The 56,546-nt window shown below is 70.3% G+C and carries 54 protein-coding genes, 1 tRNA gene, 1 pseudogene and 1 riboswitch (1 of these 57 running past the window's edge); of the genes and pseudogenes, 44 read left to right on the top strand and 12 right to left on the bottom strand.

Going from position 1 to position 56,546, the window contains the following annotated elements:
• Both ACFYO2_RS35415 and galE read right to left on the bottom strand, forming a co-directional pair.
• On the bottom strand, window positions 1–93 hold the 5' end (the start) of the coding sequence (locus ACFYO2_RS35415) for a cation diffusion facilitator family transporter (protein WP_388357526.1). The gene continues 858 nt to the left of window position 1, outside the view; 93 of the gene's 951 nt are visible here — the first part of the coding sequence; it begins with the start codon at window positions 91–93; its stop codon lies off the left edge, out of view.
• Window positions 94–257: 164 nt separating this feature from the next.
• Window positions 258–1,229, bottom strand: a complete 972-nt coding sequence (gene galE, locus ACFYO2_RS35410; RefSeq protein ID WP_388357522.1) for a UDP-glucose 4-epimerase GalE — start codon at window positions 1,227–1,229, stop codon at window positions 258–260.
• 287 nt (window positions 1,230–1,516) lie between these two features.
• Between galE and ACFYO2_RS35405 the strand changes: the two genes are divergently transcribed.
• The 20 genes from ACFYO2_RS35405 (at window position 1,517) to ACFYO2_RS35310 (ending at window position 22,637) form a co-directional block, all read left to right on the top strand.
• Entirely contained in the window at window positions 1,517–3,304 is a 1,788-nt protein-coding gene (locus tag ACFYO2_RS35405) for a DUF5941 domain-containing protein (RefSeq protein ID WP_388357519.1), read from the top strand.
• On the top strand, window positions 3,301–4,053 hold the full coding sequence (locus ACFYO2_RS35400) for a sugar phosphate nucleotidyltransferase (RefSeq protein ID WP_388357516.1): 753 nt from the start codon (window positions 3,301–3,303) through the stop codon (window positions 4,051–4,053). The genes ACFYO2_RS35405 and ACFYO2_RS35400 overlap by 4 nt, the downstream gene beginning before the upstream one ends.
• A complete protein-coding gene (locus ACFYO2_RS35395; protein ID WP_388357515.1) occupies window positions 4,041–5,102 on the top strand; it encodes an iron-containing alcohol dehydrogenase family protein in 1,062 nt (353 codons plus the stop codon). Before ACFYO2_RS35400 ends, ACFYO2_RS35395 begins: the two co-directional genes overlap by 13 nt.
• On the top strand, window positions 5,080–5,859 hold the full coding sequence (locus ACFYO2_RS35390) for a CDP-alcohol phosphatidyltransferase family protein (RefSeq protein WP_388357513.1): 780 nt from the start codon (window positions 5,080–5,082) through the stop codon (window positions 5,857–5,859). Before ACFYO2_RS35395 ends, ACFYO2_RS35390 begins: the two co-directional genes overlap by 23 nt.
• 8 nt (window positions 5,860–5,867) lie before the next feature.
• The gene (locus ACFYO2_RS35385) at window positions 5,868–6,740 is read left to right on the top strand and encodes a glycosyltransferase family 2 protein (RefSeq protein WP_388357729.1); all 873 of its coding nucleotides are present in this window, start codon (window positions 5,868–5,870) and stop codon (window positions 6,738–6,740) included.
• Window positions 6,741–6,837: 97 nt separating this feature from the next.
• Window positions 6,838–7,767 (top strand): ABC transporter permease, encoded by a 930-nt coding sequence (locus tag ACFYO2_RS35380; protein ID WP_388357511.1) that lies wholly within the window; start codon window positions 6,838–6,840, stop codon window positions 7,765–7,767.
• Complete coding sequence (locus ACFYO2_RS35375) at window positions 7,760–8,548, top strand: ABC transporter ATP-binding protein (RefSeq protein ID WP_388357509.1); 789 nt, start codon at window positions 7,760–7,762, stop codon at window positions 8,546–8,548. Before ACFYO2_RS35380 ends, ACFYO2_RS35375 begins: the two co-directional genes overlap by 8 nt.
• A gap of 386 nt (window positions 8,549–8,934) precedes the next feature.
• Window positions 8,935–9,846, top strand: a complete 912-nt coding sequence (hpnC, locus tag ACFYO2_RS35370; RefSeq protein ID WP_388357506.1) for a squalene synthase HpnC — start codon at window positions 8,935–8,937, stop codon at window positions 9,844–9,846.
• The gene (gene hpnD, locus ACFYO2_RS35365) at window positions 9,843–10,793 is read left to right on the top strand and encodes a presqualene diphosphate synthase HpnD (RefSeq protein WP_388357503.1); all 951 of its coding nucleotides are present in this window, start codon (window positions 9,843–9,845) and stop codon (window positions 10,791–10,793) included. The genes hpnC and hpnD overlap by 4 nt, the downstream gene beginning before the upstream one ends.
• Complete coding sequence (locus ACFYO2_RS35360; protein ID WP_388357501.1) at window positions 10,793–10,933, top strand: DUF6380 family protein; 141 nt, start codon at window positions 10,793–10,795, stop codon at window positions 10,931–10,933. The genes hpnD and ACFYO2_RS35360 overlap by 1 nt, the downstream gene beginning before the upstream one ends.
• A complete protein-coding gene (hpnE, locus tag ACFYO2_RS35355; RefSeq protein WP_388357498.1) occupies window positions 10,930–12,357 on the top strand; it encodes a hydroxysqualene dehydroxylase HpnE in 1,428 nt (475 codons plus the stop codon). Before ACFYO2_RS35360 ends, hpnE begins: the two co-directional genes overlap by 4 nt.
• A complete protein-coding gene (locus ACFYO2_RS35350; RefSeq protein ID WP_388357495.1) occupies window positions 12,354–13,490 on the top strand; it encodes a polyprenyl synthetase family protein in 1,137 nt (378 codons plus the stop codon). The genes hpnE and ACFYO2_RS35350 overlap by 4 nt, the downstream gene beginning before the upstream one ends.
• A gap of 119 nt (window positions 13,491–13,609) precedes the next feature.
• Window positions 13,610–15,601, top strand: a complete 1,992-nt coding sequence (gene shc, locus ACFYO2_RS35345) for a squalene--hopene cyclase (protein WP_388357492.1) — start codon at window positions 13,610–13,612, stop codon at window positions 15,599–15,601.
• On the top strand, window positions 15,601–16,242 hold the full coding sequence (locus tag ACFYO2_RS35340) for a 1-hydroxy-2-methyl-2-butenyl 4-diphosphate reductase (RefSeq protein ID WP_388357489.1): 642 nt from the start codon (window positions 15,601–15,603) through the stop codon (window positions 16,240–16,242). Before shc ends, ACFYO2_RS35340 begins: the two co-directional genes overlap by 1 nt.
• A 5-nt stretch (window positions 16,243–16,247) precedes the next feature.
• Entirely contained in the window at window positions 16,248–17,270 is a 1,023-nt protein-coding gene (gene hpnH, locus ACFYO2_RS35335) for an adenosyl-hopene transferase HpnH (protein ID WP_388357486.1), read from the top strand.
• A 4-nt stretch (window positions 17,271–17,274) separates the two neighbouring features.
• The gene (gene ispG, locus ACFYO2_RS35330) at window positions 17,275–18,432 is read left to right on the top strand and encodes a flavodoxin-dependent (E)-4-hydroxy-3-methylbut-2-enyl-diphosphate synthase (protein ID WP_388357483.1); all 1,158 of its coding nucleotides are present in this window, start codon (window positions 17,275–17,277) and stop codon (window positions 18,430–18,432) included.
• Window positions 18,433–18,459: 27 nt separating this feature from the next.
• A complete protein-coding gene (dxs, locus tag ACFYO2_RS35325; protein WP_388357480.1) occupies window positions 18,460–20,379 on the top strand; it encodes a 1-deoxy-D-xylulose-5-phosphate synthase in 1,920 nt (639 codons plus the stop codon).
• Window positions 20,376–21,794 (top strand): aspartate aminotransferase family protein, encoded by a 1,419-nt coding sequence (locus ACFYO2_RS35320; protein ID WP_388357477.1) that lies wholly within the window; start codon window positions 20,376–20,378, stop codon window positions 21,792–21,794. The genes dxs and ACFYO2_RS35320 overlap by 4 nt, the downstream gene beginning before the upstream one ends.
• A gap of 73 nt (window positions 21,795–21,867) precedes the next feature.
• On the top strand, window positions 21,868–22,518 hold the full coding sequence (locus ACFYO2_RS35315; RefSeq protein ID WP_388357474.1) for a helix-turn-helix domain-containing protein: 651 nt from the start codon (window positions 21,868–21,870) through the stop codon (window positions 22,516–22,518).
• On the top strand, window positions 22,515–22,637 hold the full coding sequence (locus tag ACFYO2_RS35310) for a DUF6126 family protein (RefSeq protein WP_053752569.1): 123 nt from the start codon (window positions 22,515–22,517) through the stop codon (window positions 22,635–22,637). The genes ACFYO2_RS35315 and ACFYO2_RS35310 overlap by 4 nt, the downstream gene beginning before the upstream one ends.
• Before the next feature lie 4 nt (window positions 22,638–22,641).
• Here ACFYO2_RS35310 and ACFYO2_RS35305 read toward each other — a convergent pair whose 3' ends face one another.
• Entirely contained in the window at window positions 22,642–23,439 is a 798-nt protein-coding gene (locus ACFYO2_RS35305; RefSeq protein WP_388357469.1) for a tyrosine-protein phosphatase, read from the bottom strand.
• A 180-nt stretch (window positions 23,440–23,619) separates the two neighbouring features.
• Between ACFYO2_RS35305 and ACFYO2_RS35300 the strand changes: the two genes are divergently transcribed.
• The 4 genes from ACFYO2_RS35300 to ACFYO2_RS35285 all read left to right on the top strand — a co-directional run bounded on the left by ACFYO2_RS35300 (window position 23,620) and on the right by ACFYO2_RS35285 (window position 29,006).
• Window positions 23,620–25,689, top strand: coding sequence for an alpha-galactosidase (locus tag ACFYO2_RS35300; RefSeq protein ID WP_388357467.1), 2,070 nt, complete (start codon window positions 23,620–23,622; stop codon window positions 25,687–25,689).
• 307 nt (window positions 25,690–25,996) lie between these two features.
• Window positions 25,997–26,154: riboswitch (cyclic di-AMP (ydaO/yuaA leader) on the top strand.
• 4 nt (window positions 26,155–26,158) lie between these two features.
• Window positions 26,159–27,145: a peptidoglycan DD-metalloendopeptidase family protein gene (locus ACFYO2_RS35295; protein WP_388357464.1), complete on the top strand. Its 987-nt coding sequence runs from the start codon at window positions 26,159–26,161 to the stop codon at window positions 27,143–27,145.
• Between the two features lie 213 nt (window positions 27,146–27,358).
• Entirely contained in the window at window positions 27,359–28,075 is a 717-nt protein-coding gene (locus tag ACFYO2_RS35290) for a DUF6250 domain-containing protein (protein WP_388357462.1), read from the top strand.
• A 145-nt stretch (window positions 28,076–28,220) separates the two neighbouring features.
• Window positions 28,221–29,006, top strand: a complete 786-nt coding sequence (locus ACFYO2_RS35285; RefSeq protein WP_388357728.1) for an SGNH/GDSL hydrolase family protein — start codon at window positions 28,221–28,223, stop codon at window positions 29,004–29,006.
• A gap of 166 nt (window positions 29,007–29,172) precedes the next feature.
• Here the strand turns inward: ACFYO2_RS35285 and ACFYO2_RS35280 are convergent, their stop codons facing one another.
• Window positions 29,173–29,784 (bottom strand): TetR/AcrR family transcriptional regulator, encoded by a 612-nt coding sequence (locus tag ACFYO2_RS35280; protein ID WP_388357459.1) that lies wholly within the window; start codon window positions 29,782–29,784, stop codon window positions 29,173–29,175.
• A gap of 161 nt (window positions 29,785–29,945) precedes the next feature.
• Window positions 29,946–31,124, bottom strand: coding sequence for a Glu/Leu/Phe/Val dehydrogenase dimerization domain-containing protein (locus ACFYO2_RS35275; RefSeq protein ID WP_388357456.1), 1,179 nt, complete (start codon window positions 31,122–31,124; stop codon window positions 29,946–29,948).
• 145 nt (window positions 31,125–31,269) lie between these two features.
• Between ACFYO2_RS35275 and ACFYO2_RS35270 the strand changes: the two genes are divergently transcribed.
• From ACFYO2_RS35270 to ACFYO2_RS35245, 6 genes are all read left to right on the top strand, one after another.
• Window positions 31,270–32,535 carry an MBL fold metallo-hydrolase gene (locus ACFYO2_RS35270; protein WP_388357453.1) on the top strand — a complete coding sequence of 422 codons (1,266 nt, stop codon included), beginning with the start codon at window positions 31,270–31,272 and terminating at the stop codon, window positions 32,533–32,535.
• Between the two features lie 653 nt (window positions 32,536–33,188).
• Complete coding sequence (locus ACFYO2_RS35265; RefSeq protein ID WP_388357450.1) at window positions 33,189–35,468, top strand: ATP-binding protein; 2,280 nt, start codon at window positions 33,189–33,191, stop codon at window positions 35,466–35,468.
• A 68-nt stretch (window positions 35,469–35,536) separates the two neighbouring features.
• Window positions 35,537–35,971, top strand: a complete 435-nt coding sequence (locus ACFYO2_RS35260) for a roadblock/LC7 domain-containing protein (protein ID WP_388357447.1) — start codon at window positions 35,537–35,539, stop codon at window positions 35,969–35,971.
• A 2-nt stretch (window positions 35,972–35,973) separates the two neighbouring features.
• Window positions 35,974–36,345: a DUF742 domain-containing protein gene (locus ACFYO2_RS35255; protein WP_388357726.1), complete on the top strand. Its 372-nt coding sequence runs from the start codon at window positions 35,974–35,976 to the stop codon at window positions 36,343–36,345.
• Complete coding sequence (locus ACFYO2_RS35250) at window positions 36,323–36,922, top strand: ATP/GTP-binding protein (protein WP_388357444.1); 600 nt, start codon at window positions 36,323–36,325, stop codon at window positions 36,920–36,922. Before ACFYO2_RS35255 ends, ACFYO2_RS35250 begins: the two co-directional genes overlap by 23 nt.
• Before the next feature lie 61 nt (window positions 36,923–36,983).
• Window positions 36,984–37,559: a GAF domain-containing protein gene (locus ACFYO2_RS35245; RefSeq protein WP_388357442.1), complete on the top strand. Its 576-nt coding sequence runs from the start codon at window positions 36,984–36,986 to the stop codon at window positions 37,557–37,559.
• A 131-nt stretch (window positions 37,560–37,690) separates the two neighbouring features.
• Here ACFYO2_RS35245 and ACFYO2_RS35240 read toward each other — a convergent pair whose 3' ends face one another.
• Window positions 37,691–38,296: a GPP34 family phosphoprotein gene (locus tag ACFYO2_RS35240; RefSeq protein ID WP_388357439.1), complete on the bottom strand. Its 606-nt coding sequence runs from the start codon at window positions 38,294–38,296 to the stop codon at window positions 37,691–37,693.
• Between the two features lie 578 nt (window positions 38,297–38,874).
• On the opposite strand from ACFYO2_RS35240, the gene tdh reads away from it, so the two are divergent.
• The 8 genes from tdh to ACFYO2_RS35200 all read left to right on the top strand — a co-directional run bounded on the left by tdh (window position 38,875) and on the right by ACFYO2_RS35200 (window position 45,390).
• A complete protein-coding gene (gene tdh / locus ACFYO2_RS35235) occupies window positions 38,875–39,903 on the top strand; it encodes an L-threonine 3-dehydrogenase (RefSeq protein ID WP_388357437.1) in 1,029 nt (342 codons plus the stop codon).
• 126 nt (window positions 39,904–40,029) lie between these two features.
• Window positions 40,030–41,223, top strand: a complete 1,194-nt coding sequence (locus ACFYO2_RS35230; protein ID WP_388357434.1) for a glycine C-acetyltransferase — start codon at window positions 40,030–40,032, stop codon at window positions 41,221–41,223.
• Between the two features lie 31 nt (window positions 41,224–41,254).
• Window positions 41,255–42,157, top strand: a complete 903-nt coding sequence (locus tag ACFYO2_RS35225) for a LysR family transcriptional regulator (protein ID WP_388357431.1) — start codon at window positions 41,255–41,257, stop codon at window positions 42,155–42,157.
• A 36-nt stretch (window positions 42,158–42,193) separates the two neighbouring features.
• Window positions 42,194–42,364 (top strand): hypothetical protein, encoded by a 171-nt coding sequence (locus ACFYO2_RS35220; protein WP_388357428.1) that lies wholly within the window; start codon window positions 42,194–42,196, stop codon window positions 42,362–42,364.
• A gap of 46 nt (window positions 42,365–42,410) precedes the next feature.
• Complete coding sequence (locus ACFYO2_RS35215) at window positions 42,411–42,995, top strand: helix-turn-helix domain-containing protein (protein WP_388357425.1); 585 nt, start codon at window positions 42,411–42,413, stop codon at window positions 42,993–42,995.
• Window positions 42,992–43,543 (top strand): GNAT family N-acetyltransferase, encoded by a 552-nt coding sequence (locus ACFYO2_RS35210; protein WP_388357422.1) that lies wholly within the window; start codon window positions 42,992–42,994, stop codon window positions 43,541–43,543. Before ACFYO2_RS35215 ends, ACFYO2_RS35210 begins: the two co-directional genes overlap by 4 nt.
• A 30-nt stretch (window positions 43,544–43,573) precedes the next feature.
• Window positions 43,574–43,933: an MmcQ/YjbR family DNA-binding protein gene (locus ACFYO2_RS35205; protein WP_388357419.1), complete on the top strand. Its 360-nt coding sequence runs from the start codon at window positions 43,574–43,576 to the stop codon at window positions 43,931–43,933.
• Window positions 43,934–44,073: 140 nt separating this feature from the next.
• Complete coding sequence (locus ACFYO2_RS35200; RefSeq protein WP_388357417.1) at window positions 44,074–45,390, top strand: MFS transporter; 1,317 nt, start codon at window positions 44,074–44,076, stop codon at window positions 45,388–45,390.
• A 60-nt stretch (window positions 45,391–45,450) separates the two neighbouring features.
• Here ACFYO2_RS35200 and ACFYO2_RS35195 read toward each other — a convergent pair whose 3' ends face one another.
• Both ACFYO2_RS35195 and ACFYO2_RS35190 read right to left on the bottom strand, forming a co-directional pair.
• Window positions 45,451–46,371 carry a transketolase family protein gene (locus ACFYO2_RS35195; protein ID WP_388357414.1) on the bottom strand — a complete coding sequence of 307 codons (921 nt, stop codon included), beginning with the start codon at window positions 46,369–46,371 and terminating at the stop codon, window positions 45,451–45,453.
• 42 nt (window positions 46,372–46,413) lie between these two features.
• Complete coding sequence (locus ACFYO2_RS35190; protein WP_388357412.1) at window positions 46,414–47,121, bottom strand: transketolase; 708 nt, start codon at window positions 47,119–47,121, stop codon at window positions 46,414–46,416.
• A gap of 135 nt (window positions 47,122–47,256) precedes the next feature.
• Between ACFYO2_RS35190 and ACFYO2_RS35185 the strand changes: the two genes are divergently transcribed.
• Window positions 47,257–47,333: transfer RNA gene (locus ACFYO2_RS35185), tRNA-Pro, on the top strand.
• Here ACFYO2_RS35185 and ACFYO2_RS35180 read toward each other — a convergent pair.
• The gene (locus ACFYO2_RS35180) at window positions 47,296–47,940 is read right to left on the bottom strand and encodes a tyrosine-type recombinase/integrase (protein ID WP_388357409.1); all 645 of its coding nucleotides are present in this window, start codon (window positions 47,938–47,940) and stop codon (window positions 47,296–47,298) included. The genes ACFYO2_RS35185 and ACFYO2_RS35180 overlap by 38 nt on opposite strands.
• A gap of 449 nt (window positions 47,941–48,389) precedes the next feature.
• A pseudogene (locus ACFYO2_RS35175) lies at window positions 48,390–48,755 on the bottom strand (hypothetical protein); the annotation flags it as partial.
• A 443-nt stretch (window positions 48,756–49,198) separates the two neighbouring features.
• Here ACFYO2_RS35175 and ACFYO2_RS35170 point away from each other — a divergent pair.
• Both ACFYO2_RS35170 and ACFYO2_RS35165 read left to right on the top strand, forming a co-directional pair.
• A complete protein-coding gene (locus ACFYO2_RS35170; protein ID WP_388357407.1) occupies window positions 49,199–49,453 on the top strand; it encodes a hypothetical protein in 255 nt (84 codons plus the stop codon).
• Window positions 49,404–49,808 carry a type II toxin-antitoxin system VapC family toxin gene (locus ACFYO2_RS35165; protein WP_388357405.1) on the top strand — a complete coding sequence of 135 codons (405 nt, stop codon included), beginning with the start codon at window positions 49,404–49,406 and terminating at the stop codon, window positions 49,806–49,808. Before ACFYO2_RS35170 ends, ACFYO2_RS35165 begins: the two co-directional genes overlap by 50 nt.
• A gap of 43 nt (window positions 49,809–49,851) precedes the next feature.
• On the opposite strand, the gene ACFYO2_RS35160 is transcribed toward ACFYO2_RS35165, so the two are convergent.
• Window positions 49,852–50,982 (bottom strand): hypothetical protein, encoded by a 1,131-nt coding sequence (locus ACFYO2_RS35160; RefSeq protein WP_388357402.1) that lies wholly within the window; start codon window positions 50,980–50,982, stop codon window positions 49,852–49,854.
• A 660-nt stretch (window positions 50,983–51,642) separates the two neighbouring features.
• Here ACFYO2_RS35160 and ACFYO2_RS35155 point away from each other — a divergent pair.
• Window positions 51,643–52,347, top strand: coding sequence for a UPF0158 family protein (locus ACFYO2_RS35155; RefSeq protein WP_388357399.1), 705 nt, complete (start codon window positions 51,643–51,645; stop codon window positions 52,345–52,347).
• Between the two features lie 11 nt (window positions 52,348–52,358).
• Here ACFYO2_RS35155 and ACFYO2_RS35150 read toward each other — a convergent pair whose 3' ends face one another.
• Window positions 52,359–52,673 (bottom strand): hypothetical protein, encoded by a 315-nt coding sequence (locus ACFYO2_RS35150; RefSeq protein WP_388357396.1) that lies wholly within the window; start codon window positions 52,671–52,673, stop codon window positions 52,359–52,361.
• An 816-nt stretch (window positions 52,674–53,489) separates the two neighbouring features.
• On the opposite strand from ACFYO2_RS35150, the gene ACFYO2_RS35145 reads away from it, so the two are divergent.
• Window positions 53,490–54,005, top strand: coding sequence for a hypothetical protein (locus ACFYO2_RS35145; protein WP_388357393.1), 516 nt, complete (start codon window positions 53,490–53,492; stop codon window positions 54,003–54,005).
• 256 nt (window positions 54,006–54,261) lie between these two features.
• The gene (gene katG / locus ACFYO2_RS35140) at window positions 54,262–56,451 is read left to right on the top strand and encodes a catalase/peroxidase HPI (RefSeq protein WP_388357724.1); all 2,190 of its coding nucleotides are present in this window, start codon (window positions 54,262–54,264) and stop codon (window positions 56,449–56,451) included.
• Window positions 56,452–56,546: the final 95 nt, after the last annotated feature.

Raw genomic sequence — 56,546 nt, 5'->3', positions numbered from 1 at the left:
CAGCCGCCCGCGGTAGGCCGCGGTGGCCGTTCCGCCGGACGGCGCGCCGTGCTTGTGCCCGTGCGCGTGCCCGTGATCGTGCCCAGCCCCCATGAAAAAGCTCCTCCTGTGTTCCGCCCGAGATCACAGTGAACTACGGGCCGGGGTATCGGGCAACGCTGCACTGAACACCGTTGTCATGTGCCCTGACCTGCAGAAACGATCCGCAGGTCAGACGTTTGTCGAGAGTCCGCGATGCTTCGTGGGCCGTGTGCGGCTCACCCCGAGTGGTGCCGCAGCCATCCCTGCCACGCCGACTCGACCATCTCGCGCACCCCGCGCCGGGCCGTCCAGCCCAGCACCTCGGCGGCCCGCGCGGCCGAGGCGACCGCCCGGGGCGCGTCCCCGGGACGCCTGGCCTCCACCACGGGCGGCCGTCGGTCCCCGCTCGCATCGCCGATGACCGTGATCAGTTCCCGTACGGAGACGCCCTCACCGCGACCGATGTTGACCGTCAGGTCACCGGGAACGGCATTCTCGGTCAGCCGCCGGGCCGCCGCGAGGTGGGCCTCGGCGAGATCGGCGACGTGGATGTAGTCACGGACGCACGTCCCGTCCGGCGTCGGATAGTCGTCGCCGAAGATCCGCGGGGCCTCGTCACGGGTGAGCCGGTCGAAGACCATGGGGACGATGTTGAAGACGCCCGTGTCCGCCAGCTCCGGCGCGGCCGCCCCGGCGACGTTGAAGTAGCGCAGGCACACGGTCGAGATGCCGTGCGCCCGGCCCGCCGCCCGCACCAGCCACTCCCCGGCGAGCTTGGTCTCGCCGTACGGGTTCACCGGGGCGCACGGAGTGTCCTCCGTGATCAGGTCCACGTCCGGGTTGCCGTAGACGGCCGCAGACGAGGAGAAGAGGAAGCGTTTGATCCCGGCCTCGGCGACCGCTTCCAGGAGCGTGGCGAGACCGCCCACGTTCTCCTGGTAGTAGCGCGTCGGCTGCGCCACCGACTCGGCGACCTGCTTGCGTGCCGCGAGATGCACCACACCCGTCACTCCGTACTCGGCGCACACCCGCTTCAACAGGTCCGCGTCCAGCGACGAGCCCCGGACGAGCGGAACGTCCGCCGGCAGCCGTGCGGGCACCCCGGCCGAGAGGTCGTCCAGTACGAGGACCCGCTCGCCGGCGTCGTTCATGGCCCGCGCCACATGTGCCCCGATGTACCCGGCACCGCCGGTGATCAGCCATGTCATGGTCGCCCACCCTATGCCGAGGCCCCGACGCCCCACGCAATGTCCCGGATGCCCGATCTGGGAGGGCAAGTTTGTGGGCGGGGCCCGCAATCACCGATGATGATCGCGGCAAAGGCCGGTGGAGACGGTGCTGATCTGCCCGTGAACGGGCGGTGAACACCGCCTTCCAGGCATCCGATAGCCTCTGCCGACATGCCGCCCGGCCGGTGCCGCCAAGCCACGCCAAGGGGCGCCCCACCATGCACATGCCCGGCGCCCACGCGCCGGCACTCAGGGAGTGAGTTCGGTTGCCGACCGCCATCCTCACCGGTCAGCCGGTCCCCGGATCGTCGATCGAGGGCGATCTGCGGTCGCTCGGCTTCGACGTCCGGAGCGCTTCCGACGCCGCCGACGCCGAGACCCTGCTCGCCCAGGTGCCGGGTGACCAGCGGGTCGCCGTGGTCGACGCCCGCTTCGTGGGCCACGTCCACGCCCTGCGCCTCGGTCTCACCGACCCCCGCTTCCCGCTCGCCGCGGTGCCGGGCGCGGTGACCGCCCAGCCGGGCGGCCGCCAGGCCCTGACCCGGGCGGTGGCACGTGAGAACTCCGCGGGCGGCGGTACGGCACTGGCCGTCGACAGCCTCGCCGACCGCATCGTCACCGCCCTCGCCGCCGACGGCACCGACGTGCACCGCCCCGAGCTCGGCAGCCTGGTCGCCGAGGTCCCTGCCGACCCGCAGGCCCGCAACGAGGCACGGCAGGCCGTCGCCGCCGTCGACGACGAGGCCGTACGCCTGAAGTCGGCCGTGAAGGCCCGCGACGGCTTCTTCACCACCTACTTCATCAGCCCGTACTCCCGCTACATCGCCCGCTGGTGCGCCCGCCGGGGCCTGACCCCGAACCAGGTCACCACGGCCTCCCTGATCACCGCGCTGATAGCGGCCGGCTGCGCGGCCACCGGCACCCGGGGCGGCTTCGTCGCCGCCGGCATCCTGCTGATCTTCTCCTTCGTCCTCGACTGCACCGACGGACAGCTCGCCCGCTACTCCCTGCAGTACTCGACGCTCGGCGCCTGGCTGGACGCCACCTTCGACCGGGCCAAGGAGTACGCCTACTACGCGGGCCTCGCCCTGGGAGCCGCCCGCGGCGGCGACGATGTTTGGGCCCTCGCCCTCGGCGCGATGGTCCTGCAGAGCTGTCGGCACATCGTGGACTTCTCCTTCAACGAGGCGAACCACGACGCCACGGCCAACACCAGCCCCACCGCTGCCCTTTCGGACAAGCTCGACAGCGTCGGCTGGACGGTCTGGGTGCGCCGGATGATCGTCCTGCCGATCGGCGAGCGCTGGGCGATGATCGCCGTCCTGACCGCGGCGACCACTCCTCGCATCACCTTCTACGCGCTGCTCATCGGGTGCGCGTTCGCGGCGACCTACACGACGGCGGGGCGGGTGCTGCGGTCGTTGACACGCAAGGCCAAGCGGACGGACCGGGCGGCGCAGGCGCTGGCGGATCTGGCGGACAGCGGGCCGCTCGCCTCACTTGTGGCCCGTGCCACCCGCGTCCGCCTCGGCGCACCGCTGCTGGTGGCGCTCGCCGGGACGGCCGTCCTCGCTGCGGCCCTGTTTTCCGGCGTGACCTGGGCGCCCGTCTGCGGTGCCGTCGTCTACACGATCACCGCCGGTCAAGCCCTGTACCGCCCCCTCAAGGGCGCCCTCGACTGGCTGGTCCCCCCGCTCTTCCGCGCCGCCGAATACGGCACCGTTCTGGTCCTGGCGGCCAAAGCGGACGTGAACGGGGCCCTTCCTGCGGCTTTCGGCCTGGTGGCGGCGGTCGCCTACCATCACTACGACACGGTGTACCGCATCCGCGGCGATGCCGGAGCGCCCCCGGCCTGGCTGGTGCGCGCCATCGGGGGGCACGAAGGGCGGACGCTGCTCGTCGCCGTTCTGGCCGCGGCGCTCTCCGCCTCGCAGTTCAAGGTCGCGCTCACGGTCCTCGCCGTGGCCGTCGCCCTGGTGGTGCTCGTCGAGAGCATCCGCTTCTGGGCGTCCTCCGGGGCGCCCGCCGTACACGATGAAGGAGAACCCGCATGATCGGCCTCGTGCTGGCGGCCGGCGCCGGACGGCGTCTGCGCCCCTACACCGACAGCCTTCCCAAGGCGCTGGTGCCGGTGGGGCCCGCGGGCATAGAGGGCGAACCCACGGTTTTGGACCTCACCCTCGGCAACTTCGCCGAGATCGGTCTCACCGAGGTCGCGATCATCGTCGGCTACCGCAAGGAAGCCGTGTACGAGCGCAAGGCGGCCCTGGAGCAGAAGTACGGCCTCAAGCTCACCCTCATCGACAACGACAAGGCCGAGGAGTGGAACAACGCCTACTCCCTGTGGTGCGGTCGTGACGCCCTCAAGGACGGCGTGATCCTCGCCAACGGCGACACCGTCCACCCGGTCTCCGTCGAGAAGACGCTGCTCGCCGCCCGCGGCGACGGCAAGAAGATCATCCTCGCCCTGGACACGGTGAAGTCCCTCGCGGACGAGGAGATGAAGGTCGTCGTCGACCCCGCCAAGGGCATGACGAAGATCACCAAGCTGATGGACCCGTCCGAGGCCACCGGCGAGTACATCGGCGTCACCCTCATCGAGGGCGACGCCGCCCCGGAGCTGGCCGACGCGCTGAAGACGGTCTGGGAGAGTGACCCGCAGCAGTTCTACGAGCACGGCTACCAGGAACTCGTGAACCGCGGCTTCCGCATCGACGTGGCGCCGATCGGCGACGTCAAGTGGGTGGAGATCGACAACCACGACGATCTCGCCCGTGGACGGGAGATCGCGTGCCTCTACTGACCCGGCTCATCCCCGCGCCGGTCGTCGTGGACATCCGCCCGGGTGCCCTGGACGATCTGGTCGGGGTCCTCGCCGACGAGCGCATCTCGCACTCCGGCAGGCTCGCCATCGCCGTCAGCGGCGGCTCCGGCGCCAAGCTGCGCGAGCGCCTCGCCCCCTCGCTGCCCGGCGCGACCTGGTACGAGGTCGGCGGCGGCACCCTCGACGACGCGGTCCGGCTGGCCGGCGACATAAAGGCCGGCCACTACGACGCGGTCGTGGGCCTCGGCGGCGGCAAGATCATCGACTGCGCCAAGTTCGCCGCGGCACGCGTCGGCCTCCCCCTGGTCGCCGTACCGACGAACCTCGCGCACGACGGCCTGTGCTCACCGGTCGCCACCCTCGACAACGACGCGGGGCGCGGTTCCTACGGCGTCCCGAACCCGATCGCGGTCGTCATCGACCTCGACGTCATCCATCAGGCGCCGGTGCGCTTCGTGCGGGCGGGCATTGGCGACGCGATCTCCAACATCTCCGCGATCGCCGACTGGGAGCTGGCCAACCGCGTCAAGGGCGAGAAGATCGACGGCCTCGCCGCCGCGATCGCCCGGCAGGCCGGCGAGGCGGTCCTCAGGCACCCGGGCGGCATCGGGGACACCGACTTCCTCCAGGTGCTCGCCGAGGCGCTGGTCCTCAGCGGCATCGCGATGTCGGTGTCCGGCGACTCCCGCCCGTCCTCCGGGGCGTGCCACGAGATCAACCACGCCTTCGACCTGCTCTTCCCCAAGCGGGCAGCCGCCCACGGAGAGCAGTGCGGGCTGGGCGCGGCCTTCGCGATGTACCTGCGCGGAGCCCACGAGGAGTCGGCCTACATGGCCGAGGTGCTGCGCCGGCACGGGCTGCCGGTGCTTCCGGAGGAGATCGGCTTCACGGTGGACGAGTTCGTCCGGGCCGTGGAGTTCGCTCCGGAGACCAGGCCCGGCCGCTACACGATCCTCGAACACCTCGACCTCAAGACCGAACAGATCAAGGACACCTACGCCGACTATGTCAAGGCCATCGGTAGCTGAACTCCGACCGGTCGTCCACCCCGCGGGGGTGAAGGACCGGCGCAGCGGTGAGCACTGGATGGGGCGCCTCTACATGCGTGAGGTGTCCCTGCGGGTCGACCGCTACCTGGTAAACACCAGGGTCACGCCCAACCAGCTCACGTACCTGATGACCGTCTTCGGCGTCCTCGCGGCCCCGGCACTCCTGGTGCCGGGGATCTGGGGGGCCGTGCTCGGCGTGGTGTGCGTCCAGATGTACCTGCTGCTCGACTGCGTCGACGGCGAGATCGCGCGCTGGAAGAAGCAGTACTCGCTCGGCGGGGTCTACCTGGACCGGGTCGGCGCCTACCTGACCGACGCGGCGGTGCTCGTCGGCTTCGGTCTGCGCGCCGCCGACCTGTGGGGCTCCGGGCGGATCGACTGGCTGTGGGCCTTCCTCGGCACGCTCGCCGCGCTCGGCGCGATCCTGATCAAGGCCGAGACCGACCTCGTCGGCGTCGCCCGCCACCAGGGCGGCCTGCCGCCGGTCAAGGAAGCCGCCGCCGAGATGCGCTCCTCCGGCATGGCACTGGCCCGCCGGGCCGCGGCCGCGTTCAAGTTCCACCGGCTGATCCTCGGCATCGAGGCGTCCCTGCTCATCCTGGTCCTCGCGATCGTGGACGACATGCGCGGCGACCTGTTCTTCTCCCGCCTCGGCGTCGCGGTCCTCGCCGGCATCGCGCTCCTGCAGACCGTCCTGCACCTCGTGTCCATCCTCGCGTCGAGCAGGCTGAAGTGAGCGCGCCCATGAAGGTCGGCGCGGTCATCATCACCATGGGCAACCGCCCCGACGAACTGCGCGCCTTGCTCGACGCGGTCGCCAAGCAGGACGGCGACCGCGTCGAGGTGGTCGTGGTCGGCAACGGCTCGCCCGTCCCGGACGTCCCCGAAGGCGTACGGACCATCGAGCTGCCGGAGAACCTCGGCATCCCCGGCGGCCGCAACGTCGGCATCGAGGCCTTCGGCCCCAGCGGCCGCGACGTCGACATATTGATGTTCCTCGACGACGACGGCCTGCTCGCCGGTCACGACACCGCCGAGCTGTGCCGTCAGGCCTTCGAGGCCGACCCCGAGCTCGGCATCATCAGCTTCCGCATCGCCGACCCCGACACCGGGATCACCCAGCGCCGCCACGTCCCGCGGCTGCGCGCCTCCGACCCGATGCGCTCCTCCCGGGTCACCACCTTCCTCGGCGGCGCCAACGCCGTCCGCACCCGGGTCCTCGCCGAAGTCGGCGGCCTCCCGGACGAATTCTTCTACGCACACGAGGAAACCGACCTGGCATGGCGGGCCCTCGACGCGGGCTGGATGATCGACTACCGGTCCGACATGGTGCTGTACCACCCCACCACCGCGCCCTCCCGGCACGCGGTCTACCACCGCATGGTCGCCCGCAACCGAGTCTGGCTCGCCCGCCGCAACCTGCCTGGCCCCCTGATCCCGGTCTACCTGGGCGTCTGGCTGCTGCTCACCCTGGTGCGCCGCCCCTCGCGCTCCGCCCTGAAGGCGTGGTTCGGCGGATTCCGGGAAGGCTGGACCACCCCCTGCGGACCGCGTCGGCCCATGAAGTGGCGTACGGTGTGGCGGCTGACTCGACTGGGCCGGCCCCCTGTCATCTGACAAGCTCGTTCCAGAGAGTCACCGGGGCCGTACCGAGGTTCCGGGCTCATGCCATGCCCGCACAGGCTGCGCATCCCGAAGACGAAAGTTTCCACTAGTGAGTGAGACAACGCATGACGGCACGGTCGCGGTGAGCGCGCCCGTACCGCACGACGAGGGCCTGACGGCGGCGCAGCTCGCCGAGAAGTACGGGCTGACCGTGAGCGGCGCCCGGCCCTCCCTCGTCGAGTACGTCCGCCAGCTCTGGGACCGGCGTCACTTCATCCTCGCCTTCTCGCGGGCGAAGCTGACCGCTCAGTACAGCCAGGCGAAGCTGGGCCAGCTGTGGCAGGTGGCCACGCCGCTGCTGAACGCGGCCGTCTACTTCTTCATCTTCGGCGTCATCCTGAACGCCAGCCGCGGAATGCCGAAGGAGGTGTACATCCCCTTCCTGGTCACAGGCGTGTTCGTGTTCACCTTCACGCAGAGCTCGGTCATGGCGGGCGTCCGCGCGATCTCCGGCAACCTCGGCTTGGTCCGCGCGCTGCACTTCCCGCGCGCCTCGCTGCCGGTCTCCTTCGCCTTCCAGCAACTCCAGCAGCTGTTGGCCTCGATGATCGTGCTGTTCGCCGTGGTGGTCGGCTTCGGGCACTATCCCGACCTGTCCTGGCTGCTGATCGTGCCGGTCCTGGTCCTGCAGTTCCTCTTCAACTCGGGACTCGCGCTGATCATGGCCCGTGCGGGCGCCAAGACGCCGGACCTGGCGCAGCTCATGCCGTTCGTGATGCGTACGTGGATGTACGCGTCCGGCGTGATGTTCTCCATCCCGATCATGCTGAAGGACAAGCCGGACTGGGTGGCGACGGTCCTGCAGTGGAACCCGGCGGCCATCTACATGGACCTGATGCGCTTCTCCCTCATCGACGGCTACGGCGCCGAGAACCTGCCCGACCACGTCTGGGCGGCCGCGGGCGGCTGGGCCGTGCTTTTCGCCCTCGGCGGTTTCGTGTACTTCTGGAAGGCGGAGGAGAGGTACGGCCGTGGCTGAGGACAGGAACGACGCGCACATCCCCACCGTCATCGCGGACGAGCTGCACATCGTCTACCGCGTCAACGGTGCCAAGGCCGGCAAGGGCAGCGCCCCCGCCGCCCTCAGCCGCATTCTGAAGAGGGGCTCCGACGACGCCGAGCGTGGCGTGCGCAAGGTGCACGCCGTCAAGGGCGTCTCCTTCGTCGCCTACCGGGGCGAGGCCATCGGCCTGATCGGCTCCAACGGCTCCGGCAAGTCGACCCTGCTGCGCGCCATCGCCGGCCTGCTCCCGGCGGAGAAGGGCAAGGTCTACACCGACGGCCAGCCCTCGCTGCTGGGCGTCAACGCGGCCTTGATGAACGACCTCACCGGCGAGCGGAACGTCATATTGGGCGGGCTCGCCATGGGGATGACCCGGGAGCAGATCAAGCAGCGCTACCAGGAGATCGTCGACTTCTCCGGCATCAACGAGAAGGGCGACTTCATCACCCTCCCGATGCGCACCTACTCCTCCGGCATGGCCGCCCGACTGCGGTTCTCCATCGCCGCCGCCAAGGACCACGACGTCCTCATGATCGACGAGGCCCTGGCCACCGGTGACCGCAAGTTCCAGACGCGCTCCGAGCAACGCATCCGGGAACTGCGCAAGGAGGCCGGCACCGTGTTTCTCGTCAGTCACAACAACAAGTCGATCCGTGACACCTGCAACCGTGTCCTGTGGCTGGAACGAGGCGAGCTGCGTATGGACGGCCCGACCGACGAGGTCCTCAAGGAGTACGAGAAGTTCACGGGGAAGTAGTCCACCCCGACCCGGGCGAAGAGCCCACCCCGCTTCCCAGGGCCCCGCCGGAACTGCTCCGGCGGGGCTCCGCGTCTGCAAAAGAAACGTCAACTTCGCCCCGCGTTAGGAATCTTGGGGCCAATCGGTGTGTTGTTGTGATGCGCCGGACACCCCGGAGATCCATGGCGCGTTGTACAACGTAAGCTGGACCGGTGCCGAATCGCGGCAAGTAGGGCGATAATGCGCGACACCCGCTATGGGGGCGGCCGCGCGGACGGCAGGGCGGCGTGTCCGAAATAGTGCGTATTGGGTCGGCGGTGTAGAACGGGAGATGTGACGGCAATGGCTACGGAAACTCCCCAGCTCCACGCAGCATGTGCCGTCCCCGGTCCGGGCAGCCCGCGGTGACGGGAACCGGCACGACGCGCCCCGGCCGGACGGAGCGCGGCACGCTCGACAAGGCCGCGGCGGAGAACTTCCCCGTGGCCCCCTTCTTCCTCCCCAGGGACTGGCGCGACGACCTCATGGCCGTCTACGGCTTCGCCCGCCTCGTCGACGACATCGGTGACGGCGACCTCGCCCCCGGCGGCGCCGACGCCCGTCTGCTCGGTGTGTCGGCCCAGGAGGCCGAAGACCGCCTGGTGATGCTGGACGCCCTCGAGGCCGACCTCCACCGGGTCTTCGACACGACCGGCCCGGCCCCGCGCCACCCGCTGCTGCGTCGCCTCCAGCCGACCGTCCGTCGCCGTGCGCTGACCCCCGAGCCCTTCCTCGGCCTGATCGCCGCCAACCGCCAGGACCAGCTCGTCACGCGCTACGAGACCTACGACGACCTCCTCGCCTACTGCGAGCTGTCCGCCAACCCCGTCGGCCGTCTCGTCCTCGCCGTCACCGGCACCTCCACCCCCGAGCGCATCCGTCTCTCGGACGCGATCTGCACGGCCCTTCAGATCGTCGAGCACCTCCAGGACGTCGCCGAGGACCTCGGCCGCGACCGCATCTACCTGCCCGCCGCGGACATGAAGCGTTTTCACGTCCAGGAAGCGGATCTCGCCACGAAAACCGGGGGCGCGTCGGTGCGTGCTCTGGTTGCATACGAAGCGCAACGCGCCAGCGATCTCCTGAATGAAGGCGTCCCCTTGGTGGGTAGCGTCCACGGCAGGTTGAAGCTGCTGCTCGCGGGGTTCGTGGCGGGGGGAAGGGCGGCGATCCACGCGATCGCCGCCGCGGAATACGACGTACTTCCCGGCCCGCCCAAGCCCGGCAAGATCCGGTTGCTGCGCGAGGTGGGCGTGACTCTGCGAGGAGAGGGGTGATCCGGACCGTGGAGTCGGAACAAGACGTGTCTGCACCGGTACTCGCCGCCTACAGCTACTGCGAGGCAGTGACCGGACAGCAGGCCCGTAACTTCGCGTACGGCATCAGACTGCTGCCGACGCCCAAGCGCCGCGCGATGTCGGCGCTCTACGCCTTCTCCCGGCGCGTCGACGACATCGGCGACGGCGCGCTGGCCGGCGATGTCAAGAGCGCGAGACTCGAGGACACCCGGGCGATGCTGGCCCGGGTGCGCGACGGTTCGGTCGCCGAGGACGACACCGACCCGGTCGCCGTCGCCCTCGCGCACGCCGCCGACACCTTCCCGATCCCGCTCAGCGGCCTGGACGAACTCATCGACGGCGTGCTGAAGGACGTACGCGGAGAGACCTACGAGACCTGGGACGACCTGAAGGTGTACTGCCGCTGTGTCGCGGGCGCCATCGGGCGGCTCTCGCTCGGCGTGTTCGGTACGCAAGCGGGGGCGCGCGGCGTCGAGCGCGCGCCGGAGTATGCAGACACGCTCGGACTCGCACTCCAGCTCACCAACATCCTCAGGGACGTCCGTGAGGACGCCCAGGGCGGGCGCACCTACCTGCCCGCCGACGACCTCGCCAAGTTTGGCTGCTCGGCCGGCTTCAAGGGGCCGAAACCACCGGAGGGCGCCGACTTCGCGGGCCTCGTGCACTTCGAAGTGCGTCGGGCCCGCGCCCTTTTCGCCGAGGGCTACCGGCTGCTGCCCATGCTCGACCGGCGCAGCGGCGCCTGTGTCGCCGCCATGGCCGGCATCTACCGCCGCCTCCTCGACCGCATCGAGCGTGACCCGGAGGCCGTGCTGCGCGGCCGGGTCTCGCTGCCCGGCAGGGAGAAGGCGTACGTCGCGGTGCGGGGCCTGTCCGGCCTCGACGCCCGGCATGTGACCCGAAGGACCGTCAGGAGGCGCGCCTGATGGACAATCCGGTCCAAGGTGATGCCATCGGCGAAAAGTGGCAGGCAACCCTCCGGTGGAGGACGGCGTCCCTGACTGCAACGGCCTGCCATGCACGGATCACAGCGCACGGCGGGCGCTCGGGGGAGGGTGCGAGATGACCGGCGGTAGGCAGTTGGGCGGGCCGCTCGCGGACACATCGGGACGGCTCGGGCGGAACGCCGTGGTGATCGGCGGAGGGCTCGCCGGCATCACCGCCGCGCTCGCGCTCGCCGACGCCGGAGTCCGGGTGACGTTGCTCGAAGGCCGGCCACGGCTCGGCGGCCTCGCCTTCTCCTTCCAGCGCGACGGACTGACCGTCGACAACGGACAGCACGTGTACCTGCGCTGCTGCACCGCCTACCGCTGGTTCCTCGACCGCATCGAGGGCGCGGCGCTGGCTCCGCTGCAGGATCGTCTCGACGTGCCCGTACTCGACGTCACCAAGCCCGAGGGACGCAGGCTCGGCAGGCTGCGGCGCGACGCGCTGCCCGTGCCCCTGCATCTGGGGCGCAGCCTCGCGACATATCCGCATCTCTCGCTCGCCGAGCGGGCCAGGGTGGGGCGTGCCGCGCTCGCGCTCAAGGGGCTCGACCTCGCCGATCCGAACCTGGACACGCAGGACTTCGGCAGCTGGCTGACCGCGCACGGTCAGTCGGCGCGTGCCGTCGAGGCCCTGTGGGACCTGGTCGGGGTCGCCACCCTCAACGCGGTCGCGGGCGACGCCTCGCTGGGGCTCGCCGCGATGGTGTTCAAGACCGGTCTGCTGTCCGACCCGGGCGCGGCCGACATCGGATGGGCGCACGTCCCGCTGGGTGAACTGCACGACCGGCTGGCCCGCAAGGCGCTCGACTCCGCGGGCGTGCGTACCGAAGTCCGTACACGCGTCACCTCCATCTCTACTGACGTCAACGGGGCTTGGAGCGTTCAGGTTCCCGGCGAGACGCTGCGGGCGGACGCGGTCGTCCTCGCCGTACCGCAGCGCGAGGCCCACGACCTGCTGCCCGCGGGAGCGCTCGACGCGCCCGAACGGCTGCTGGAGATCGGCACCGCGCCGATCCTCAACGTCCATGTCGTCTACGACCGGAAGGTGCTCGGCAGGCCGTTCTTCGCGGCCCTCGGCACCCCGGTGCAGTGGGTGTTCGACCGGACCGACGCATCGGGGCTGCGGCAGGGCCAGTACCTCGCCCTGTCCCAGTCGGCCGCGCAGGACGAGATCGACGAACCCGTCGCCGCGCTGCGCGAGCGCTACCTGCCCGAACTGGAGCGGCTGCTGCCCCGCGCGCGGGGGGCCGTGGTGAAGGACTTCTTCGTGACCAGGGAACGTACGGCGACGTTCGCTCCCGCTCCCGGTGTCGGACGGCTGCGGCCCGGCGCCCGCACCAAGGCGTCCGGCCTCTACCTGGCCGGGGCGTGGACCGCCACCGGGTGGCCCGCGACCATGGAGAGCGCGGTCCGCAGTGGTGTGAGTGCGGCGGACGCCGCCCTGAGCGCCCTGGGCCGGCCTCGCGATCTGCTCCCCGAGTTCTTCGGGGAGGCGGCATGAAAACCGATGTGCGTGGCACCGACCCCCGCACCCCCGGTACCGCAACAAGAGGAGAGACTGTGCCCACTGTGCCCCCGGCCTCGACGGCCGCTCGGAGGTCCGCGGTGGACGTGACCGCGCTCCTGGAGCGCGGCCGGACCCTTGCCACACCGGTACTGCGGGCGGCCATCGACCGCCTGGCACCTCCCATGGACACTGTTGCCGCCTACCACTTCGGCTGGATCGACGCCGAGGGCAACCCCGCGGACGGGGACGGCGGCAAGGCCGTGCGCCCGGCCCTCGCGGTGCTCTCCGCGGAGGTCACCGGCGCCTCGCCCGAGACCGGCATCCCCGGCGCCGTCGCCGTGGAGCTGGTCCACAACTTCTCGCTGCTGCACGACGACCTGATGGACGGCGACGAACAGCGCCGGCACCGCGACACCGTCTGGAAGGTGCACGGCCCCGCCCAGGCCATCCTCGTCGGCGACGCCCTGTTCGCCCTGGCCAACGAGGTCCTGCTGGAGCTCGGCACGGTCGAGGCCGGACGCGCCACCCGCCGTCTGACCACCGCCACCCGCGCCCTCATCGACGGTCAGGCGCAGGACATCTCCTACGAACACCGCGACCGCGTCAGCGTCGAGGAGTGCCTGGAGATGGAGGGCAACAAGACCGGCGCCCTGCTCGCCTGCGCCAGCTCCATCGGCGCGGTGCTCGGCGGCGCGGACGACCGCACCGCCGACACCCTGGAGAAGTACGGCTACCACCTGGGCCTCGCCTTCCAGGCCGTCGACGACCTGCTCGGCATCTGGGGCGACCCGGTCTCCACCGGCAAGCAGACCTGGAGCGACCTGCGCCAGCGCAAGAAGTCCCTGCCGGTGGTGGCCGCGCTCGCGGCGGGCGGTGCCTCCTCCGAGCGGCTCGGCGAGCTTCTCGCCGCCGACGCCAAGAGCAACGACTTCGAGAACTTCTCGGAAGAGGAGTTCGCGGTCCGTGCCGCCCTCATCGAGAAGGCGGGCGGCCGCGAGTGGACCGCCGAGGAAGCACGACGTCAGCACACCATCGCCATCGAAGCCCTCGACGCCGTCGACATGCCCGACCGGGTGCGGGCGCAGTTCACGGCACTCGCCGACTTCGTCGTCGTACGAAAGAGATGATCACTATCGGTCGAATAGCCCTCGCGTAGTCGCCGGCCGGTGTTGCGAGGAAGAAATGCACCGGCCGACGGCGGACCCACAGCAGACGCACCGTATGCACACTGCACGAAGGGGAAGCCATGACAGCGACGACCGACGGAAGCACCGGGGCCCTGCAGCCCCGCGCTGCCGCGGCCAGCGAAACCGACATCAACCCCCCCGTGGCGGCCGGGGTGCACGACGCCGCCGTACGCGCCGTGCAACGCGCCACCGACCACCTGCTCGCACGGCAGGATGCCGAAGGCTGGTGGAAGGGCGACCTCGAGACCAACGTCACGATGGACGCCGAGGATCTGCTGTTGCGTCAGTTCCTGGGTATCCGCGACGAGTCCACCACCCACGCGGCCGCCCTCTTCATCCGCGGCGAGCAGCGCGAGGACGGCACCTGGGCCTCCTTCTACGGCGGGCCCGGTGAACTCTCCACCACCATCGAGGCGTACGTCGCGCTCCGCCTGGCCGGAGACGAACCCGGCGCACCGCACATGGCGAAGGCGTCCGCCTGGATCCGGGCGCAGGGCGGCATCGCCGCCGCCAGGGTGTTCACCCGGATCTGGCTCGCTCTGTTCGGCTGGTGGAAGTGGGAGGACCTGCCCGAACTCCCGCCGGAGCTGATCTACTTCCCCAAGTGGTTCCCGCTCAACATCTACAACTTCGGGTGCTGGGCGCGGCAGACCATCGTGCCGCTCACCGTCGTCTCGGCGAAGCGTCCGGTGCGTCCGGCGCCGTTCCCGCTCGACGAGCTGCACGTCGACCCCGCCAACCCGAACCCGCCCAAGCCCCTTGCTCCAACGGCGAGTTGGGACGGCCTCTTCCAGCGGCTCGACAAGGTGGTGCGCGGCTACCGCACGGTCGCGGTGCGCAGGCTGCGCAAGGCCGCGCTGAACACGGCCGCGCGCTGGATCATCGAGCGGCAGGAGAACGACGGCTGCTGGGGCGGGATCCAGCCGCCTGCCGTGTACTCGGTCATCGCCCTGCACCTGCTGGGCTACGACCTCGAGCATCCCGTGATGCGCGCGGGACTCGAGTCACTGGACCGGTACGCGGTGTGGCGCGAGGACGGGGCCCGGATGATCGAGGCCTGCCAGTCGCCGGTGTGGGACACGTGCCTGGCGACGATCGCGCTGGCCGACGCCGGCCTGCCCGCCGACCATCCGCAGCTCGTCAAGGCGGCGGACTGGATGCTCGGCGAGGAGATCGTCCGACCGGGCGACTGGGCGGTCAAGCGGCCCGGACTGCCCCCGGGCGGCTGGGCATTCGAGTTCCACAACGACAACTACCCCGACATCGACGACACCGCCGAGGTGGTCCTCGCGCTGCGCCGCGTCCGGCACCACGACCCGCAGCGGGTGGAGAACGCCATCGGCCGCGGGATCCGCTGGAACCTGGGAATGCAGTCGAAGAACGGCGCGTGGGGCGCCTTCGACGTCGACAACACCAGCCCGTTCCCCAACCGGCTGCCGTTCTGCGACTTCGGCGAGGTCATCGACCCGCCGTCGGCGGACGTCACCGCGCACGTCGTCGAGATGCTGGCCGTCGAGGGGCTCGCGCACGACCCACGCACCCGGCGCGGCATCGAGTGGCTGCTCGCCGAACAGGAGGCGGACGGTTCGTGGTTCGGGCGCTGGGGCGTCAACTACGTGTACGGCACCGGGTCCGTCGTACCCGCCCTGACCGCCGCCGGAATCCCCGCGTCGCACCCGGCGATCCGCCGCGCGGTGACCTGGCTGGAGTCCGCGCAGAACGACGACGGCGGCTGGGGCGAGGACCTGCGGTCGTACCAGGACCCGACGAAGTGGAGCGGTCGGGGGGCCTCCACCGCCTCGCAGACGGCATGGGCGCTGATGGCCCTGCTGGCCGCGGGGGAGCGGGACTCAAAAGCGGTCGAGCGCGGCATCGAGTGGCTCGCGAGCACCCAGCGCGAGGACGGCTCCTGGGACGAGCCCTACTTCACCGGCACCGGCTTCCCCTGGGACTTCTCCATCAACTACCACCTCTACCGGCAGGTGTTCCCGCTCACCGCGCTCGGCCGGTACGTCCACGGAGAGCCCTTCTCCGGGGTCGAGGGGGGCTGATGGACAGGCAGCCCGCGCCGGCCCCGTTGCTGATCGCCTGTGCGCTCGGCATCGAGCACCTCGCGCTGCGCAGCGGGGACCGCGGCGGCACCGACGGGCCGGTCACCGTCCTGCGCACGGGCATGGGGCCGGCCGCGGCCGAGCGCTCCGTCACCCGGGTGCTGGCCGACCCGGCGCTCGCCGGGGCCGCAGTACTGGCCACGGGCTTCTGCGCGGGGCTCGCCCCCGGCATGCACCCCGGCGACCTGGTCGTCGCCGAGGAGGCCCGGGGCCCGCGCGGCACCGTGCCGTGCGTCGGGACCGACAGGCTCGTCAAGGAGCTCGTACGGACCCTGCCCGGGCGTACGGTCCACACCGGGCCCCTCACCGGCTCCGATCACGTCGTCCGAGGTCACGAACGGTCGGATCTGCTCGCGACCGGCGCGATCGCGGTCGACATGGAGTCCGCGGCCACGCTCCTGAGCGCCGTGCGCACGGGCGAGCGCCCGGTTGCGGCCGTCCGGGTGGTCGTGGACGCTCCAGAACATGAACTCGTCCGGATCGGCACGGTGCGCGGTGGAATATCCGCCTTCCGCGTCCTTCGTTCCGTCCTTCCCGCTTTCTACGAATGGCACCGTTCCTTGCTGCTCCCCAGGAGGTGAGCCAGATGGCCATGCCGCTGCGTCAGTCCATCAAGGTCGCTACATACTTGGCCGAACAGAAGCTCCGCAAGCGGGACAAGTTCCCGCTCATCGTGGAGCTCGAGCCCCTCTTCGCGTGCAACCTCGCGTGCGAGGGCTGCGGCAAGATCCAGCACCCGGCGGGGGTGCTCAAGCAGCGCATGCCGGTGGCCCAGGCCGTCGGGGCGGTGCTGGAGTCCGGTGCGCCGATGGTGTCCATCGCCGGCGGCGAGCCGCTGATGCACCCTCAGATCGACGAGATCGTCCGGCAGCTGGTGGCGAAGAAGAAGTACGTCTTCCTCTGCACCAACGCCATGCTGCTGCGCAAGAAGATGGACAAGTTCAAGCCCTCTCCCTACTTCGCCTTCGCCGTGCACATCGACGGGCTGCGGGAGCGGCACGACGAGTCGGTGGCGAAGGAAGGCGTGTTCGACGAGGCCGTGGAGGCGATCAAGGAGGCCAAGAAGCGCGGCTTCCGGGTCACCACCAACTCGACCTTCTTCAACACCGACACCCCGCAGACCATCATCGAGGTGCTGAACTTCCTCAATGACGACCTGCATGTCGACGAGATGATGATCTCGCCCGCCTACGCCTACGAGAAGGCGCCCGACCAGGAGCACTTCCTGGGCGTGGAGCAGACCCGCGAACTGTTCAAGAAGGCCTTCGCGGGCGGCAACCGCCGCAAGTGGCGGCTCAACCACTCCCCGCTCTTCCTGGACTTCCTGGAGGGCAAGGTCGACTTCCCGTGCACGGCCTGGGCGATCCCGAACTACTCGCTGTTCGGCTGGCAGCGGCCCTGCTACCTGATGAGCGACGGGTACGTGCCGACGTACCGCGAACTCATCGAGGAGACCGACTGGGACAAGTACGGCCGCGGCAAGGACCCGCGCTGCGCCAACTGCATGGCGCACTGCGGCTACGAGCCCACCGCCGTACTCGCCACCATGGGATCCCTCAAGGAGTCGCTGCGCGCCATGCGCGAGACGGTCTCCGGAAACCGGGAGTGACGTCATGACCGCCGTCTCCTTGGGCGTCCCCGAGGTGCCGGTCCGGCCGATCGCCGAGCGGCGCGTGTCGCGGCGGATCCAGGTCGGGCCGGTGGCGGTCGGGGGCGGGGCCCCGGTGTCGGTGCAGTCGATGACGACGACCCGTACGTGCGACATCGGCGCCACCCTCCAGCAGATCGCCGAGCTCACCGCGTCCGGCTGCCAGATCGTCCGCGTCGCCTGCCCCACGCAGGACGACGCGGACGCCCTGGCCACCATCGCCCGCAAGTCGCAGATCCCGGTGATCGCGGACATCCACTTCCAGCCGAAGTACGTGTTCGCCGCGATCGAGGCCGGCTGTGCGGCCGTACGCGTCAATCCCGGCAACATCAAGCAGTTCGACGACAAGGTGAAGGAGATCGCGCGGGCCGCGAAGGATCACGGCACCCCGATCCGGATCGGGGTCAACGCCGGGTCTTTGGACCGGAGGCTGCTGCAGAAGTACGGCAAAGCCACGCCCGAGGCGCTCGTGGAGTCGGCCCTGTGGGAGGCCTCGCTCTTCGAGGAGCACGGGTTCCGGGACATCAAGATCTCGGTGAAGCACAACGACCCCGTGGTGATGGTCAACGCCTACCGGCTGTTGGCCGAGAGTTGCGACTACCCGCTGCACCTCGGTGTCACGGAGGCCGGTCCCGCCTTCCAGGGGACCATCAAGTCGGCCGTGGCCTTCGGCGCGCTGCTCTCGCAGGGCATCGGCGACACCATCCGGGTGTCGCTGAGCGCCCCGCCCGCCGAGGAGGTCAAGGTCGGCATCCAGATCCTGGAGTCGCTGAACCTCAGGCAGCGCCGGCTGGAGATCGTCTCGTGTCCCTCCTGTGGGCGCGCCCAGGTCGACGTCTACAAGCTGGCCGACGAGGTCACGGCGGGCCTGGAGGGCATGGAGGTGCCGCTGCGGGTCGCCGTCATGGGATGCGTGGTGAACGGCCCGGGAGAGGCGCGCGAGGCCGATCTGGGCGTCGCCTCCGGAAACGGCAAGGGGCAGATCTTCGTGAAGGGCGAGGTCATCAAGACCGTCCCCGAGTCGAAGATCGTGGAGACCTTGATCGAAGAGGCGATGAAGATCGCCGAACAGATGGAGCAGGACGGCGTCGCCTCGGGGGAGCCGGCCGTCACCGTGAGCTGAACAGCACGGACCGATAGGGGGCCCGACGTGACGATTCTGGAGAACATCCGGGGACCACGCGACCTGAAGGCGCTGTCCGAGGCGGAACTCGGCGAACTGTCCGAAGAGATACGTGAGTTCCTGGTGCACGCGGTCGCCAGGACCGGCGGACACCTCGGACCCAATCTGGGGGTGGTGGAACTCTCCATCGCCCTCCACCGGGTCTTCGAGTCACCGGTCGACCGCATCCTGTGGGACACCGGCCACCAGAGCTACGTACACAAACTCCTGACCGGACGTCAGGACTTCTCCAAGCTGCGCAGCAAGGGCGGCCTGTCCGGCTATCCCTCGCGGGAGGAGTCCGAGCACGACGTCATCGAGAACAGCCACGCCTCCACCGCGCTCGGCTGGGCCGACGGGCTCGCCAAGGCCCGCCAGGTGCAAGGGGAGAAGGGGCATGTCGTCGCGGTGATCGGCGACGGGGCGCTGACCGGCGGTATGGCCTGGGAGGCGCTCAACAACATCGCGGCCGCCAAGGACCGGCCGCTGATCATCGTCGTCAATGACAACGAGCGGTCGTACGCGCCCACCATCGGCGGCCTCGCCAACCACCTGGCCACCCTGCGCACGACCGACGGCTACGAGAAGATGCTGGCCTGGGGGAAGGACGTACTGCTGCGGACCCCGCTGGTCGGCCACACGGTCTACGAGTCGCTGCACGGCGCGAAGAAGGGTTTCAAGGACGCCTTCGCACCGCAGGGCATGTTCGAGGACCTCGGCCTGAAGTACGTCGGCCCTATCGACGGGCACGACCTCAAGGCCGTCGAGTCGGCGCTCAGGCGCGCGAAACGCTTCCACGGGCCGGTACTGATCCACTGCCTGACCGAGAAGGGGCGTGGCTACGAACCCGCTCTCGCCCACGAGGAGGACCACTTCCACACGGTCGGCGTGATGAACCCGCTCACCTGCGAGCCCCTCGCGCCCTCGGGCGGGCCGTCCTGGACTTCGGTGTTCGGCGACGAGATCGTGCGGATCGGCGAGGAGCGCGACGACGTCGTGGCGATCACCGCGGCCATGCTGCACCCGGTGGGGCTGGGCAAGTTCGCGGCCCGCTTCCCGGACCGGGTGTGGGACGTCGGCATCGCCGAGCAGCACGCCGCCGTCTCCGCGGCCGGTCTCGCCACGGGCGGTCTGCATCCGGTCGTCGCCGTCTACGCGACGTTCCTGAACCGTGCCTTCGACCAGCTCCTGATGGATGTCGCCCTGCACCGCTGCGGCGTCACCTTCGTGCTGGACCGGGCCGGCGTCACCGGTGTCGACGGGGCCTCCCACAACGGCATGTGGGACATGTCGATCCTCCAGGTGGTCCCCGGCCTCAGGATCGCCGCGCCGCGCGACGCCGACCAGCTGCGGGCGCAGCTCAGGGAGGCGGTCGCGGTGGACGACGCGCCGACGCTGGTGCGCTTCCCGAAGGAGTCGGTGGGGCCGGCCGTCCCGGCGATCGACCGGGTGGGTGGAGTGGACGTCCTGCACCGCGGCTCGGAGATCCCCGAGGTGCTCCTCGTGGCCGTCGGCGTGATGGCGCCCGTCTGCCTGCAGGCCGCCGAACTGCTGGAGGCACGCGGGATCAACTGCACGGTCATCGACCCGCGGTGGGTCAAGCCCGTCGACCCGGCGCTCCCGGACATCGCCGCCCAGCACCGGTTGGTCGCCGTCGTCGAGGACAACAGCCGGGCCTCCGGAGTCGGCGCCGCGGTGGCGCTCGCCCTCGGGGACGCCGACGTCGACGTCCCCGTACGGCGGTTCGGCATCCCCGAGCAGTTCCTCGCGCACGCCAAACGGGGCGAGGTGCTCGCCGACATCGGTCTCACCCCCGTCGAGGTCGCCGGACGCATCAGCGCGAGCCTGGCCGTCAAGGAAGCGAGCCTGGCCGTCCAGGACGAGTTGTCCAAGGAGAAACAGGAATGACAACCGCCAAATCCGCGTCGTCCTCCCCGCAGGCCGGGGAGTTCGACCTCGGCGCGCTGCTGGCCGAGCGCGGGGCCGAGCGCTACGAGCTGCACACCAGACACCTCAACCACCAGCTCCCGCGCATGCTGCACACCATCGGCTTCGACAAGGTGTACGAGCGTGCCGAGGGCCCGTACTTCTGGGACGCGGACGGCAACGACTACCTCGACATGCTCGCCGGGTTCGGTGTGATGGGCCTGGGACGCCATCACCCCGTGGTCCGCAAGGCGCTGCACGACGTCCTCGACGCCCAGCTCGCCGACCTCACCCGCTTCGACTGCCAGCCGCTGCCCGGGCTGCTGGCCGAGAAGCTGCTCGCGCACAGTCCGCACCTGGACCGGGTGTTCTTCGGCAACAGCGGTACCGAGGCGGTCGAGGGCGCGCTGAAGTTCGCCCGCTACGCCACCGGGAAGCCGCGGATCCTGTACTGCGACCACGCCTTCCACGGTCTGACCACCGGGGCGTTGTCGGTCAACGGCGAGGACGGATTCCGGGAGGGCTTCGCCCCGCTGCTGCCCGACACGGCCGTCCCGCTCGGCGATCTCGACGCCTTGGCGAGGGAGTTGATGAAGGGCGACGTGGCCGCCCTGGTCGTCGAGCCGATCCAGGGCAAGGGCGTGCACGAGGCTCCGCCCGGATACCTCCGTGCCGCCCAGGAACTGCTGCACAAGCACAAGGCGTTGCTGATCCTGGACGAGGTGCAGACGGGTCTCGGCCGGACCGGCGACTTCTACGCCTATCAGCACGAGGACGGCGTCGAACCCGACCTGGTCTGTGTGGCCAAGGCGCTCTCCGGCGGCTACGTGCCGGTCGGTGCCACCCTCGGCAAGGACTGGATCTTCAAGAAGGTCTACTCGTCGATGGACCGGGTGCTGGTCCACTCGGCGAGCTTCGGCTCCAACGCGCAGGCCATGGCGGCCGGGCTCGCCGTGCTGTCCGTCATGGAGAACGAGCAGGTCGTGGCGGGCGCCCGGGCGACCGGGGAGCAGTTGAAGGCCCGGCTGACGGCGCTGATCGACAAGTACGAGCTGCTCGCCGACGTCCGCGGCCGGGGTCTGATGATCGGCATCGAGTTCGGCAGGCCCAAGTCGCTGAAGCTGCGCAGCCGTTGGGCCATGCTGCAGGCCGCCCGCAAGGGGCTGTTCGCGCAGATGGTCGTCGTCCCGCTGCTGCAACGTCACCGGATCCTCACCCAGGTCTCCGGCGATCACATGGAGGTGATCAAGCTGATCCCGCCGCTGATCATCGGCGAACGTGAGGTTGACCGGTTCGTCGACGCCTTCACGGACGTGATGGACGACGCGCACGGCGGCGGTGGGCTGATGTGGGACTTCAGCAAGACGCTGATCAAGCAGGCGGTCGCCAATCGGTGACGTGGTCCCGGCGGTTTTTGCCTTTGAGGCAAGAAATTTGCCGAAGAGGCAAGACTCCGGCTGAATGGAGAGCATGAGCTCTCCCGAGTTTGAGCCACCCGGGCCACCCGGGCCACCTGTGCCGCCCGGGCCCTCGGCCGAGGCGGTCCCGCTGGTGGCACCGCAACTGCGTGCCCTGCGCCGCCGGGCCTCCCTCACCCTGGAGGCCGCTGCCCGCGCCGCCGGGCTGTCGCCCGCCCACCTCTCCCGCCTGGAGACCGGGCAGCGCCAGCCCTCGCTGCCGATGCTGCTGGGCCTCGCCCGCATTTACGGTACGACGGTCTCGGAGCTGCTCGGCGAGACGGTCGCCGACCGGGACGCCGTCGTACGCGCCGCCGACATGGAGCCGACCGCGGCGGGCGGCTGGACCTACTGGCAGGCCGGCGCACCCGGCCGCGGCATGCAGGCCCTGCGCGTCCACGTGCCGTACGGCTCCCAGGGCGACATCGTGCGCGTGCACCCCGGCGAGGAGTGGCTGTACGTCCTCGAGGGGCGGCTGCGGCTGCGCCTCGGGGACACCGCGCACCTGCTCGCGGCGGGCGACAGCGCGCACTTCGACTCGCTGACCCCGCACCGCATCGTGGCCGAGGACCGCGGTGGCGTCGAGCTCCTCTTCGTCCACACCTTGCTGCAGAGCCCCACGGCCACGCTGTGCCTGGGCCCCACCAACGGAGACATGCCATGAGCAACTTCGAGGAGAAGTTCCCTCGTGCCCTGTGGGTGCGGCTGATCATCTACCTGGCGGTGGGGCACCTGTTCGCGGCCTTCATCTACCTGCTGTTCGCGCTGGGGGCCAAACAGTGAGCGGTCAGTCGAGCAGGCGCTCCCGCAGCCGCTCCCGGATCGCCGGAGTGACTCCGAGCCCTTGCTCCAGGTACGTCTCGACGCTGCCCCACGTCTCCTCGATGGTGTCGAAGGCCGTCGCCAGATACTCGGCGCGCGCGTCGAACAGAGGGCTGAGCAGCTCCATGACCTCGGGGGAGTAGGCCGAGGCGGCGGTGCTGCTGCGGCGCACCTTGTAGCGGCGGTGCCTGGCGTTCGACTTCAGGTAGTCGGCGACGATCGCCTCCCGCTCCACGCCCAGCGTCAGCAGCGTCACGGCTATCGACAGGCCGGCGCGGTCCTTGCCCGCCGCGCAGTGCATCAGCGCCGGGACGCTGTCCTCGGCGAGCGAGTGCAGCACCCGGGAGTGCTCGGCGGTGCGCTCCTTGATGAGCGTGCGGTACGACGCGATCATCCGGTTGGCGCCCTTGCCGTCGGACAGCAGCTCGCGCAGCTGGTCGAGGTCGCCGTCGCGGACCATCTTCCAGAACTCGGCGCCGTCCGCCGGGTCGCTCAGTGGCAGGTTCACATTGCGCACGCCCGGCAGCTCGACGTCGGGACCCTCGAACTTCTGGTCCGCGGCGTTGCGGAAGTCGAAGATCGTGTGCAGGCCCAGGGATGCGAGGAGCGCGGCGTCCTCCTCGGTCGCGTGCGCGAGGTGGCCGCTGCGGAACAGCACTCCGTGCCGCACGCGCCGTCCGTCCACCGTCGGCAGTCCGCCCACGTCCCGGAAGTTGCGCACGGCGGCCAGCTCGGGCTCGGTCGACGGGACCTGCTGCGTCACTTGGGCTCCCCCCCACTCGGTCCGCCGCCGCGGCTCGACGACGGGCATTCCCTCGACGATACGACATGCGTTCCTGGGGCAACGAGTTGTCCACAGGCGTTGCACCCAGGGGGCTCAGCCTTGATGATGTTGGGGCTTGAGGGGACCTGTTCGTACCTGTTCGAAACTGTGAGGGACTGCATGCCGGATATCGCCGAGAACGGCCGCACATGGCTCCTGTCCGGGCCGACCAGCAGTTACGCCCTCCACCTCACCGCCGACGACGAGCTGCTGCACCTCCACTGGGGACCGCGCATCGCACTCGCCGACGCCGAGGCCCTCGCCGTCCGCCCCCTGCCCGACTACTGGCCCTTCGAGTCCCCGCTCGACGGCCGCGAGGAGTACCCCGTCGAGGGCGGCCCCCGCTTCGTTCGGCCCGCCCTGTCGGTGCGCACGGAGGAGGGGCGCGGCACCGAGTGGAGCTTCGAGGCGTACGAGATGGCGGACGACGAACTGCGGCTGCGGTTCCGTGACGGCGGGCTGGCGATCACGCTGCACTACCGGATGCGGGGCGACGTCCTCGAACGCTGGGTGACCCTCGACAACGACGGGCCCGCCGTGGAACTCCTGCGCGCCGACTCCGCCGTCTGGACGCTGCCCCACCGCGACGGCTGGCGGCTGTCCCAGCTGCACGGCCGCTGGGCCGCCGAGTCCCGGCTCGTACGTTCCCCCCTCACCTACGGTGAGAAGGTGATCGGCAGCCGCCGCGGCCACACCGGGCACCAGCACCTGCCCTGGGTCGCCCTCGACACCGACGCGACCGAGGAGCGCGGCGAGGTCTACGGCTGCGCCCTCGGCTGGTCCGGGTCCTGGCGGATCGCCGTGGCCCAACTCCCCGACGCGCGCGTGCAGGTCACCGGCGGGGCCGGGTACGACGACTCAGGCCTGCTGCGGCTGGCGGCGGGGGAGTCCTTCACGACGCCTGTCTTCGCCGGTCTGTGGAGCGAGGGCGGCTTCGGCGGGGCGAGCCGGGCCTGGCACGCCTACCAGCGTGCGTATGTGATCCCGGACGCGGACCAGGACCGGCCGGTGCTGTTCAACTCCTGGGAGGCCACGGAGTTCGACATCTCCGAGGAGCAGCAGGGCGTGCTGGCCCGGCGGGCCGCGGCGATCGGCGTCGAGCTGTTCGTCGTGGACGACGGCTGGTTCGGATCCCGCACCAGCGACCGCGCCGGGCTCGGCGACTGGCAGCCCAATCCGGACCGCTTCCCCGGCGGCCTCAAGCCGCTGGGCGACTACGTGCACGCGCTCGGCATGCGGTTCGGCATCTGGGTGGAGCCCGAGATGGTCAATCCGGACAGCGAGCTCTACCGGGCCCATCCGGACTGGGTCCAGCACCAGGCAGGGCGAAAGCGGACAGAGCTGCGCAATCAACTCGTACTGAACCTCGCGCGCGAGGACGTCCAGGAGTACCTCTGGGAGCAGCTCCACGCGCTCCTGTCCAGCGCCCCGATCGACTACGTGAAGTGGGACTTCAATCGCTGCTTCACCGACGCGGGCTGGCCCGGCGAGCCCTACCCGCAGCGCCTGTGGGTCGATCATGTGCACGCGCTGTACCGCCTGTTGGACCGGCTGCGGGCCGCCCACCCGGGCGTCGCCTTCGAGTCCTGCTCGGGCGGCGGCGGCCGGATCGACCTCGGCGTGATGAGCCGTACGGACCAGGTGTGGACCTCGGACAACACCGACCCGCTCGACCGGCTCGTCATCCAGCACGGCTTCAGTCAGATCCACCCGGCGCGCGTCATGGCCGCCTGGGTCACCGACAGCCCCAACAACCAGCTCAACGGCAGGGTCAGCTCGCTGCGTTTCCGTTTCGTGAGCGCCATGGCCGGGGTGCTCGGCGTCGGCGGAGACCTCGCCGAGTGGACCGAGGAGGAGCTCGCCGAGGCCCGTGACTGGGTGGATCTCTACAAGGAGATCCGGCCCCTCGTGCAGCGCGGCGACCTCTACCGGCTGCGGCCTCCGCAGGGCGGGCTGAGCGCGGTGCAGTACGTCCTCGGCGACGAGGCCGTCGTCCTCGCCTGGCTCCAGGCGCAGCATTACGGCGAGCCCGTGCCGACGCTGCGGTTGCACGGCCTCGACCCGACAGCATCGTACGAATGCCATGAAACGGGCGAAGTTCACAGAGGTGCCGTACTGCTGCATCACGGACTGCGGACGGGACTGCGCGGTGACTTCGATGCGACGGTTATCCGACTGCGTCGCATCTAAGGCTTCTGTCCGAATTAGCACCTTCGTTCCAACTCCGCATGCAATAAAGGGGCCTGAGGAGGGGCCACGTGAGGAGGGTCATATTCGTGACCGTGCGTCGCCCGTCATGTTCACGTAATCAATGGTCTTTTCAAGGGGGTTTGGTTAAGAGGGTCAGTCCCTAATGCACACAGGGTGACAGGGAATTCTCTCAGGTGGCCAACAGAAACGCATTCACGGGCAACCACTTACTTGTCCCTTTGCGTCTTGGTCGCTTACGTTCACCACCCATCCGGACGGACGCCCAATCCTGCCGCCGCCCGGAGCCCGCACACACTCACCCGTACATGGCAGGAGCGGGGGACCCACAGGTAGAACCGCCTGTTCCGGTCTCCGGAACGGCTAGGGGTTAAGTCGTGCTTCGGTACGGCCGGGCATCTCCAGTCCGCACCCGACAGCTCACCTCGCAGGCGCCGGAGAGGAATTCGTCATGCCCGCGAAGGGTAAGCATCGCCGCCCGAAGTCCCAGCGTTTCACCCGCTCCATCGCCGTCGCCGGAACCGGCGGCGCCGCACTCGCCCTGCCGCTTCTCGGGGCCACCGGCGCGCACGCCGCCACTCCGCAGTCCGTATCGGAAAAGGCCGTTCAGTCGTCCGTTCCGACCACGGTGAAGAAGGTGGCTGAAAAGACGACGGCCGAAAAGCAGGCGTCCGCGCAGGCATCGGGTAGGAAGATCTACTCCGTGCAGGCCGGTGACTACCTCGCGAAGATCGCGGACGAGCAGAATGTCAGCGGTGGCTGGCAGAAGCTCTACTCCGACAACCGCGAGGCCGTCGGTGGCAACCCGTCGCTGATCCACCCCGGTCTGAAGCTCTCGATCGGCAGGAAGGCCACGACGAGCACCCCCAAGTCGTCGTCCTCCTCGGGCTCTTCCTCCTCGTCCAAGTCGTCGTCTTCGTCTGGTTCATCGGATTCGTCCGCTTCGTCGAAGTCGTCCCCCTCCGGGGCTTCCTCCTCGTCGAAGACCGAGGCGGCCACCCAGAGCGCCGACAACGCCGGCACCTCCAGCGGCTTCACCCTTCCGGTGAGCGGTGCCTCCGTCGGCACCGGCTACCACGTGGCGGGCAGCATGTGGTCCAGCGGCTACCACACCGGCGTCGACTTCGTCGTCCCGACCGGCACCTCCCTCAAGGCCGTGGGCGCGGGCACGGTCGTCTCCGCGGGCTGGGGCGGCGCGTACGGCAACCAGGTCGTCATCAGGCTCGCCGACGGCTACTACGCGCAGTACGCCCACCTGTCCTCGCTCTCCGTCTCGAGCGGCCAGTCCGTGACGGCCGGTCAGCAGCTCGGCCTCTCCGGCGCGACCGGCAACGTGACCGGCCCGCACCTGCACTTCGAGATCCGCACCACGCCGGACTACGGCTCGGACGTGGACCCGGTCGCCTACCTCCGCTCGAAGGGCGTCGCCGTCGGCTGACATCCCCGACCGTCTGTCCGAACACGCTGCCGAAGGCCGGACCCCGATCCCCGGGTCCGGCCTTCGGTGTGTTGATCTTGCTTGTTCCTGATCACTCCATTGCGGCTTTGTGGCGGGGGCGCCCGGGGCGTCGACAGCGAGGGGAGGGTGGGGAGAAGGTGAACTCCGTAGTGTTGCAAGCGCTTTCTGCGCCCTCGGAAGGAGCCGTCTCCCGTGACGACCACGCGTAGAGCATTCGGAGCCCTGGCCGCAAGTGCCGCCCTGGCCGCCCTCGCCCCCGCTACCACCGCGAGCGCCACGCCCCGGCACCGCCGACTGATCGCCCACGACGACTTCCGCCATGGACTCGGCCGGTGGGCGGTGGAACTCGAGAAGGGCGGAACCGTCACCGCGACCCGCGGGATCCTGGAGGTCGACGTGCCCGCCGGCGCAACGGTCTGGTTCAAGAAGCTGCTCGAAGGGCCGTACGTCCTGGAGTACACCGCCACGCCGGTGTCCGCGGGCGGGGTCAACGACCGGGTGTCCGACCTCAACAACTTCTGGAACGCCGTCGACGTCCGTTCCCCCGACGACCTCTTCGCCACCCGGCGGGGCGGGGCGCTGGCGGAGTACGACTACCTCAAGACGTACTACGCCGGCTACGGCGCCAACACGAACACCACGACCCGGCTGCGCCGCTACGTCGGAGAGGCGGGAGTCCGGCCGTTGGTCCACGACTACACCGAGCCGCTGCTCGTGGCGAACGAGCCGAACCGGGTCCGGATCGTCTCCGACGGGTCGATGGTCCAGTGGTGGAACAACGGGCGGCTCGTGTTCGACTACAGCGACCCGGAGCCGTACACGAGCGGCCACTTCGCCTTCCGGACCACTTGGAGCCACTTCCGTATCAGTGGGTTCCGGGTGTGGCAGTTGCCGCCTCAACAGCGCTGACGTGAGGGCTATTCCTGGTTTGACCAACCCTTGAAGAGTGGCTTATCTCACCGTCCGTCAACCCCTTCTTACGGTCGCGTAGCTCACATCCGAAGGGGAATCATGGGCCGACGTGGCAGACGATTCGAAGAGTGACACCAGATCAGTGATCGGGTCGTACGTGGCGGTGGGGGACAGCTTCACCGAGGGCGTCGGCGACCCCGGCCCCGACGGGTCGTTCGTCGGCTGGGCCGACCGGTTCGCGGTACTTCTCGCGGACCGGCGGCCCGAGGGCGACTTCCGCTACACCAACCTCGCCGTGCGCGGGAAACTTCTCGACCAAATCGTGGAGGACCAGGTTCCGAAGGCTCTCGAACTGGCCCCGGACATGGTCTCCTTCTGCGCCGGCGGCAACGACATCCTGCGGCCCGGCACCGATCCCGACGAGGTCGCCGAGCGTTTCGAGCGGGCGGTCGTGCAACTCACCGCCGTCGTCGGCACCGTGATGGTGACAACCGGCTTCGACACCCGTGGCGTGCCCGTGCTCAAGCACCTGCGCGGCAAGATCGCCACCTACAACGGACATGTGCGGGCCATTGCCGACCGGCACGGCTGTCCGGTGCTCGACCTGTGGTCCCTGAAGACCATCCAGGACCGGCGGGCCTGGGACGGCGACCGGCTCCACCTGTCGGCGGACGGGCACACACGCGTGGCACTGCGCGCGGGACAGGTCCTCGGGCTGGAGATCCCGGCCGACCCCGACCAGCCCTGGCCGCCGCTCCCGCCGCGCGGCACGCTCGAGGTCCGACGGGACGACGTGCACTGGGCGCGCGAGTACCTGGTGCCGTGGATCGGGCGCCGGCTGCGCGGGGAGTCCTCGGGCGACCATGTGACCGCCAAGGGCACGCTGTCACCGGACGACATCAAGTCGCGGATCGCTTCCGTGGCTTGAGGGGCTTGAGGCAGTTTTCGCAATCGCGGGTTTGTGGGTCGGCGGGTTCGTGGTTTTCAGTACCCGGGGCGTGTCGGCCTGTGGGCGGTGCGGCCGGGCACTCGGCTTGCGGGTCGGCAGTGGGGGCGGGCGGCTCGTGCGGGACGGAGCAGGGGGCTCGGCGCCCCTACGTGGTCAACGTCTCCCGTGCCAGCCCGAGTTCCCGGGCGAGTGCCTCGTCCACCCACTCCTGCGCCCGGGACCGCGGCACGGCGCCCGAGTACGAGGTGAGCTGAACGGCGAGCCCGTCCAACAGGGCCGTGAGGCGCACGGCGGTTCCGCCCGGGTCCGGGCAGTGGAACTCGCCGGCGGCCACCCCCTCGGCGATCACCTCGGCGAGGGCCGCCTTCCACTGGCGGTCGAGGTACCGGGTGACCTCCTGGAGCGCGGGCTCGCGCAGCGCGGCCGCCCAGCCCTCGATCCACAGCCGCCAGCCCTTGGCCTGGCCCGTCGGGGTGTACCAGCGCACGGCGGCCCGCAGCCGGCGCAGTGCCGTGGTGCGGCGGGCGAGCAGTTTCGACAGGTGGGCCAGGTCGTCCTCGGCCGCGTAGGTGAAGGCGGCGGCGACCAGTTTCTCCTTCGTGGAGAAGTGATAGAGCACCAGCGCGTTGCTCACGCCGAGGGCCGAGGCCACGTCGGCGATCCTGACCGCCGCCACGCCCCGCGCCTCGATCTGCTCGATGGCGGCCCGCAACAGCTCCTCGCGCCGCTGGGCCACGCTCAACCGCACTCTCGCCACGCGGTCACCCTAATCCGTGGTCCCGTGCGCTGCCGGAGAGAGGTCGTTTACCGGCCGAACCGGCCCGCGACCTGGTAGGCGCAGGTAGACAGGCCTGAAACGACCGTTCGCGGCTAGGATCGGGCACCTCCCTGTCGTCCCTGCCGAGGACCGGGTGGCCCCTACCGGTACCAACCGAACCGCTCGGCGATGACCGGCAGGCGGTGCGCGACGATGGCGTGCGCGGCGGCCCGCGGGGTCGTGCCGTCCCTTTCCGCGCGGGCCAGCATCTGCTCGACCAGGGCGCGCATCGAGCGGCGCGTGTGAGCGAACGCGGCGTCCGCGTCGGCTTCGATGTCACCGAAGAGCGTCCACCACCACCAGGCGTTCGTCCCGGAGTTGACGACCACGTCCGGCAGAACGGTCACCCCGCGCGCGGACAGCAGATCCTCCGCCTCGGGGAGCACCGGCATATTGGCCGCCTCGACGATCCAGCGGGCCGTGATCCGCTCCTGGTTGGTGGTGTCGATCGCGTACGACACCGCCGCGGGCACCAGCACCTCCGCGTCGGCGGACAGCCAGGCGTCGCCGGGCAGTTCACGGTCGTCGGGGCGCAGGACGGAGCGGTCCACCGTGCCGTAGGCGTCCCGCGCGGTGAGCAGCGTCTCGACGTCGAGGCCCGCCGGGTTGGCGATCGTGCCCTTGATGTCGGCGACGGCCACGACGGTGAGCCCCGCGCGCGCGAGGAAGCGCGCGCTGGCCCCGCCCATGGTGCCCAGGCCCTGTACGGCGACCCGCGTACCCGCGTGGGCCACGCCGGCGAGGTCCAGGGCCGTGAGCGCCGACTCCGCCACCCCGCAGCCGCCGACCAACTCGTCGAGCCCGATGCCGTCCACCTCGACCGCGAAGGCGTCCGCGAGCCGCCGGCGGGCCGCGGCCTCGTCGTCGAGCAGCGGATACACCGCTTGGACGGAAGAGACGAGCCCCGCTTCCGAGGCCGCCCGGTCCACCAGGTCCTGGGTCAGGCCGAGATCCTCGCCCGTGGTCCACAGGCTCTCCACGTACGGCCGCATGGCGCGCAGATAGCGCACCAGGAGGTCGTACGCCCACGGCTCCCGGGGATCGCAGTCGATGCCGCCCTTGGCGCCGCCGAGGGGGATGTAGCGGCCCTCGGGGTTGTAGTGCAGCGCCTCCTTCATGGTCATGCCGCGGGCGAGCCCGGCGACCTCGTCGAGCGTGCAGCCCGCGCGCATGCGCAGCCCGCCGCTGGAGACGCCGCGCACCAACCGGTCGACGACCAGGAAGCCCTGACGACCGGTGAGGTGGTCGGTCCAGGTGAGCGACATCAGGGGGGCGGTCATGCGGATCTCCTCCAACTGAACGGTGAGTCAGTATCCGGATGATGGCCATGTCCTGTCAACATGTAGAGGATCAGCGGTGGTAACCCGGCTGTCAGAGGCGGTGCCCATAATGGAAGGCATCACCGACTCCCCCTGGAGGTACACCGTGACCGGTTTCCGTTCCCCGAGCTCCGGGCTTCGCGCACTGCGGCCCGCGGCCTTCGGTGCGGACCCGAGCGGTGAGCGCCTGGCGCGCATCCGCAGATCGCCCCACTTCAAGGACGGCGTCTTCCAGAATCCCGGGGGCACCGCAGGCATCCGGCCCTCCGCTTCCTCCCTGGAACTCGCGAAGAGCTTCTTCGACAAGGACGAGCGCCCCCGCCGCGCCCCCAAGGGCACCGTGCCGGTGCACGCCACCACGCTGGCCGACATAGCCAAGCCCCCCGCCACCGGTCTGCGGCTGACCTGGATGGGGCACTCCAGCGTGCTCGCGGAGATCGACGGGCAGCGGGTGCTCTTCGACCCCGTCTGGGGCGAGCGCTGCTCCCCGTTCCCGTTCGCCGGGCCCAAGCGGCTGCATCCCGTGCCCCTGCCGCTGGCCGCTCTCGGCCCGGTCGACGTCGTCGTGATCTCGCACGACCACTACGACCACCTCGACATGCCCACGATCAAGGCACTGGCCGACACGGACACGCTGTTCGCCGTGCCACTGGGAGTCGGCGCCCACCTGGAGCGCTGGGGGGTGTCCGCCGATCGGCTGCGCGAACTGGACTGGCACGAGGCGACGAAGGTCGGCGGCCTCACCCTGACGGCCACGCCGGCGCGCCACTTCTGCGGCCGCGGCCTGCGCAACACGCAGCACACGCTGTGGGCCTCCTGGGTCGTCGCCGGCGGCGAGCACCGGATCTACCACAGCGGCGACACCGGTTACTTCGATGGCTTCCAGGACATCGGCGCCGCACACGGCCCCTTCGACGCCACGATGATCCAGATCGGCGCGTACAGCGAGTACTGGCCGGACATCCACATGACTCCCGAGGAGGGGATGCGCGCCCACCTCGACCTCCAGGGCGGCCGGCCGCACGGCGTGTTCCTGCCGATCCACTGGGCCACCTTCAACCTCGCCATGCACGCGTGGGCCGATCCCGGCGAGGGCACCGTCGCGTCCGCCCGCGCGGTGCAGGCCCCGATCGCCCTGCCCCGGCCCGGAGAGCCCTTCGAGCCCACGGCCGGGACCGTGCCGACCGAGCCGTGGTGGCGGAGTGTGGCCACCGCTCCGGCGGGCGGCTGGCCCGCTGCCGATGTGCTCACCGAGGCGGCGATCAAGACCTCGGCCGATTCGGCGGCCCGGGACCAGACCGACGCGACCGGCGACGCGCCGGAGGGCAAGGGCGAGGGGTCGGGCGAGCCGGAGGTCGTTCCGGCGGGCTGACGGAGCCGGGGGCACCGACTGAGCCGGGGGACGGCGGGACGGCTGCGGACGGTCCGGCCGTGAGACGGGTGTCGCGGCCCGTTCGTCGACGGGCGGCCACACCGGTTGCCCGGGCGGGCGGGCCGCGGGCTGCGCGCTGCGGAGACCCGGAGGGTTGTGGGGCAGGCGACTCCTCGGGAGGCGAGTCGATATGACATATGCATGACAGTTCCGGCCGGCCTGCTCGCTACGGAAAGTGAACCTCTTGTGGGTGCTCCAGGGGGTCGCTGTGTGGCTGATTCCCGGCTCGAAGGCGACCGCGGGCTGACGCGTGGGGCGCGGACCGCGGAAGGGGGCTCCTCGGGCTGTCGTCCGTTTGTGACCGGCTCTGACCGGGGACGATCGGCCCTTGGCTGCATGAGAGCGGAAGGGGGAGATGGTTATCGGTCTGTCGTACGAGGCCTCATACCAGAGCGGGATGCTGTCCGTGGGAGTTTGTCAACTGCCCACCGCACATGATGCGTCGCCGACTACTGTCAGTGTCCGTCGGGCGATGCAGGGCTGGAAAGTTCGGTTCTGTCGATCGACATCCGCATGCGCGTGCCCGCGTACGCACCCGACATGTGCAGCAGCAGGGCAATCAGGCCCGACGGACCAGTACGACGAGGACACCGATGTCTCACCTCCGCGCCCCGGCCGCACGCGCAGACCGCCGTGAGGGCGGGCGGCACGGCCGGCCGGCCGCCAGAGCCGTTCCCGCGCTGCCCGAGACCCACATACGGCCCCAGCTGCTGCGTCTCGCCGTACTGCCGCCCGTCGCCGTCGCCCTCAGCGCCTGCGCCGCCGTTCTGTTCACCGTCCGGTACACCGGCGCCCGGCCCAGCCTGACCCTGTGGTGCGTACTCGCCGGAGCCGTCTCGGTGACCTGCGCGGGCATCCTGATCGCCGCCGTGGCCGCCGACCGCGCCGCCCGGACGGTGAGCGACCGCATCGGTGCCCTGCGCCGCAGCAGCGCGCGCGGCGAGGCCGACCTGCGGGCCCTGGTCGAGGCACTGCGCCGCGGCGAGGGCCCGCCGCAGCGCAAGCCGCGCAGCGGCCCGCCCGAGGACGCCGACGACTTCGAACTGCTCGCCACCGACCTGGCGCGCGCGCACGACGGCGCCGTCACCGCCGTCGTCCAGGCCGCGCAGCTCTCCAGCCAGGCGGGCAGCGAACAGAAGCTCGAGGTCTTCCTCAACCTCGCCCGGCGCCTGCAGTCGCTCGTGCACCGCGAGATCTCGATCCTCGACGAGCTGGAGAACGAGATCGAGGACCCCGACCTCCTCAAGGGCCTCTTCCACGTCGACCACCTCGCCACCCGCATCCGCCGCCACGCCGAGAACCTCGCCGTGCTCGGCGGGGCCGTATCCCGTCGGCAGTGGAGCAACCCGGTCTCCATGACCGAGGTGTTGCGCTCGGCCATCGCCGAGGTGGAGCAGTACTCACGGGTCAAGCTCGTGCCGCCGATCGACGGCACCCTGCGCGGTCACGCCGTCGCCGACGTGATCCATCTGCTGGCCGAACTCGTCGAGAACGCCACGGTGTTCTCCGCCCCGCACACCCAGGTGCTGCTGCGGGCCAACCTCGTCACCTCGGGGCTCGCCGTAGAGGTCGAGGACCGCGGGCTCGGCATGCCCGTCGGCGAGCAGAGCCGGATGAACGCCCTGCTCGCCGACCCGGACCAGGTCAACGTGGCCAGCCTGCTGGCAGACGGCCGCATCGGACTGTTCGTGGTCTCGCAGCTCGCCAAGCGGCACGGCATCCACGTCCGGCTGCAGACCAACATCTACGGCGGTGTCCAGGCCGTCCTCGTGGTCCCGCAGACGCTGCTGGGCACGGTGCCGGGTGCCCCCGGAGCCGTACCGCAGCCGCCCGACGAGCCGGCGGGCGGGGCGGGCCCGGCGATGCCGCCGCCGCAGCAGCATCCGCGGCCCGGGCCGCCCTCGGCGGCGCACCGGGTCACGCCGAGCGCACCGATCGCGCCCCCGGCCCCGCCGCGCCCTCAGCCCCGGGAGACGCCGCGTCCCCGGCAGCGGGAGACCGCGCCACCCATGAGGAACGGCGGCGCACCGGCACCGCTGCCCGTGCGCGGAGCCCGCGAGGAACGGCCCACCCCGGCGGAGGCCGTGCCCGGTGTCCGGCCCGACCATCGTCACCTCGTCACGGAGCACACAGCCACCCCGCCCACCCCCCGCAACGGCGCGGTACGCGGAACCATGGGCAAGCCCCAACTGCCCAGGCGCCGCGCCCAGGAGCACATCGCGCCCCAACTGCGCGAGGGGCCGGCGCGCCGTCAGGAACCGGAGCACCTGGCAGGTCACGACCCGGGCCTGATGGCGGCCTTCCAGCGGGGCATCGGCCTGGCCGAGGCCCAACAGCACCTGGGAACGGCGTCCGGCAAGCCGACCACATCCACGGTGTCGCCCACGAGGTCGACCACCATGAGGCCGGCCACCGTGGAGCCCTCGCACATGGAGTCGGCCCACACGAAGGCCGCGCACATGGTGGCCGGACACATGGAGTCGTCCGACATGGGCCGGACCGACACGGACCGGGCCGACACGGACCGGGTCGGCATAGGCGGCGCCGACATGGGCAGGGCCCACCTGGAGCAGGCCGACACGGAGCCGCCCCAAGCGGAGCCCACCGTCCTGGGCCCCGTCCGCACGCCCGTGCTGCGTCCTGGAGCGGTGCCCCTCGCGCCCCTGAACCTCGGCCACACGGACGTCACAGACATGGCCACTCCGCCCTCCATGGACGTACGACCCATGGATCCGTCCCACATAACGGAGGCGCGCCCCGCGCACGGGACCGGGTCGCACGACCTGCGTGGCCTGCGGGACGGTGGGTCCGCGCCCGGGCTCGACCTCGACCACACCCCCAACCGGCACGACGGGAGCACACCCGCCGGATGACCACCCCCGCGTTCACCCCACCCCCCAGCGCTCCCGCAGACCTTCGTACCTCAAGGAGTCGATCCACCATGGCGAGCGAAGCGCCGACCGGCCATGTATCCGATCTCGACTGGCTGATGAGCGGCCTCGTGCAGCGCGTACCGCACACCACCAGTGCGGTCCTCCTGTCCTGCGACGGGCTGGTGAAGTCGGTCCACGGTCTCGACGCCGACGGTGCCGACCACATGGCCGCCCTGGCCTCCGGCCTGTACTCCCTCGGCCGCAGCGCCGGCGTCCGCTTCGGCGACGGGGGCGACGTCCGCCAGGTCGTCGTCGAACTCGACGCGACCCTGCTGTTCGTGACCACCGCGGGGTCCGGCACCTGTCTCGCCGTGCTGGCCGGCCGCGAGGCCGACGCGGCGGTGCTCGGCTACGAGATGGCGATGCTGGTCAAGAGCGTCCGCCCCTACCTGGTGACCGCGCCGCGCCAGCACTCCGTCGAACCGTCTGCGATGAGGCCTTGAGCGTGGCGGCGGCCGGCGACGGGCCCTGGCTCGACGACGCGGCCGGACGGCTGGTGCGCCCCTTCACGGTCAGCAACGGCCGTACCCGGCCCACCATCGCGCTCGACCTGCTGTCGCACGTGATGGGCACCGGGGCCACCCCCCTCGGCTACCTCGGCCCCGAGCACGCGCAGGTGCTCGACATGTGCCGCGCGCCCGTCTCGGTCGCCGAGGTCGCCGCCCACCTGAAGCTGCCGGCGGTGGTCACCAAGGTGCTGCTGTCGGACCTCGTCGACTGCGGGGCGCTGACCACCAAGCCCCCCGAGTTCACCCACAACCCGACAGACCGGGCCCTTCTGGAGGCAGTGCTCGATGGACTACGACGACAGCTCTGATCCCTTTCCCACCGCGCTGAAGATCCTGGTGGCGGGAGGGTTCGGAGTAGGCAAGACGACCTTCGTGGGCGCGGTCAGCGAGATCGCTCCCCTGAGCACGGAGGAACTGCTCACCACGGTCAGCGCCGGGACCGACAACCTCGACGGCATCGAGAACAAGGTCGAGACGACCGTGGCCATGGACTTCGGCCGCATAACCCTCGACCGGGAACACGTCCTCTACCTGTTCGGCACGCCCGGACAGGAGCGGTTCTGGTTCATGTGGGACGAACTGTCCGAGGGCGCGCTCGGCGCGGTCATCATCGCCGACACCCGGCGCCTGGAGGAGTGCTTCGCCGCCGTCGACTTCTTCGAGCAGCGCGGTCTCGGCTTCATCGTCGCGATCAACGAGTTCGACGGCTCCTACCGCTACGACCCCGAGGAGGTCCGGGCAGCCATCGATCTCGATCCGCAGATCCCCGTCGTCCGCTGCGACGCCCGGATCTCCAGCTCGGGGGTCCAGACCCTGCTCACCCTTGTTCGGCACCTCATCGCCCACAGCCCGGTCATCTCGCCGAGCCACGGCGCCCACATGTGACCCCCGCACACCCCGCAACGGAGCCGCATATGACGTACGTCCACAGCGACGGAGCCCGCCCATGAGCTACGACCTGCCTCGCCCGGCCGGTCGACTGCTGCTCACCCCCGAGGACAAGGAGGCGCCCGCGCGTGTGCGGCGGCTGCGCCTGCTGGGGCTGGGAGAGCATCCGGAGCCCGCGCTCGATGCCTTCGCGGACCATCTGGCGCAACGTACCGGGGCTCCGTACGCCATGGTCAACTTCATCGACGAGCACCGGCAGTTCTTCGCGGGCCTGCGCGTTCCGGACGTCGCTCCCAGCACGAGCACCGGCGAGCCCAAGCCGGAGATCGGCCGCTGTATGGAGCGCGACCACGGGTTCTGCCCCCATGTGGTCGTCCGGCGCAAGGCGTTGGTGCTGGAGGACGTCCGGGACTATCCGCGGTTCGCGGGCAACCCGGTCGTCGACGAGTTCGGCATCCGTTCCTACCTCGGTGCTCCGCTCCTCGACAGCACGGGGATGGTGCTGGGCACCGTGTGTGTCGCCGACATCCAGCCGCGGGGCTGGGGAAGGGCCGGCCTGGAGGCCATCAAGTCGACGGCGGCGGATCTGGTGGCGCGGCTGGAGCGGCGGGAGGCCGACGGGTTCCCGCTGTGAGCGCCGTACTGGAGCCAGGCGGCGCCCCCGCCGCGCGCCGAGTGAGCGCACGCCCAGTGGACGCACGCCCAGTGGACGCACCCCCGGTGAGCGCACGCCGAGTGTGCCTCACCGGCCTCGCCGGACGTTCCTCACAAGCCTCGCCAGACGTTGTCGAACGCCGCGTCCTCGATGGTCCGCCGCTGCCGTACGGCCTCCAGTTCCGTCACCGCGTCGCCGACCGTGGCGAGCACGGTCGCGACGGCGTCGACGGTGACCTCCGGCAGGTCGTCGGCGGACTCGTCGCGGATTCTGAGAGCGGCCGTCAGAGCGGCGAGGACGGGCTCGTCGGATGCCAGGCGCTCCTCGGCGTGGCGCCGGTCCGGTGAGTCGACCAGTGCCCTCCGGCCCGTCCGGACGGGAAACCGGCGACCGCGTTCCCGGGTGACCAGTCCCTCCGTCTCCAACGCGGCGAGATAGGCGGAGGACAGCCCACGACCGCGCCGCCACAGCCAGTCCTCGGCCGACTCGTACGGTTCCTCCCGGACGAGCGACGACGCGGCCTCGTCCAACAGCCGGTCGCCTGTCGCCGGTTGGGTGCCCGGCACGATGCGGTCGCCGTCCAGCGCGAGTGCGCTGGACTCGACGAGATCGATGAGTTCGGCGCCCGCCAGGGCGAGCGACAGATTGCCCTGCTCCACGGCATGGCCGGTGCCCACGTCCATGGTGACGATCAACAGGTCCCGTGCTGTGGTCATGGGGGGCTCCATGTGAGTCGGCCGACTTCGGGGGGACAGCGTCAGGCCCGGTCCGTACGGATCGCGGCGTCGTCCGTGGGGGCGGGCAGCCGTGCAGGGGCGAGTGTCGCACGACCACCATGGCGTGCGGGAAGCCGATCCGCAGGACGGCGGCGGCCGCGGCCAGGACCACGAGGGCGCCAGGTTCGTACGGGAGGGCGGGCGGGCGGCCCCTCGCCGGTGGCCGCGCGGATGGCGGGTGCGACCTGCGGTCCGACAAGACGTTGCTGGGGCGCTGGCCGGCGGCCGGGTTTGGGGGCCACGGAGTCGCTGCGCGCGGGTGGGGTCGCACGAGAAGTGTCCCCGTTGGATCCGGAGCCGGCCGCGCACTTTCAGGGTGGGCAGAAGGGGGACGCGAGGGTTGACGCGGGTCGCGTCGGGCAGCGGGCGTGAAGCGCAGCTGTGGCGCCGCTTAAGAAATCCTCGATGGACCGGGGCGCCGCCGTAGGGCAGATTGCTACGCGATTCCACCCCTCTCCCCGGAACGGGCCTGCTTCGGCATGCCCGGACCCGGGGACCCACGCACAGGAGCCGTTGCGTTGAAGGCGCTGGTCAAGGAAAAGGCGGAGCCGGGGCTGTGGCTCGCGGACGTGCCCGAGCCCGCAGTCGGACCCGGCGACGTACTGATCAAGGTGCTGCGCACCGGGATCTGCGGCACCGATCTGCACATCCGGTCCTGGGACGGTTGGGCCCGGCAGACGATCCGCACCCCGCTCGTACTCGGCCACGAGTTCGTCGGCGAGGTCGTCGGGACCGGCCGTGACGTCACCGACGTCAAGGCCGGCGACCGGGTCAGCGGCGAGGGCCACCTGGTGTGCGGCAGGTGCCGCAACTGTCTCGCCGGGCGGCGGCACCTGTGCCGGGCCACGGTCGGGCTCGGGGTCGGGCGGGACGGGGCCTTCGCCGAGTACGTGGCGCTGCCCGCCACCAACGTGTGGGTGCACCGCGTCCCCGTCGACCTCGACGTCGCCGCGATCTTCGACCCGTTCGGCAACGCGGTGCACACCGCGCTGTCCTTCCCACTGGTCGGCGAGGACGTCCTCATCACGGGCGCCGGGCCGATCGGCCTGATGGCCGCCGCCGTCGCCCGGCACGCCGGGGCGCGGAACGTCGTGATCACCGACGTCAGCGAGGAGCGGTTGGAGCTGGCCCGCAAGATCGGTGTGAGCCTCGCGCTCGATGTCGCCGAGTCGACCATCGCCGACGGGCAGCGCGAACTCGGCCTGCGCGAGGGGTTCGACATCGGCCTGGAGATGTCCGGCCGCTCCGAGGCCATGCGGGACATGATCGCCAACATGACGCACGGCGGCCGGATCGCGATGCTCGGCCTGCCGACGGAGGAGTTCGCGGTCGACTGGGCCCGGATCGTCACCTCGATGATCACGATCAAGGGCATCTACGGCCGAGAGATGTTCGAGACGTGGTACGCGATGTCGGTGCTCCTGGAGGGCGGCCTCGACCTCGCCCCCGTGATCACCGGCCGGTACGGCTACCGCGACTTCGAGCCGGCGTTCGCCGATGCGGCGAGCGGCCGCGGCGGCAAGGTCATCCTCGACTGGACCGCGTAGCCATCTTTCGACCGGACCGCGTTGGCCACCTCTGGACCGGACCGCGTTGGCCACCTCTGGACCGGACCGCGTTGGCCACCTCTGGACCGGACCGCGTAAGCCATCTGCATTTCTAGGAGCTTCCTGATGTACGACTCCGTGCGCGACGACCTGCGCACCACCCTCGACGAGATCAGCGCCGCCGGCCTGCACAAGCCCGAGCGCGTGATCGGCAGCCCGCAGTCCGCGACCGTGAACGTCACCGCGGGCGGTCGCCCTGGTGAGGTGCTCAACTTCTGCGCCAACAACTACCTGGGCCTTGCCGACCACCCCGAGGTGATCGCCGCCGCCCACGAGGCCCTGGATCGCTGGGGCTACGGAATGGCGTCCGTGCGCTTCATCTGCGGTACGCAGGAGGTGCACAAGGAGCTGGAGACACGGCTCGCGGCCTTCCTCGGGCAGGAGGACACGATCCTGTACTCCTCCTGCTTCGACGCCAACGGCGGTGTGTTCGAAACGCTGTTGGGTCCAGAGGACGTGGTGATCTCGGACGCGTTGAACCACGCCTCCATCATCGACGGCATCCGCCTGTCCAAGGCCCGCCGCCTCCGCTACGCCAACCGCGATCTCGCCGATCTGGAACGGCAGTTGAAGGAGGCCGCAGGGGCCCGGCGCAAGCTGGTCGTCACCGACGGCGTCTTCTCCATGGACGGCTATGTGGCTCCGCTGCGTGAGATCTGCGACCTCGCCGACCGCCACGACGCCATGGTCATGGTCGACGACTCGCACGCGGTCGGCTTCGTCGGCCCCGGCGGCCGCGGCACCCCCGAGCTGCATGGCGTCATGGACCGCGTCGACATCATCACCGGCACCCTCGGCAAGGCGCTCGGCGGCGCCTCCGGCGGCTATGTCGCCGCCCGCGCCGAGATCGTCGCCCTGCTCCGCCAGCGCTCCCGGCCGTACCTCTTCTCGAACACCCTCGCCCCGGTGATCGCGGCCGCCTCCCTGAAGGTGCTCGACCTGCTCGAATCCGCCGACGACCTCAGGGTCCGGCTGGCCGAGAACACCGCCCTGTTCCGCCGCCGGATGACCGAGGAGGGCTTCGACGTCCTGCCCGGCGACCACGCCATCGCGCCCGTGATGATCGGCGACGCGGCGAAGGCGGGACGCCTGGCGGAGCTGCTCCTGGAGCGTGGCGTGTACGTGATCGGCTTCTCGTATCCGGTGGTGCCGCAGGGGCAGGCCCGCATCCGGGTGCAGCTGTCCGCCGCGCACTCGACCGAGGACGTGAACCGTGCCGTCGACGCCTTCGTCGCGGCCCGGGCGGAGCTGGAGGACTGAGCGGCCCGAATATATTGCGATAATCGTTCGCATGATCGAAGCGCGGCGGCTCCGCATCCTCCGTGCGGTGGCCGACCACCGCACGGTGACCGCGGCTGCCGCCGCGCTTTACCTCACACCCTCGGCGGTCTCGCAGCAGCTGACCGCCCTGGAGCAGGAGACCGGCCACCGGCTGGTCGAGCGCGGCGCCAAGGGCGTACGGCTGACCGCGGCCGGCGAGATCCTGCTCAGCCACACCAACGTGGTCCTCGCCCAGCTGGAGCGGGCCGAGGCCGAGCTCGCCGCGTACGGCTCGGGCGACGCCGGCACCGTCACCGTCGCCTCCTTCGCGACCGGCATCGCCCTGGTCGTGGCACCGGCGGTGGCCTGCCTCGCCGAGTCGGCGCCCGGCATCCGCATCCGCGTCCAGGACGCCGAGGGCGACGCCAGCCTGCCGATGGTCCTCGACCGGCAGGTCGACGTCGCCGTGGCCGTCGAGTACCGCGGGGCGCCGCCCGCCGACGACCCCCGGTTGACCCACATGCCGCTCTACGCCGAGCCCTTCGACGCGGTCGTCCCCGTCACCCACCGTCTCGCCGACGCCGCCGAGATCCCCCTCGCGGACCTGGCCAAGGACCCGTGGATCGGCCCCTACCCCGGCAACCCCTGCCACGAGGTGGTCGTCCTCGCCTGCGAGAGCGCCGGGTTCCAGCCCCGGCTCGAACACTCCTCGGACGACTTCCGCGCGGTCGTTGCCCTCGCCTCCGCCGACGCGGGCGTCGCGCTCGTACCGCGCTCGGCGCTCATCGGCATGGACCTCGCCGGTGTGGTCGTACGGCCCGTCGACGGTGTCGCGCCCACCCGCCGGGTCTTCGCGGCCGTCCGCCGGGGAGCCGAGGAGCATCCGCTGATCCGGCCGGTCCTCGACGCGCTCGGCGAAGCCGCTCAGGGGTAGGGAACCGGCCACCGGTCGCACGCAGTCTGGATTGTCATGCGTGTGACGATGATCCTTCCGGCCCTGACCGAGGCGACCAGCCCGCTCTTCCGGCCCATCAAGTACTCGCTGTTCCCGCCGCTCGGCCTCGCCACCCTGGCCGGTCGGGTGGTGCGGGCACTGCCGGCGCTGGAACGGAGGCTGGCGGCGTTCGGGGGACGGGAGTGACGCGGCCCATGGACTAGTGTTTCATGTCCGGGATAAAATCCCGCATATGAAACAGGATGTGGTGGAGACCGGGCCCGACCCCGTCGACGCACGGCTCGGCGCCCGTCTGGCCGAGCTGCGGGCCGAACGCGGCTGGTCGCTGGGAGAGTTGGCGGAGCGCAGCGGAGTGAGCAAGTCGACCCTGTCCCGGGCCGAGCGGGCTGAGATCAGCCCCACCGCGTCCCTGCTGAACCGGCTGTGCGGCGTCTACGGGCGCACCATGTCCCAGCTGCTCATCGAGGTCGAGGCGGAGCCGGCGCCGCTGGTCAGGGCGGCCGACCAGCAGCTCTGGGAGGACCGGAGCTCCGGATTCGTACGCCGCTCCGTGTCCCCGCCGCACCCCGGGCTGCGCGGCGAACTCGTCGAGGGACGGCTCGCCCCGGGTGCCGACATCGCCTACGACCGGCCTCCCGTGTCCGGCCTGGAGCAGCACATCTGGGTCCTCGAAGGAGCGCTCGACGTGACGGCGCAGGACACCGACCACCACCTCGACACCGGTGACTGCCTGCGGCTGCGGGTGTGGGGGCCGACGCGGTTCCGGTGCGCAGGCCCCGAGCAGGTGCGGTATGCGCTGGCTGTGGTGCTGCCGTGATCGTGAGCCGACTGGACGGAACCCAGGTGCTCGACCGTGTCGACGCGTTGGCCGACCTGCTGGTCGACACCGTGGACGGCGGCGCCTCGGTGGGCTTCCTCGCGCCGCTGTACCGGGCGGTGGCCCTCGGCTGGTGGAAGGAGCGGGCGGAGTGGGCGGCTGCCGGGCAGCTCGCCGTATGGGTCGCACAGGACGGCGATCGGACGGTCGGTACCGTCAGCCTGGCCTTCCCCGACAAACCCAACAGCCGTCATCGCGCCGAACTGGTCAAGCTGATGGTGCACCGGGACGCGCGCGGGCGGGGCCTCGGACGCAGGCTGCTGACGACCGCCGAGGAGGCGGCCGTCGCCGCGGGCGTCACACTCCTGCACCTGGACACGGAGACCGGCAGCCCTGCCGAGCGCCTCTACACGACCGCCGGGTGGACGCGAGCCGGCGTGATCCCCGGCTACGCGGCGGACCCCGCCGGGGTGCTGCGGCCGACGACGCTCTACTACAAGCGCGTGGGGGCGGCCGCAGAGAGCGAAGTCAGGGCTCTCACCAGGTGATTGTCAGTGGGAGCCATTACGGTGCCTGTCATGCCGGACGCCGAAGACGTACGCCGAATCGCCCTGTCCCTGCCGGACACGACGGAGAAGATCGCCTGGAGCATGCCCACGTTCCGGGTCGCGGGAAAGATGTTCGCCACGCTGCCCGAGGACGAGACCTCCCTCGCCGTGCGCTGCCCCAAGGAGGAGCGCGACGAACTGGTGCTGGCCGAGCCGGACAAGTTCTGGATCGCCGATCACGAGGCGCAGTTCGCCTGGGTGCGGGCCCGCCTCGCGGCCGTCGAGGACGAGGACGAACTGCGTGACATCCTCGCCGACTCCTGGCGCCAGGCGGCACCGCCCCGACTGCTCGAGGCCCACCCGGAGTTGGGACTGCCGACCGCGGAGTGAAAATCCACGGGGCGTTGTCAGTGCCGCGTGCCATGATCCGAAGTGAGCGTGGGAGCCGGGGCGGAGGGGGCTTCGGCTCCCACGGACGCGTGGGGTGCCTGTGTGCTGATGGAGTCGGTGGTCGAGGGGTGCGCTGAGGGATGACGGGGGAGGCAGAGGCGCCGGACGTGGCGGCGCAGAAGGGCACGCGGCCGCTCTGGTCGCGGGACTTCGTCCTGTTCTTCGCCGCGCGGGCCGTCGCCCGGCTCGGCGACACCATCCTGCCGGTGGCCCTCGCCGCGGGCCTGCTCCAGCACGGGTACGGAGGTGGTGCGGTGGGCCTCGCCATGGCCTCGACGGCCGCCGCCTTCGCCGGTCTCGTCGTCTTCGGCGGCGTCATCGCCGACCGCTTCAGCACCCGCAGACTGATGATCGGCGCCGACCTGGTGCGGCTCGGCACCCAGGCCCTGGCCGCCGCGCTCTTCTACTCCGGACACGTGGTGCTGTGGGAGATCTGCGCGATCGGCTTCGTCAACGGCGTCGCGGGCGCCGTGTTCCAGCCCGGCGTCGCCAGCACCGTCCCCCGGCTCGCCTCCGACGTCCAGGGCGCGAACGGCGCCATACGCATCGCCGAGTCCGTCGCCCAACTCGTCGGCCCCGCCGCCGCGGGTGTACTGGTCGGGCTCGCCTCGCCCGGCGGCGTCTTCGTCGCCCACGCGGCCACGTACGCGGTGAGCGCCTTGTGTCTCCTGCTGCTGCGCCTGCCGCCGAGCACCCCCGGCAGCCGTCCGACGGGCCACGGCGGCGGTGCCTTCAGGGCCGATATGGTCGAAGGCTGGCGGGAGTTCAGATCGCGCACCTGGCTGTGGGCCGTCATCGCCGTCTGGTGCCTCTACATGATCGCGGTGTGGGGTCCGACGGTCCCGCTCGTGGCGACGGAGGTCGTGCAGGAGTACGGCCCCGGCGCCTACGGCCTGATCAACTCCGCCCTCGGCGCCGGCACCGTCGTCGGCGGGTTCCTCGCCCTGCGCCTGCGCCCCCGCCGCATGCTCCGCGCGGGCGCCTTCTCCCTCTTCGGCTTCGTCGGGTTCCCGGCGACGGTCGGGGCCGGCCTCGGCATACCGGCCATGGCCGTCGGAGCCGCCGTCGCCGGGGCCGGAATGTCCTTCTGGGGAGTGATGTGGGCGACCAGCGTCCAGACACAGGTCCCGCCCGACGTCCTCAACCGCATCCACGCCTACGACGTGGCAGGCTCCCTCGCGATGATGCCGGTCGGCCAGGCACTCGCCGGCCCGGCCTCCGGGCTCCTCGGCGCCGACCAGGTGCTTGTGGCCGCCGGGGCGATGAGCTTCGTCGTCGCGGGTGCCCTGCTCGCCGTGCCCGCGATACGCGACCTGGTGCGCGTCGACGCACCGGTCGCGGGCTCGAGACCGGCGGCGGCGCCTGGCGAGCGGACGGCCCGGGCGGAGAAGGGCTGACCGCCCGCCAGCTCACCCCGCCACAACGGGCCGGGCCCGCGGTCCTGCGGGCGGCCCGCCTCACGAGCGCCCCGCCGCCACCCCGCCCGCCAGGAACCCGCCGATCCGCTCCCGCAGGGACCCGGCGTCGAGGCCGTGCGCGGCGACGTGCTCCTCGATGCGACCGTAACGCCGCAGCTCGCGGCGGCCCACGCCGAGGCCCAGGACCCGGTGGGGTACGTCGGCGAGGGCGTCGTTCGCCGCGGCCGTCGACGTACCCGCGAGGTACGGCTCGACGAGCACGACGTCGGTTCCGGCCGTCTCCGTGGCCCGGCGCAGGGCGGCCGCGTCGAAGGGCCGTACGGTCGTCGCGTACAGCACGGTCACGTCCAGGCCCGGCACGGCGGCGAGCACTGCGTCCAGCATGGGCCCGACGGCGACGACCACGCCCGAGCGGCCCTCGCGGACGGTGCGGAAGTGCTCGCCGTCGACCGGCAGGGCGTCCAGGTTGGCCTGCACGGACAGCCGTACGTACACCTTGTCGTCGCCCGCGGCGACGGCGTGCCGCAGGAGGGTCTCGGCCTCGTCCGGATGCCCCGGCACATGCACGGTCCAGCCGTCGAGGGTGTCGAGCAGGGCCACGTCCCCGGGGGACATGTGGGTGTACCCGCCCGCGGGCCAGTCGAAGGACGCGGCGGCGCTCACCAGCACCGCGCCCACGTCCTGATGGCCGAGGTCCAGCTTGACCTGCTCGAAGGGCCGCTCGACGAGGAAGCTCGCGAAGGTGTGCACGACGGGCCGCAGCCCGGTCAGGGCCATTCCCGCGGCCGCCCCGACGAGGAGCTGCTCGCGGATGCCGACGTTGACGACCCGGTCGGGATGCCGGTGCCACGCCTCGGCGAAGCCGTCCCTGCCGATCTCGGCGAGGACGACCGCGACCCGCGGATCCTCGTCGAGCAGGCGCGAGACGACGGGGGCGAAACGGTCACGCATGGTGTCCATGGGGGTTCGAGCCCTTTCCGGAGGTGTCAGGACGGTGGACGTTCAGGCGGACTTCGGCTCGACCCGGGCCACGACCACGTGCGGGCGGTCCGGGTGCGGGGCGGTGAACGCGGCGTACAGCGCCTCGTGGTCACGGCCGTCGACCGTGACGGCGGACCAGCCGGCCGCCTCGAAGCGGGCGGCGATCCCGCCGGGCAGGGCGTGACTGGCGGAGGCGTTGTCGATCACGACGGTGTGCAGCCGCTCCAGCCCGGCGGGGCCGGCGAACGCGATCGCCTCGTGGTTGCTGCCCTCGTCCAGCTCGGCGTCCCCGACCAGCACCCACACCCGGGGCCCGTCGAGCCCCTGCGCGCGCAGCCCCAGCGCCGTGCCCACGGCGATCGGCAGCCCGTGCCCCAGCGACCCGCTGCCGATCTCGGCCCCCGGCACGAGCACCCGGTCGGGATGGTGGCCGAGCGGCGAGTCGTACGAGCCGAAGCCCGGCAGCCATTCCACGGGCACGAAGCCCTTGGCGGCCAGCACCGCGTAGTACGCCATCGGCCCGTGCCCCTTGGACAGCAGGAACCGGTCCCGCCCCGGATCGTCCGCCCGCTCGGGCCCGACCGCCAGCACCCGGTCGTAGAGGACCCACAGCGCGTCCAGCGTGGACGTCGCCGCCGGTCCGTGCTTCTCGTCGCCCGTCATCAGCCCCATGAGGCGGGGCAGGTCGCCGTACCCGTACGTGCGACCGCGTTCATCGGTGATCGTCATGCGGACGATCGTGCAACCTCAACCAAGATTGAGGTCAAGGGCCACACCGGGACAAACGAGTGCGCGACCACGGACCCGAGTGCGGTATTGTTTCCATGCGTGTCCGGCCGGAGGAAACTCCAGGTCAGACGGCACCGGGACGTGGCGCAGCTTGGTAGCGCACTTGACTGGGGGTCAAGGGGTCGCAGGTTCAAATCCTGTCGTCCCGACCAGCTTTGATGCAGGTCGGAGGCCGTTCTCCCGTTTACGGGAGGGCGGCCTTTCGCGTTCCTGGAGGGCTGGTGGTCGCACTGTGGTCGCAGGCCGCATCTGGGGAAAGCTCGCGGTGGCGGAGAAGCCGGGCGGGGCGGGGGAGCGGTGCCGGTGGAGGGCTTCGCGGAGCCGCTGGATGTGGTCGCGTGGTGATCGCAGCCTGCTCGGCCGGGCCTGCCGGTCGGCCTTCTGCTCGGCGCGGGCGAGGGTGTGCTCGATGGTGTCGACGGCTTCGCGGGCGGCTTGCTGGGTGAGGTGGCTGTAGATGTTGGCCGTGGTGGACAGGGTGGAGTGGCGCAGGGTCTTGGAGACCACGGTGAGGGGGACGCCGGCGGTGATGGTGAGGGTGGCGGCCAGGTGGCGCAGGTCGTGAACGGTCACCCGGGGGACACCGGCTTCGTCGGACAGTTGCCGGAGCCGGTCCAGGACGGCGCTGGGCCGCAGCGGTCGGCCGTCGGGTCGGCAGAAGACGAGTCCGGCGAACGGATCGCCCGGGCACGTGTGGGTGCGATTCCTGGAGCGGGCCCGGTGGTGGAGAGCGGCGGCGACGCGGGGTGAGATGGCCACCCAGTTCTTGCTGGAGCGGGTCTTGGGCGGGGTGATGACGAGTCGGTTGTGTCGATCGCGTAGAGCGTGCAGCGCACGTACAGCACCCGTTCGCTCAGGTGGACGTCGTCCCAGTGCAGGCCGAGGGCCTCGCCCTTGCGCAGGCCGGTGCCGATGAGGAACAGGTCGGCCATGTCCGGGTCGGCCTGGTGGCAGTGCTGGAGGAAGCGGACGGCCTCGGCGGCGGTCCAGATCCGGCGCTCCGGCGCGGGCGGTCGGCGTAGGGCCGGTGGGCTGGCGGGGTTGTGGGCGAGGCGGTGCTGGCGGACCGCGTCCCCCAGCGCGCTGGACAGGGTGGCCAGGCACCGGTAGAGGGTGATGCGGCCGCGGCCGGCGGCGAGCTGACCGGTGACGAAGGCACTGATGTGCCGGTGCCTGAGCTCGTCCAGCTTGAGGCTGCCGAAGGCGGGGGCGAGATCGTTGTGCACGTAGTCGCGGTAGCGGGCCATGGTGGTCGGCTTGAGCACCAGCGCCTTCGCCGCCAGCCAGCTGTGGAGGTAGTCGGCGACGGTCTGGTTCGGGTCGGCGTTGAATCCGCCGGCCTCGCCCTCCAGGAACGTCCGCAGTGCGGCCTCGGCGGCGTCGGGGCTGGTGAAGCCGCCTCGCCGGACGGTGGTGCGGTGGCGGTCTGGGGCGGGAACGTCGACGGCGAACGTCCAAGTCCCGTGGTGACCGTCGGTGAGCAGGCGGGGGCAGCGTGCTCCGAGCTGGCGGTGGTGGGTGTCTCGGCAGCCGCACCTGCGGTAGACGCGGCCGCGGTCGGCGGTGGTACGCATGGGGATCGCCTCCAGGGCGCGGAGGAAGGGCCGACTCTCCCAGTTTCGTGCGACCACATGCGACCACCACGTCCGCGATGCCAGCCGCGACCAGCGCGTTTCCCCTGACTCGGCGCCAAGGGCGGCGGCTCGGAAGCCTTCACGTGGATCACCTCTTCCACCTGACTGACCTTGATCACCAAAGGGTCAGTCGAAGGTCACAAGTGGGTTAGATTCGAGCGGCGCCGAGAGGCTGAGGAAGATGAGAGTGACGGTTCAGGGGAGCAAGACGCCGCCAGTGGTGGCGTAGAGCGCGAGGCAGACGCGGGCCCGGATGTCGCGGACGCGGCAGGACTGTCGGCGGAACCCGCCCCGGACGATCAACTTGGAACCTGCTGACATGGTCATGGGTTCGGGACGCCAACGCTATCGTGGAGGTACGGCGCGGTGGAGAGGAAGCGGCCATGACCTCGGCGTACGACTACGGGGAGCTGCACGAGCTCATCGATCGTCTGGAGCCCGAGCAGGCGGAGGAGCTGCGCCGTCACGCGCTGCGTCTGGTGAAGCCCGCGCCGAGTCGGTTTCGGATACTGCGGAGCTTCGATGGCCCGGCGACCGATCTCGGCGCCCGGGCGAAGGACATCGCGCGGGCGGAGATCGGCGAGGACGATGTTGACACTGGGTCCGCTTGTCGCCTTCCTCAACCGCATCGACCCTGATCACGAGCAGTGCGCCGCGTTGCTGGAGTCGTACGATGGCGATCTCCTTGTCACTCCGTATGTGCTGACTGAATGCTGTTATCTGGTCGGGAAGTATCTGGGCGCCGAGGCTGAAGTCAACCTGGTGGAGTCTGTGGTCGGCGGTGATCTGGTGCAGGTGTTTCCCGATGAGCGGGACATGGCCCGGATCGCTGAGCTGATGCACCGCTACCGTGGCTTTCCGCTGGGCGTGGCGGATGCTTCGGTGGTCGCTGTGGCGGAGCGCTTGAAGCTGACGGATGTCGCGACGCTCGACCACCGGCACTTCCGGGCCCTCGTGCCCGAGCACGTTCCTGCGTTCACGCTGCTTCCCTGAGGAGCTCTGTCCGGGCTTCCTCGGCCCCGTGGCAGTGGGGGCGTTACCGGAGACTGTGGCGGTCGAGGCGGTGGACGAGGCCGGGGCGGCGTTGGTGGTCCTCGCGCAGGCGGGTCAGGCGCTGGTGGAAGTCCATGTCACGTCCGGTGTGGGCGTAGGCGTCGCGCAGTTCCGCGAGGAGGGCGACGGCCTGGTCGTAGGCGGTGGTCTTCTTAGTGGCGATGTGTGCCTCGATCTGCTGCCAGGCGGACTCGGCTTCGCTCGCGAGGGCGGTCAGGCGCCGGGCGCGGGCTTCGGCTCGTTCGTGTTCGGCGTGCTGTCGGCGTTCGGTGCGCAGGGTGTGGGCGGCATCCAGGAGGTGGGCGGCGGACCGGCGTCCGGGGATCGCAGTGGGGATGGTGGTGCCGCGAAGGCGGTGCAGGAGTTCGGCGCGCAGCCGCGGTTCGGGGCCGAGGGCGAGCCGCAGGAGCAGGGCGTTCTTCTCCTTCTCCGGCAGGGCGACGATCAGTGGCGCGAGTTCCTTCTTCGTGGGATTGGCCGACTTCTTGGGCGCGGCGGGGCTGGCCTGGGCCGCGGCCGTGAGCAGGTCGGCGTCGACGCGCAGGAAGTCCGCGAGCGCGCGCTGCGGGGCGGTGAGCTCGCCGAGGCCGGCCGGGACGGGCGGTTCGGGGCAGGTCTGGTATTCCTCTTCGTCGTCGTCTTCGAGTTCCCATGCGCCTAGCGCGGAGAGCCAGGCGAGGTAGAGGGGGCGCAGGTCGCCGGTGGCGAGTTCGTCGCGCACGCCGATGAGGGCGGCCAGTGAGTCGTCGGCGCCCTCGATCCAGTCGCCGCCTTCGTCCTCGCTGGTGAGGTCGAGCAGGAGGTGGGTGCGGGTGGTCCAGGCGTCGACGTGGTGGTCCAGGCAGTACGGCTTCACCGTGGCCGGGGTCAGGGCTTGCCTGGGCAGGCGGAGCATCAGCCGGTGGGTGCCCCAGTTGGTGACGTACAGGTGGGCGTCGAAGTAGCGCTCGACCATGCGGCGCGGATTGCCGCGCAGGTCACCCCAGTTGTAGGTGTTGGTGAAGCTGGTGGCGGTGATCCGTGCCCGGGTGGAGACGGCCCGCAACTGGTCCTGTTCCTCGCGGCTGAGCGGACGGTCGAGGGCCTGGAACTCGTAGTACTGGTACTCGCTCACACGGCGGAGCCTATCGACGCCGCGGGTGGGTGGGCTCGGACGGATAGCGGGCAAGGCGGCGGGAGCTGACCGGACGTCATACTCAAACGCCCTGGGCTGAGCCGAGGCGAGCGGTTCCGGGGAGGCGCGGACTATGACGGCGGTGTGGACCGAGTAGGCCATGGAGTACGGGGCGCGAGCGGAGCTCGCGGCCGTGCTGCAAATGGCCGCCGCGGGCAGCGCGGGCAGACTGAGGTGCAGTGGCAAGACGAAGCGCCTTGGGCCAGCTCGGCCGCACCGAGCCCGTTCGCCGCAAGTCGCTGCCGCAGATCCAGCAGATGACTCCACAACGGCTCCAGATACGCCCCGCGCATCACCCCGCCCGACCGCTCCCGCGTAAGGCGAACACCGAGGGCGTCCCAGTCGCCGTCGCAGTCCACCGCGCACGCCACGGCGAACCACAACTTCCAGTACGACCACTTCCAGTACGACCACTCACCGGGCGGTGCCGTATGAGGTCACGGCTCCGGGCCCAACGTCGGCGGCCGACGCCTGGAAGGGGTCTCGTCTGCCGTGCTCACCAATGCGTTGTCGCACCGGAGATGATGGCGCTCGCAGCGCGTCACGGGGGTCACCTGGTCGAGCGCATGGCCGAGAACCTGGGGTAGTAGCCTCGCGGGAATGACCGAGGCATGGACCGACCACGCGCTCAAGGCACTCCGCGCCGCCTGCCACACCGCCAACGGGCCGTCCCTGCTCGCCCTGCTGCGTATGCATGACCCCGCCGGCGTGCTGCAGCAGTGCGGGGACGCACTCACCGCAGCCGTTTCCCGGTCAGTGCCCGGCGCTCAGCAGACAGCGACCGAATGCACCACCACCCTGCGCGAACGGGGCTGGCCCGGCGACGAGGTCCTCGCCTGGCAACTCGACACGGCGGGCGGCGGTGCCGACTACGTGCTGCGGCCGTTGCCGGTCGACCTGGAGGAACTCTCCGGTCTGCTCGAAGGCGACCCGGCCTGGGGTGGTGGCCGCATCGACCTGGACACCGGCGAGTGCCGACCCGCCCTCGCGGACACCGATGAGTCATGGGACGAGGACGAACCGGAAGGCACCGAGCGGTGGCTCCATGTCCCATGCGAGGGGTCACGTGATGCCTACCGCGACATGGAGGACTTCATCACCACCGTTGACGACCAGGACCTCGCCCGCTACCTCGGCATCGCGATCCAAGGCCCTGGGGCGTTCCGCCGTTTCAAGGACATGCTGGCCACGTCACCGGCGCAGCTGCAGCGGTACTGGCTGTTCTCCGCGGAACGGCAGCACGGCCGGGCTCGTGCCTGGCTCGCCGACCAGGGCTACCGGCCGGCGCTGCCGACCAGCCACTGACCCGGGCGCTCTCACGGTCCCCAGTGCCGGTAGGCATCGATCCACTCGGCCCCCTCGGGTGCTGGATCCGGCAGCGGAAGGTCGAGAATGCCGATCGCCTGCCGGTGCCTGCCCCGCGTGCAGACCGCCACGATCTGGCTGCTGGGCAGCAGGTCCGCCTTCTTCACGGTGACCTCGACCCCGAGAACGACCGTCTTGAACGGGACGGTCAGATGCTCTGCGAGCATCGTGTAGAGGCCCTTGAGTTGCTCCTCGTCGGCGTAGGCGTCCACGGTGGCCTGCTCGACCAGCTCATCGAGTTCCGCGTCACTCAGCTGTCCGTCCACAGGAACACGGTACCGGCGGAGCCCGCAGCTCCCCTCGCTCGGTCAACCGTCGGCCACTCCACCATGAGCTGCGACGGTCGTCCTCCCGCGCAAGGACCAGCGTGCCGCCTGATAGCGCGTGCCGACTCCCCAGTGCCCACTGCGGATTGGTGCCGAGAGGGCCGCCGACTGACGGGCTGATCAGGCGCAGGCTCTTCACTCGCGGTGCCTGCCGAAGGCTGCCGGGCCCCATGGCCCTTGAGTAGGAGTCCAGCCATGTTTTGGGTCCCCCGTAGGGCTCGAACCGGTGGCTGGCCGCTCACATTTCGAGCCATGGATGAGAGGCCGCGACCTGCGTTTTCCCGGTATACCTGATAATCCATCAGTTTTCTGCGGGAGGCGTGTGGAGGAGCTGTACCAGGCCCCGAGGAGGCAGTAGGCCACGGATGGCTCGGAGCGCAAGGGCCGTTCCCCTTCGCGGACTTGCCTGCTCTAGGTCGACGCGTGACGATGGAAGCGTCAGAGTCCGAAGTGGTCCCTCGATTGGTGGAAGGCGGCGCGTGAGGCGACGAGGCTGCCCGGCGAAGGCATGAGGAAACAGACTCCTTAACTCGCCCGAGTACAATGAACACTGACCTCGAAGAACGATCCGTCGCACGCCGCTCACGGACCACCCAACTGGGGGTCAAGGGGTCGCAGGTTCAAATCCTGTCGTCCCGACGGTGTGAAGGGTCTTCGCAGGCGAGAGCTTGTGAGGGCCCTTTTCGTATGGGCAGTTTCCGATCTTCGAGGTTGAGCACGCCGCTCATCGGCACCTTTGCTCGGAGGCCGGCGAAAATGCCGTTGCTGGACCTGGACAAGATCACTGTCGGGTTGTCGAAGACCTGGTCGGGGTTTCTGCGGGACTGGGACCGCTCACTGCGAGCGGGGAACTGTCCGGAAGCCACCCGGTACAACTACCTGCTGGCGGCCGCCCAGTTGGGCCGCTACTTGAGCGAGTACTCGCCGGACCCGGAGGCCGACGACGCGGCCGAGGATCTGACCGAAGTCACGCGCGCACACGTCGAGGCATTCCAGGCCTGGATGATCGAGACGAGGTCGGCGTCGACGGCGTCGCTGGTGGGCGCGGACGGGCGGGCAGCCTTCGACGCCGTGGGGCCGCTGCTGCTGATCGGTTGGGCCGAGGTCGGCCCCGGCCTGCTGCAGGCCATCAACGGGATTCGTGCTGTCGCCAGCGTCGCACGACAGCGTTGCGCGACAGCTCGGGTCCCACCGGAGGGCGACTGCGTAGCGTGCCAGCAGCCGAACCCGGTCTCTGGGACGGCGGCGATGACGGTCACAGGTCCGCGGTGAGCAACACTCCGGCGGCATGGCCGAACTCGCCGGTGTGCCGCGCCGTCTGCTCCACGAGCGTGAGGTCAGGCGCCCGGCCCCGTCGGCTCGGAATTCGACTTCCAAGCAGGAAAGAAGCCTTTGCTCGTACGTTTGTCATGCGGGGGTGCTCTGCGTGTTTCGTAGCGGTGCCGTCTGCGGTGCGCGACCATACGGACGCCGACATCACATTCATCGGCATGGTGCGTGGAATCACCGAGACAGAAAGAAGGACGACGTGTCCGGTAGCGAAAGCGAGAACCCGGCAATCGCCTCCCCGACCCCCACGCCGACTCGGCCCAGGACGAACCGGGACTGGTGGCCGAATCAGCTGGACCTTCAAATTCTCCACCAACACTCGTCCCGCTCCAATCCGATGGACGAGGACTTCGACTACGCGAGAGAGTTCGCGACCCTCGACCTCGACGCGCTGAAGCAGGACGTCTTCCAGGTCATGACGACGCCACAGGACTGGTGGCCTGCCGACTACGGCCACTACGGGCCGCTCTTCATCCGGATGAGTTGGCACGCCGCCGGCACGTACCGTGTCGCCGACGGCCGGGGCGGTGGCGGCAGCGGCGCTCAGCGCTTCGCCCCCCTCAACAGTTGGCCGGACAACGCGAGCCTCGACAAGGCGCGCCGTTTGCTGTGGCCGGTCAAGGAGAAGTACGGCCAGAAAATCTCCTGGGCCGACCTTCTGGTCTTCGCCGGTAACTGTGCCATGGAATCAATGGGGTTCAAGACGTTCGGGTTCGGATTCGGGCGAGAGGACATCTGGGAACCCGAGGAGATCTTCTGGGGGCCCGAGGACATCTGGCTGGGAGATGAGCGCTACAGCGGCGACAGGGAACTCGCCGCTCCCTTCGGTGCCGTGCAGATGGGACTGATCTACGTCAATCCGGAGGGGCCCAACGGCAACCCGGATCCGATGGCCGCCGCCCGCGATATTCGCGAGACATTCGGGCGCATGGCGATGAACGACGAGGAGACGGTCGCGCTCATCGTCGGCGGCCACACGTTCGGCAAGTGCCACGGTGCGGTCGATCCCGCGTACATCGGCCCGGAACCCGAGGCCGCACCCATCGAGCAGCAGGGCCTCGGCTGGCGGAACACGTACGGCAGCGGAAAGGGCGCCGACGCGCTCACCAGTGGGCTCGAAGGCGCATGGACCTCCGAGCCGACCACGTGGGACAACGGGTACCTGGACAACCTGTACCGGTACGACTGGGAGCTGACGACGAGCCCCGCCGGTGCGAAGCAGTGGACTCCCACGGATCCTTCGGCCAAAGACACAGTGCCCGATGCGCATGATCCGTCGAGGAGGCACGCTCCCATGATGCTGACGACGGACCTCGCGCTGAAGCTGGATCCGGTCTACGGCCCTATCACGAAGAGCTTCCACGAGAACCCGGACAGGCTCGCGGATGCGTTCGCCAAGGCGTGGTACAAGCTGTTGCACCGCGACATGGGACCCGTCACGCGCTATCTCGGCCCGTGGGTTCCAGAACCGCAGCTGTGGCAGGATCCCGTCCCCGAGGTGGATCACGAACTCGTCGGGGACGAGGACATCGCTGCCCTCAAGAGCAGGATCGTCGCCTCAGGACTGTCCATCTCCCAACTGGTCACCACCGCCTGGGCGTCCGCGGCGAGCTTCCGCGGCACCGACAAGCGTGGGGGGGCCAACGGGGCACGGATCCGGCTCGCGCCGCAGAAGGACTGGGAGGTCAACCACCTGCCCGAGGTGGCCGAGGTGCTGCAGAAGCTGGAGCAGATTCAGCAGGACTTCAACCTCTCACATGCCGGCGGCAGGAGGGTCTCGCTCGCCGACCTGATCGTCCTGGGCGGGTGCGCGGCCGTCGAGCAAGCTGCGAAGAACGCCGGTTACGACATCACCGTCCCGTTCGCACCGGGGCGCACGGACGCCTCGCAGGAACAGACCGACGTGGAGTCGTTCGCCGTGCTCGAACCCAGGGCCGACGGATTCCGGAACTACGTCCGCGCGGGAGGGAAGTTGTCGCCGGAGACACTCCTGCTGGACCGCGCCAACCTGTTGACACTGACCGCCCCCGAGATGACGGTGCTGATCGGCGGCATGCGGATCCTGAAAACCGGCTACAAGCGATCCTCACACGGCGTCTTCACTCACCGGCCGGAGACACTGACCAATGACTTCTTCGTCAACCTGCTCGACATGGGCACGGAGTGGAAGGCGTCGACTTCGGACGAGAACGTGTTCGAAGGCCGGGATCGCGCCACAGGCGAGCTCAAGTGGACCGCTACCGCGGTCGACCTCATCTTCGGTTCACACTCCCAGCTTCGAGCCGTCTCGGAGGTCTACGCGTCCCAGGACGCGGGACACAAGTTCGTGCGTGACTTCGTGGCCGCGTGGGACAAGGTGATGAACCTCGATCGGTTCGACCTCCCCTGACCGTTGCTCAGAACCTCAGCGGTTCTCAGCGTTCCGGGCATTTCTGCCCGGAAGGTCCGTCTCGTCACCAAAGCGTAAGGGCTTTGGCTTGAGGA

The organism is Streptomyces sp. NPDC006602 (genome assembly GCF_042870385.1).
In the GTDB taxonomy this organism is placed as follows: domain Bacteria; phylum Actinomycetota; class Actinomycetes; order Streptomycetales; family Streptomycetaceae; genus Streptomyces.
Note: the sequence above shows the minus strand (reverse complement) of the source record. Positions and strands in the feature narration are given on the sequence as shown.

Bases quoted from the DNA above. Each gene is read 5' to 3' on its own strand.
- ACFYO2_RS35170 (WP_388357407.1), top strand. From the start codon at position 49,199: ATGACCTCGGCGTACGACTACGGGGAGCTGCACGAGCTCATCGATCGT.
- ACFYO2_RS35245 (WP_388357442.1), top strand. From the start codon at position 36,984: ATGAGCTACGACCTGCCTCGCCCGGCCGGTCGACTGCTGCTCACCCCC.
- ACFYO2_RS35205 (WP_388357419.1), top strand. From the start codon at position 43,574: ATGCCGGACGCCGAAGACGTACGCCGAATCGCCCTGTCCCTGCCGGAC.
- ACFYO2_RS35250 (WP_388357444.1), top strand. From the start codon at position 36,323: ATGGACTACGACGACAGCTCTGATCCCTTTCCCACCGCGCTGAAGATC.
- ispG (WP_388357483.1), top strand. From the start codon at position 17,275: ATGACCGCCGTCTCCTTGGGCGTCCCCGAGGTGCCGGTCCGGCCGATC.
- ACFYO2_RS35220 (WP_388357428.1), top strand. From the start codon at position 42,194: ATGCGTGTGACGATGATCCTTCCGGCCCTGACCGAGGCGACCAGCCCG.
- ACFYO2_RS35155 (WP_388357399.1), top strand. From the start codon at position 51,643: ATGACCGAGGCATGGACCGACCACGCGCTCAAGGCACTCCGCGCCGCC.
- ACFYO2_RS35275 (WP_388357456.1), bottom strand. From the start codon at position 31,124: ATGACCGCCCCCCTGATGTCGCTCACCTGGACCGACCACCTCACCGGT.
- ACFYO2_RS35195 (WP_388357414.1), bottom strand. From the start codon at position 46,371: ATGGACACCATGCGTGACCGTTTCGCCCCCGTCGTCTCGCGCCTGCTC.
- ACFYO2_RS35215 (WP_388357425.1), top strand. From the start codon at position 42,411: ATGAAACAGGATGTGGTGGAGACCGGGCCCGACCCCGTCGACGCACGG.
- ACFYO2_RS35315 (WP_388357474.1), top strand. From the start codon at position 21,868: ATGAGCTCTCCCGAGTTTGAGCCACCCGGGCCACCCGGGCCACCTGTG.
- hpnH (WP_388357486.1), top strand. From the start codon at position 16,248: ATGGCCATGCCGCTGCGTCAGTCCATCAAGGTCGCTACATACTTGGCC.
- ACFYO2_RS35320 (WP_388357477.1), top strand. From the start codon at position 20,376: ATGACAACCGCCAAATCCGCGTCGTCCTCCCCGCAGGCCGGGGAGTTC.
- ACFYO2_RS35225 (WP_388357431.1), top strand. From the start codon at position 41,255: ATGATCGAAGCGCGGCGGCTCCGCATCCTCCGTGCGGTGGCCGACCAC.
- ACFYO2_RS35350 (WP_388357495.1), top strand. From the start codon at position 12,354: ATGAAAACCGATGTGCGTGGCACCGACCCCCGCACCCCCGGTACCGCA.
- ACFYO2_RS35265 (WP_388357450.1), top strand. From the start codon at position 33,189: ATGTCTCACCTCCGCGCCCCGGCCGCACGCGCAGACCGCCGTGAGGGC.
- ACFYO2_RS35190 (WP_388357412.1), bottom strand. From the start codon at position 47,121: ATGACGATCACCGATGAACGCGGTCGCACGTACGGGTACGGCGACCTG.
- ACFYO2_RS35360 (WP_388357501.1), top strand. From the start codon at position 10,793: ATGGACAATCCGGTCCAAGGTGATGCCATCGGCGAAAAGTGGCAGGCA.
- ACFYO2_RS35145 (WP_388357393.1), top strand. From the start codon at position 53,490: ATGCCGTTGCTGGACCTGGACAAGATCACTGTCGGGTTGTCGAAGACC.
- hpnE (WP_388357498.1), top strand. From the start codon at position 10,930: ATGACCGGCGGTAGGCAGTTGGGCGGGCCGCTCGCGGACACATCGGGA.
- ACFYO2_RS35300 (WP_388357467.1), top strand. From the start codon at position 23,620: ATGCCGGATATCGCCGAGAACGGCCGCACATGGCTCCTGTCCGGGCCG.
- ACFYO2_RS35165 (WP_388357405.1), top strand. From the start codon at position 49,404: ATGTTGACACTGGGTCCGCTTGTCGCCTTCCTCAACCGCATCGACCCT.
- ACFYO2_RS35385 (WP_388357729.1), top strand. From the start codon at position 5,868: ATGAAGGTCGGCGCGGTCATCATCACCATGGGCAACCGCCCCGACGAA.
- ACFYO2_RS35230 (WP_388357434.1), top strand. From the start codon at position 40,030: ATGTACGACTCCGTGCGCGACGACCTGCGCACCACCCTCGACGAGATC.
- galE (WP_388357522.1), bottom strand. From the start codon at position 1,229: ATGACATGGCTGATCACCGGCGGTGCCGGGTACATCGGGGCACATGTG.
- ACFYO2_RS35310 (WP_053752569.1), top strand. From the start codon at position 22,515: ATGAGCAACTTCGAGGAGAAGTTCCCTCGTGCCCTGTGGGTGCGGCTG.
- ACFYO2_RS35200 (WP_388357417.1), top strand. From the start codon at position 44,074: ATGACGGGGGAGGCAGAGGCGCCGGACGTGGCGGCGCAGAAGGGCACG.
- ACFYO2_RS35260 (WP_388357447.1), top strand. From the start codon at position 35,537: ATGGCGAGCGAAGCGCCGACCGGCCATGTATCCGATCTCGACTGGCTG.
- ACFYO2_RS35400 (WP_388357516.1), top strand. From the start codon at position 3,301: ATGATCGGCCTCGTGCTGGCGGCCGGCGCCGGACGGCGTCTGCGCCCC.
- ACFYO2_RS35390 (WP_388357513.1), top strand. From the start codon at position 5,080: ATGTCAAGGCCATCGGTAGCTGAACTCCGACCGGTCGTCCACCCCGCG.
- ACFYO2_RS35240 (WP_388357439.1), bottom strand. From the start codon at position 38,296: ATGACCACAGCACGGGACCTGTTGATCGTCACCATGGACGTGGGCACC.
- shc (WP_388357492.1), top strand. From the start codon at position 13,610: ATGACAGCGACGACCGACGGAAGCACCGGGGCCCTGCAGCCCCGCGCT.
- ACFYO2_RS35295 (WP_388357464.1), top strand. From the start codon at position 26,159: ATGCCCGCGAAGGGTAAGCATCGCCGCCCGAAGTCCCAGCGTTTCACC.
- ACFYO2_RS35340 (WP_388357489.1), top strand. From the start codon at position 15,601: ATGGACAGGCAGCCCGCGCCGGCCCCGTTGCTGATCGCCTGTGCGCTC.